The organism is Microbacterium sp. AG238 (assembly GCF_003610405.1).
GTDB lineage: Bacteria > Actinomycetota > Actinomycetes > Actinomycetales > Microbacteriaceae > Microbacterium.
On record NZ_RAQC01000002.1, the window covers coordinates 455,638 to 511,083 of the forward strand.

Consider the following 55,446-nt stretch of genomic DNA (forward strand, 5'->3'; position numbering starts at 1 on the left):
CTCGTCGGAGGCGCCGACCACGGCCGCCTCGGCGGTCGACTCGTGCGCGACGAGCGCGGACTCGATCTCGGTCGTCGACAGGCGATGGCCCGAGACGTTCATGACGTCGTCGACGCGTCCCATGAGCCAGATGTCGCCGTCGTCGTCGAGCCGCGCGCCGTCGCCGGCGAAGTAGTAGCCCTGCTTCTGGAACTTCTCCCAATACGTCTCGACGAAGCGGTCGGGGTCGCCCCAGATGCCGCGCAGCATGCTCGGCCAGGGCTCGGTGATGACGAGCAGCCCGCCGTTGCCCTCGCCCACGCGGTTGCCCTCCTCGTCGACCACATCGATCGAGATGCCGGGCAGCGCGACCTGCGCCGATCCGGGCTTGGTCTCGGTAACCCCCGGCAGCGCGGAGATCATGATCGCGCCGGTCTCGGTCTGCCACCACGTGTCGACGATCGGTGCCTTCTTGCCGCCGATGACCTTGCGGTACCACATCCACGCCTCGGGGTTGATGGGCTCGCCCACCGATCCGAGCAGGCGGATGCTCGACAGGTCGTACTGCGCCGGGACCTGACGGCCGACCTTCATGAACGAGCGGATCGCGGTGGGGGCGGTGTAGTAGATCGTCACCCCGTACTTCTGGATGATCTCCCACGAGCGTCCGGAGTGAGGGGTGTCGGGGGTTCCCTCGTACAGCACCTGGGTCGCGCCGTTCGCGAGCGGGCCGTACGTGACGTAGCTGTGCCCGGTGACCCACCCGATGTCGGCGGTGCACCAGTAGACGTCGGTCTCGGCGTGCAGGTCGTGGACGACGCGGTTGGTGAACGCGGCCTGCGTCAGGTAGCCGCCGGAGGTGTGCAGGATGCCCTTCGGCTTACCCGTCGTCCCCGACGTGTACAGGATGAACAGCGGGTTCTCGGCGGGGAACGCCTGCGCCTCGTGATCCGGGGATGCCGCGGGCACGACGTCGTGCCACCACAGGTCGCGCCCGTCGTTCCACTCGATGTCGTTGCCGCCGCGGCGCACCACGATGACGTGCTCGACGGTGAGCTGCGGACCGGCGCCCCGGTCGGACAGCGCCTGGTCGACGGCCGGCTTGAGCGGCGAGACCTTGCCTTTGCGGTAGCCGCCGTCGGCGGTGATGACGAGCTTGGCCCCGGCGTCGTCGATGCGGGTGCGGAGGCTGTCGGCGGAGAACCCGCCGAACACGACCGAGTGCACCGCGCCGACCCGGGCGACGGCGAGCATCGCGGCGACGGCCTCGGGGATCATCGGCATGTAGATGGCGACGCGGTCGCCCTGCTCGATCCCGAGCCCGGTGAGGACGTTGGCGAGACGCTTGACCTCGTCGGTGAGCTCGCCGTAGGTCACGGCGCGGTCATCGCCCGGCTCGCCCTCCCACAGCAGCGCGACACGGTCGCCGAGACCTGCCTCGACGTGACGGTCGAGGCAGTTGTAGGCGACGTTCAGCTCGCCGTCGGCGAACCACTCTGCGAACGGGGGATTGGACCAGTCGAGCACCTGGGTGAAGGGCTTGTGCCAGTGCAGCTCACGGGCCTGGTCGGCCCAGAAGCCCTCGCGGTCGGCTGCGGCGCGCTCGTAGAGCTCCGCGGTGCCGACGGCGGATGCGGCGAACTCGGGCGACGGCGCGAAACGCCGGGTCTCGGTCAGCAGGTGGTCGATCTGGCTGCTCATACGGCACGCTCCTTCGCGGTCGATGGCGCCGCGCACGGCGGCGTGCGGTCAATCTAGACCGCGACGAGATCAGGAGACTACCGCCGATAGTGGGTGGTCGTGTCACGCCATGCATGGCGTTGCCTGATTGGGTCGCATCGGGTTCGGGAGATAAGCTGATCGACGGCTGCGACATCGTTCGCGCCCGTGGCGGCCCGACCTACCCCCCAAGCGGCGGGACGTTGCGTGGACGGCACCCCTATCCCCCAATGTGGGGTGCCGTCCTTCTTCTTTTCCTCGGGGGAGCGACTCACTCGCACGGAAGGCGACGGGTTCCTCGTCGAGACTTCTCCCCAGCGCGGCACCGATCTGAGCTGTCCCCTGTTCGGGCACGTGGGTCGGCTGACGGTTCTGACCGTTCCTAATGTCGGGGCATGGCATCAGCATTCGTCGTCGCACCGCGCTCGGGCTCCGTTGTCGCCGCACGGCGCGAACCGACATCGCCAGCGAAACCACGGCGCCAGCTTCCCGCCGACGCGGCGCTCGATCCGTTGCGTGAGCATCTGCTCGACCCGGATGCGACGGATGTCTTCGTCAACGGCGAACGCGGTGTCTTCGTCGACCGTGGTGGCGGCGCCGAGGCCGTTGAAGGGTGGCGCCCGAACGAGGCGGAGGTGCGTGCGCTCGCCGTGGCGTTGATCGCCCTCGGCGGACGTCATCTCGACGATGCGACTCCCTGTGCCGACGTGCGGTGGGCCGGCGGTATCCGAGTGCACGCGGTGCTGGCGCCGGTGGCCTGCGAAGGCTCCGCGATCTCGATTCGGCTTCCGGCGGTCGAGCAACTGAGCCTGGCCGAACTCGAGCAACGCGGGATGTTCGACGCCACGGTCGCCGAGGACCTCCGCCGACTCGTCGCGGATCGGACCAATCTCCTCGTCACGGGGGCGACGGGCGCCGGGAAGACGACGCTTCTCGCGGCGTTGCTGTCAGCCGCGAGGCCGACCGAACGGATCGTGACGATCGAGGATGTCGCCGAGCTGCGGCTCGACCATCCGCACCATGTCCGGCTCGAGGCGCGCCAGCCCAATCTCGAGGGCGCCGGGGCCGTGCCGCTCGCTCGGCTGGTGCGGGAGGCGCTCCGCATGCGACCCGATCGGCTCGTGGTGGGCGAGTGCCGCGGTGAAGAGGTCCGCGAGTTGCTGACCGCCCTCAACACGGGCCATCACGGCGGAGCGGGGACGGTGCACGCGAGCGGTCTCGCTGACGTCCCGGCCCGGCTCGAGGCGCTCGGTGCGCTGGCGGGGCTCGACGATCACGGCGTCGCCCGACAGGTGGTGAGCGCGATTGGCGCGATCATCCATGTCGGTCATGTCGACGGCGCGCGACGCGTCACGGGGATCGCCCGGCCGGTCCTTCGAGGCGGAAGACTCGGGATCGAGGAGCGGGCGTGAAGCGGCGGTGGCGGCGGGCCCATTCCGCGGCTGAAGCGGATGCCGCGGCGGTGGCTGGTGTTGCCCCGGCCCTGCACCGTCTCGCTGTGCTGCTCGAAGCCGGTATCGCGCCCGACAGGGCTTGGGAACATCTGGCGGCGTCGGGCGACTCGGCACCTCGCCGCGTGGACGAGCGACGTCGGGCGGGTGAACCGCTCACCGGTGCCATTGCTGCCGAACCCGGAGCCTGGCGAGAGGTCGCCACTGCCTGGCATGTCGCGACGACCGTGGGAGCGCCGCTTGCGCGCACGCTGCGAGGGATGGCCGAGGCGCTGCGCGACGCCGAGCAGGCCCGTGATGACATTCGCGTCGCGCTCGCCGAGCCCACAGCCACGGCGCGCCTCGTGGGATGGTTGCCGCTCGTCGCTGTCGGGCTCGCCCTCCTGCTCGGCTTCGACGTCGTCGCCACGGTGCGCCATCCCGTCGGCGCGACGTGCCTCGTCGTCGGCGCGCTGCTGATGGCGACAGCGCACCTGTGGACCCGTCGCCTCGTCGCCCGAGCCCGACCCGTGGGCGGTGTCCCCGGGATGTCCGCCGAACTGCTAGCGATTGCGCTGTCGAGCGGTGTGTCGACCCGCCGGGCAGAGGAAGTCCTGGCGTCCGTCGACGTCGCGCTTGCGCCAGCGGACCGGGAGGTCCTCGGACTCTCGACCGCGGCCGGGGTGCCCGCGGTCGACCTGCTGCGCGCGACCGCAGACCTGGAGCGTCACCGTGCCCGCATCGAGGGCCGGATGAGGGCGGCGCAGCTGACATCACGGCTCTTGCTGCCGCTCGGAGTGTGCACGCTGCCCGCGTTCCTCCTCATCGGCGTGGCACCGATGCTCCTCAGCGCGATGAGCAGCACCTCGGTGCCGCTGTGATGTCGCGACATCCGCGCGGGTTCGACCGCGCCAGACCAGACCGTGCCCACCGTGCCCATGACGAACACCTGACAACCGAACGGAGCAGACATGACCCCATCCCTTCCCCGACTGACGCGCACGCGCGCCGCACAGCTGTTCGCCGACGAATCCGGCGCCGCGACCGCCGAGTACGCCATCGCGACGATGGCCGCCGTCGCCTTTGCCGGCTTGCTGGTGATCATCATGCGCAGCGACGAGGTGCGCGGCATCCTCACCGACCTCGTGCGGCGGGCGTTGACCGTCGAATGAGACTCCGCCGAGACGATCGCGGCTCGGTCGCCGCCGAGTTCGCGGTCGTCGTCCCGGCGGCGATGCTTCTGGTGCTGCTCGCCGTCGCCGCGTTGGCGGCGGCGGGCACGCAGATCCGCCTCGAGCACGCGGCGGCGCAGGCGGCGCGGCTCATCGCGCGGGGCGAGGATGCCGGGCGGGCGGCGGCCGCCGTTCAGACAGCGGTCGGGGGCGCGGCGCTCGACGTCCGATCCGACGGGGACCTCACGTGCGCGACAGCGACCGCGGGCCACGGCATCCCTCTGCCCCTGCCGCCGCTGCGCGCGGAAGCCTGCGCGCTGTCGGGCGGGCTCTGATGGCGGGGGTTGTCACCGCCGTCGGCGTTCTGGCGGTGACGGGGACGGTCGCCGCGGGCTGCGCCCTCGCCGGAGCCGCCGCGATCCAGTCGGCGCGGGTGTCTGCCGTCGCCGACACGGCGGCGCTCGCCGCAGCCGACGCCGCGCTCGGGTTCGCCGGGGGAGTGCCGTGCGACCGAGCCGCGCAGGTCGTCGCTCGGTCGGGGCACGCGCTCGCCGCATGCGAGATGGATGGCGTGGTCGCGACCGTCCTGGTCGAGTCGACGGCCGGAGTGTTCGCCATTCAGGCGCGCTCTCGAGCGGGCCCGCCGGAATGATCCCATCGATGTCGCGATCGCCATCGCGCACCTTCCATCCGGGAGAGCGGCCCGGTCGCTTCAGCCACCGGGCCTGGCCGAGTGGGACTGATCAGGAACCGCCGGCGTGCTGCGATCGTATGGGTGTCGCGCATTCGATGCTCAGCCGTCATCCGCAATGCGTGGTTCCGTATGCCGGCGCCCCCGTGCAGCCGGCGGTCGCATACGGCCCACCCGAGGGTGTATTCCGCGGGCACGCGCGCGCCCGCGCGGCCCTCGCTCGCCGACATGCCGGCATAAGGATATGGCGCGCCGTTCCCAGCGTCTTCCACCGTGTGGCGCGTGTATGGTGTGCGCTGGAGAAAGGAAGACTCGTGGCAGGCGGCAAGAAACTCGTCATCGTCGAGTCCCCGACCAAGATGAAGTCGATCCAGGGCTACCTGGGCGACGAGTACGAAGTGCTCAGCTCGGTCGGGCACATCCGGGACCTCGCTAAGAAAGAGGACATCCCGGCCGACAAGAAGCAGGCGTACGGCAAGTACTCCATCGACGTCGACAACGGCTTCGATGCGTATTACGTGGTCAGCGATCGCAAGACCAAGACCGTTGCCGAGCTCAAGCGCGCCCTGAAGGACGCCGACGAAGTCCTGCTCGCCACCGATGAAGACCGCGAGGGCGAGGCGATCGCCTGGCACCTGCTCGAGGTGCTCAAGCCCAAAGTTCCCGTCAAGCGCATGGTCTTCCACGAGATCACCAAGGACGCCATCCGCGCGGCCGCCGACAACACACGCGAGCTCGACCTCGCGCTCGTCAACGCCCAGGAGACCCGCCGCGTTCTCGACCGCCTCTACGGCTGGGACGTCTCACCCGTGCTGTGGCGCAAGATCGGCTCCGGCCGCGACGGTCAGGCACTGAGCGCCGGCCGCGTGCAGTCCGCCGCCACACGCATGGTCGTCGAGCGCGAGCGCGAGCGGATGTCGTTCGTCTCCGCCTCGTACTGGGACATCGAGGCCCATGCCGCGAAGGACGGCGGCTCGTTCTCGACCCGCCTCGCTCGGCTCGACGGTGCCCCGCTGGCCCGCGGCACCGACTTCGACGACACCGGTTCACTCAAGAAGGCGGTCGTCGTCCTCAACGAGAAGGACGCCCGCGAGCTCGCCGCCGCGATCGAGAAGGCTGCCACCGCAGCCGTCACCGCGGTCGAGGCCAAGCCCGGAACCCGCAGCCCCAAGCCGCCGTTCACGACCTCCACGATGCAGCAGGAGGCCGGCCGCAAGCTCTCGATGAGCGCCAAGCACGCGATGAGCGTCGCCCAGCGTCTCTACGAGAAGGGCTACATCACCTATATGCGTACCGACTCGACCGCGCTCTCGGCGCAGGCCGTGACGGCGGCGCGTACGCAGGCGGTCGCGCTCTACGGCGATCGCGCGGTTCCCGCGAGCCCGCGCTCGTACCGCAACAACGCCAAGAACGCCCAGGAGGCGCACGAGGCGATCCGTCCGTCGGGTGAAGAGTTCCGCACTCCCGCGTCCGTCGCCTCCGGCCTCGACCGCGACGAGCAGCGCCTCTACGACCTCATCTGGAAGCGCACCGTCGCCAGCCAGATGTCCGACGCGAAGTACGAGACCACGACCGTCACGCTCGAGGTCGACGCCGGCGGCAAGCGCGCCGCGTTCACGGCATCCGGAACCGTCTACACGTTCAAGGGCTTCCTCGAGGCGTACGAAGAGGGCAACGACGAGAAGCGCGGCGACAACGACCGCTCGGCCGACCAGTCGCTGCCGCCGGTTGCCGTCGGCGACAAGCTGGCGTTGTCGGATGTCGAGCCCAAGGGCCACGCGACGAGCCCCAAGCCCCGCTACACCGAGGCGAGTCTCGTCAAGGCGCTCGAAGAGAAGGGCATCGGGCGTCCGTCGACCTTCGCGAGCATCATCGACGTCATCCTCGAACGCGGCTACGTCACCAAGCGCGGCCAGGCGCTCGTGCCCAGCTGGCTCTCGTTCAGCGTCGTGCGGCTGCTCGAGCAGCACTTCTCCGACCTCGTCGACTACGACTTCACGGCCGCCCTCGAAGACGACCTCGACGCCATCGCCCGGGGCGAGCAGGCGCGTGAGGCCTGGCTGCAGGAGTTCTACTTCGGCTCGGACAACCACGTGGGTCTGCGCAACATCGTCGAGAACCTCGGCGACATCGATGCGCGCGAGCTCAACGCGACGCCCATCGGCGACGTGGCGACCCTGCGCTTCGGCAAGTACGGTCCGTACCTCGACGTCCCGGTCGGCGACGGCGAGACGCGCATCGTCAACGTGCCCGACGACCTCGCGCCCGACGAGTTGACGCCCGAGAAGGCGCAGGAGCTCATCGACGCTCCCGTCGCCGGTGACCGGGTGCTCGGTGAGAACCCCGAGAACGGCAAGCTCATCGTGGTCAAGGACGGGCGCTTCGGCCCGTACGTGCAGGAGCTCGAGCCCGAGCCCGACGAGACCGTCGACGAGTCGACCGGTGAGGTCGCGCCCGCCAAGAAGAAGACGACGAAGAAGAAGGAAGCGGCCCCCAAGCCGCGGACGGCGTCGCTCTTCAAGTCGATGAGCGTCGACACGGTCGACCTCGAACAGGCGCTCAAGCTGCTGTCGCTTCCTCGCGTCGTGGGCGTCGACCCCGAGTCGGGCAACGAGATCACCGCGCAGAACGGCCGCTACGGCCCGTACCTGAAGAAGGGCACCGACTCGCGCACGCTCGCCAGTGAGCAGCAGCTGTTCGACATCACGCTCGAAGAAGCTCTCGCCGTCTACGCGCAGCCCAAGTACGGCGCCCGCGCCGCATCCAGCGCGCTCAAGGAGTTCGAGGCCGACCCCACCAGCGGCAAGCCGATCAAGCTCAAGGACGGCCGGTTCGGTCCCTACGTCACCGACGGTGAGACCAACGCGACCATCCCGCGCGGTGAGAACGCCGAAGAGGTCACCTTCGAACGCGCCGTCCAGCTGCTCGCCGACAAGCGCGCCAAGGGCCCCGCGCCCAAGCGCAAGACGGCCGCGCGCAAGACCACCACGACGCGCAAGCCCGCGGCAAAGAAGAAGTGACCGGCTCCGCCGACCGCGGACTCTGGATCACCCTCGAGGGCGGCGACGGGTCGGGTAAGACGACTCAGGCGACCGCTCTCGAGGCCTGGCTCCGCGAGAGCGGTCGCGAGGTCGTGCGCACGCGAGAGCCGGGCGGCAGCGACGTGGGCGTGCTCATCCGCGACATCGTCCTGCATCACCGGGGCGACATCGCGCCGCGCGCCGAAGCCCTGCTGTACGCCGCCGACCGGGCACACCACGTCGCGACCGTCGTCCGTCCGGCCCTCGACCGCGGCGCCGTCGTCGTGCAGGACCGGTACCTCGACTCGTCGGTGGCCTACCAGGGGGCCGGACGCGTCCTGGATGCCGGCGAGGTGCGTGACCTGTCGCTGTGGGCCACCGACGGCGCGCTGCCCGACATCACGGTGCTGCTCGACCTCGATCCCGCGGCCGCGCGGGCCCGTCTCGACGCCGACGACAAGCCGTTCGACCGGCTCGAAGCCGAGAAGGCCGACTTCCACGAGCGTGTGCGCACCGCCTTCCTCGGGCTCGCCGCAGCGGAACCCGAGCGGTTCCTCGTGCTCGACGCGACTCGCCCGCCGGTCGACCTCGCCGTCGAGATCCGGGCTCGCGTCGAACGCTCGCTGCGCGGTTGAGTCGGCGCCGACGAGGGAGCCGTCGCCCGCCCGATGCGGGGTCACCGAGGTCGGAGGCTCCCCGTAGGCTGGACCCATGACCGTCTCCGCTCCGCTCGCACCGCCGTGGGGCGAGGTCTGGGGCCAAGACTCCGCCGTGGCGGCGCTGCAGGCCGCGGCATCCGATCCCGCGCAGCTCGCGCACGCCTGGCTCATCACGGGCCCGCCCGGCTCGGGGCGCTCGACGCTCGCGCACGCCTTCGCGGCCGCGCTGATCGCCGAGCCGGGCGACGAAGCCGCGATGCGGCAAGTGCTCGCCGGTACCCACCCCGATCTCACGGCACTGCGCACGGAGGGCGTCGTCATCTCGATCCGCGACGCCCGGGCCCTCGTCGAACGGTCGTACTTCTCGCCGTCGCTCGGCCGATACCGCGTCATCGTCGTCGAAGACGCCGACCGGATGGTCGAGCGCACGAGCAACGTGCTGCTCAAGGCTCTCGAAGAGCCGCCGGAGCAGACGGTCTGGGTGCTGTGCGCGCCGAGCGATGCCGACCTGCTGCCGACGATCCGCTCGCGCGTACGCACGCTGCGGCTTCGTGAGCCCGACGTGGCGGATGTCGCGCGGCTCATCTCTGCGCGCACGGGGGTCGACGACGCGGTGGCCGAGCAATCCGCTCGCCTTGCCCAGCGACACATCGGCATGGCCCAGCGTCTGGCCACGGATGCTGCCTCTCGGGAGCGCCGCGATGCGACGCTGCGCGCGGTGCTGGCGGTGCGCGGGGTGTCCGACGCCGTCGAGACGGCCGGCCGGATCGTGAGCGCGGCGACCGAGGACGCGAAAGCCCTGACGGCGGAACGCGACGAGTCCGAGCGTGAGGCGTTGCGGCGCACGCTCGGGGTCGCACCGGGCGCGCCCGTCCCGCCTGCGGTGCGTGGTCAGCTGAGCGCGCTCGAAGACGACCAGAAGCGCCGCGCCACCCGCAGCCTGCGCGACGGTATCGATCGCGTCCTCACCGATCTCGAATCGATGTATCGCGACACGCTGATGCTCCAGTTCGGCCGCGAGGGCGACTTGATCAATCGGGAGCTGACGAGCGAGCTCGCCGCTCTCGCGTCGGCATGGACCCCCGACCGCACACTCGTCGTCCTCGATCGCATCTCGGCCACCCGCAGCGCCCTCGAAGGCAACGCGGCGCCCCTGCTCGCTCTCGAGAGCATGCTCATCACCGTCGCCAGCGGAAGGACACCGTGAAAGCTCCCCGTCGTCTGGTCACCGTCGTCGCCATCGCCGCGGCCACGGTGACGGTCCTCACCGGATGCGTCTTCAAGGGAAGCCCCGATCAGGCTTCGCCCGCGCCGAGCCGCACCCCTGTCACCGAGGGTGTCTCAGCTGATCTCATGCCGTTCTACGGGCAGGAGCTCGATTGGGCTTCCTGCTCGGGCGCCGACTCGGGAACGTATGACTGCACGACGGTGCGCGCCCCGCGCGATTGGAACGACCCGGGTGCCGGCGAGATCGAGCTCGCCGTCGTTCGGCGTGCCGCGGGATCAGGCGACGCGCTCGGCTCGCTCCTGGTCAACCCCGGCGGCCCCGGCGCGAGCGGGTACGACCTGATCGCCGACAGCGCCCAGTTCGCCGTCGGCTCGGTGCTGGCCGACGCCTACGACGTCATCGGGTTCGACCCGCGCGGAGTGGGGCGCTCCAGCGCGGTCGCCTGCTTCGACGCCGCAGGCACTGATGCCTACTTCTTCGACATCCCGGCGGCGCCCCGCGGCACGCCCGAATGGGAAGCGGAGCTGACTGCCCGCAACGAGCAGTTCGCCGCCGCCTGCGATGAGAACAGCGACGGCATCCTTCCCTTCATCACGACCGAGTTCGCCGCGCGCGACATGGATCTGCTGCGTGCGGTGCTCGGCGACGAGAAGCTCAACTACCTCGGCTACTCGTACGGGACCTTCCTCGGTGCGACGTACGCCAAGCTGTACCCCGAGAACGTCGGGCGCCTTGTGCTCGATGGGGCGATCGACCCGAGCGTGTCGTCCCTCGATGTCAGCGCGACCCAGGCGGTCGGCTTCGAGTCGGCGCTGCGTGCGTTCATGGCGGCCTGCCTCGAGGAGGAGGACTGCCCCTTCCGCGGCTCTGTCGACGACGCGATGACCGACCTCGGCACGCTGCTCGCGAGCGTCGATGCCTCGCCGCTGCCGGCATCCGATGGTCGGCGGCTCGGCGCTGACTCGCTGATGACCGCGATCATCGCGGCTCTGTACTCGCAGGACAACTGGCCCATCCTGCGCCAGGCTCTTGCGCAGACGCTCACCGGTGACCCGGCGACGGCGTTCCTGCTCGCCGACTTCTACTACGCGCGCACGGCCGACGGGCGCTACGAGGACAACTCGTCCGAGGCGTTCCGCGCCTACAACTGCATGGACTACCCGGTCGAGAACGACCCCGAGGCGGAAGCCGCCTCGAAGGCACGCCTCGCGGTAGAAGCCCCGACAGTCGCGCCGTACTGGGAGGGTGTCGACGCCTGCGCTGTCTGGCCTTACCCGCCGACGGGCACGCGGGGCGAGATCACGGCCGACGGTGCCGCACCGATCGTCGTCGTGGGCACGACCAACGATCCCGCCACCCCGTACGAATGGTCGGAGTCGCTGGCCGATCAGCTCGCCTCAGGCGTGCTCATCACGCGTGAGGGCGAAGGACACACCGGGTTCCAGAAGGGAAACTCGTGCGTCGACGACGCGGTCGAGGCCTTCTTCATCGACGACACGGTTCCCGAAGACGGACTCGTCTGCCGCTAGGCCTCTGCCCCTCGCCCTCCCACCCGAGGTCCCAGTTCGGCCGGGAATGCTGCCCCGAAACCCGGCCCAAGTGGGACCTCGGGGAGGTTCGTCCGCCGAGGTGACGCCGTGCTTGCCGCGAGGTCCCAGTTGAGCCGGGAATGACGTCGCCGTTCCCGGCCGAAGTGGGACCTCGCCGGCTCAGCGAGGCCGGGGCAGGGCCCGGAACATCTCGATTGCTGCCTGGACGCCCTCGGGTGAGGCGCCAACCGCGCTGAGCGCCGCGGTGACCTGAACGCCGAAGTCGCCGGGTGCGGACGGGAGGCGCGAGACCCCCGGCACGATGCCCTTCTCGTTGATGGCCCAGACTCTGGCGTGCGCGTGCCATGCGTAGGCAAGTCGCACGGCCGCGTTGCTCAGGCAGAGGTCGACGTAGGCGGTGTCGCCGCGGTCGGCGACCTTCGCTGCGGCATCCACGAGGAAATCCACCTGCCACAGGTCCTCGATGAACGCCCGCCGCAGCGGTTCCGGGTAAGGGTCGAGGGAAGCGGCGTTGTCGCGCAGGAAACGGGCGCCATCGACGAGTGGCTTCGCGAGGGCGACCTCGCCGGCGTAGGCGACATCCAGGAACCCGGAAGGATGCCCCGGCTGTGCGTGGAAGGCGAACGTGCCGCGACGCGCCCTCGCGATCTGAGCTCGAACCCGGTCGACGTCACGAATGATGATGTCCACGGGCATGCCCGCGATCGTCGACCATGCTCCGCTGTCCACCCACGGGCCCCAGCTCCCCGCGTGTCCGACGGTGACCGGTGCCTCAGCCCAGCGAGACACCGTCGCTGAGACGGCGGCGCGGTCGATAGTCCGCCCATCGACGTAGACGCCGAGGTCGACGTCCGAGTCGGGGGCATGTGTTCCGCGCGCCCGACTGCCCCCGAGTGCCACCGCGACCACTCCGGGAGTTGCTGCAAGATCGTGCGCGATCCGAACCAGATCGGTATCCGAGAGCATCGTGCCAGGCTAGCGAGCACGCCGAGGTCCCAGTTGGGCCGGGAATGGTGTCGCCATATCCGGCCCAACTGGGACCTCGGGTGGGGTTGCCTCGGCCTGACCGAGGCGGTGCGCGGCCGACAGGCGGCAGGGCGTCAGCGGCGAAGGATGCGGCGGGCGAGGGCGTTGCCGAGGAACTGCACGCCCTGCACGAGCAGGATGATGATGATCACGGCCGCCCAGGTCACCCACGGGTTGAACTGGCGGAAGCCGTTCACCAGGGCGAACTGACCGAGCCCGCCCGCGGCGATGGCACCGGCGACCGCAGTCATGTCGACGAGCGCGACCACGATGAAGGTGTAGCCGAGCACGAGCGGGCCGAGCGACTCGCGGGGGACCAGCCGGAAGAGGATGCGCGAGCGACTCGCGCCGGCGGCGCGGGCGGCCTCGATCACCCCGGGCCGTACCGTCAGCAGGTTCTGCTCGACGATGCGTCCGATGGCGAACATCGATGCGATCGAGATCGCGAAGACCGCGAACTCGATGCCGATGCCGCGAATGCTGAACGCGCGCGCGAGAGGCTGCACCGCGGCCATGAAGATGATGAACGGGATCGGTCGGAAGGTGTTCACGATCACGTTGACGATGCCGAACACCACACGATTGGGGAACAGGCTGCCGGCCCGTGTCGCGTAGAGCGCGAGGCCGATGAGAAATCCCGCGGTACCGCCGAACACCAGGCTCAGCGTGATCATGTAGAGCGTCTCGGCCGTCGCCGGCCAGAGGTCGGGCAGCAGGTCGATGAGCCTATCCACGGGAGTCCTCCTCGATGAGCGGTGCGTGGGCGGATGCCGCGGCCACGGCACGGTCGACGGCATCCGTCTCTCCCGACAGGGCGAGCGTCAGGTGCCCGAAGACTCGCCCGCGGATGTCGTTGATGCCGCCGTGGATCAGCTCGAACCGCACACCGTGCGACGACAGTGCCGCGAACACGTCCGCCTGCGGCGACTCGCCCTCGCGGATCGTGAAGGTGACGATGCGACCGGGATGCCGCGCGCGCAGCGCGGCGAGCTTCTCGCCCGTGGGGGCCTCGTCGATGATGCTCGCCACGAAACGGCGCGTGGCGTCATGCGACGGTGCCGAGAGCACATCGAAGACGTCTCCGCTCTCGATGACGCGACCGTGCTCCATCACGACGACGCGGTCGGCGATCGCGCGAACGACCTCCATCTCGTGGGTGATGACCAGGATCGTCACCCCGAGCTCGGCGTTGATGCGCTTCAGGAGGGCGAGCACCTCCTGTGTCGTGTCGGGGTCGAGCGCGCTCGTCGCCTCGTCGGCGAGCAGGATGCGGGGACTCGTGGCGAGAGCCCGAGCGATGCCGACCCGTTGCCGCTGACCACCCGAGAGCTGCTCGGGGTAGTTCTTGGCCTTGCCCGACAGCCCGACGAACTCGAGCAGCTCCGCCACGCGTTGCTTCACCTCGGCGCGCGGGTGCCCGGCGACCTCCAGCGGGTACGCGACGTTGCCCGCGACGGTGCGAGAGTCGAACAGGTTGAACTGCTGGAAGATCATGCCGATGTCGCCGCGCAGGGCGCGCAGCTCGCGCTCACGAAGCCCCGTGATGTCGCGGCCGTCGATCTCGACGCTCCCGCTCGTCGGCGTTTCGAGGGCGTTGACCAAGCGCAGCACGGTGCTCTTCCCGGCGCCGGAGTAGCCGACGATGCCGCACACGGTTCCGGCTTCGATCTCGAGGTCGACGCCATCGACGGCGACGACCGGGTCGCCGCCCTTCGTGGACGGTGGGAAGCGCTTTGTCACGCCGGACAGGCGGATCAGGGTCATGCGGGGGCTCCTCGAACGGGACATGCGTGTGCGGCCCGTCCTGTGGAGCGGGCCGCACACGCATGATGTCACTGGTTGGCGCGGACGTCGTCCTCGACCTGCTTCAGGGCGGAGGCGAGCTCGTCCTTGGGGGTCTTCACGAGCACGGCGGATCCACCCGAAGCCTCCTGGAGGCCGTCGGTCACGGCCTTCGTGTTCTGGAAGATCTCGACGAGCTTCTCGTACGTCGGGTTGTCGGCGTCCTCGGCCTTGGCGGCGAAGATGTTGATGTAGGGCTGTGCGCTCGGGTCGCTGGGGTCGTCGGTCGCGAGCGCGTCGTCGAACGTCAGCCCGGCATCCTCGACGAAGTCGTTGTTGATGATCGCTGCGGCGACATCGGGAAGCGAGGTCGCGGTCAGAGCTGCGTCGAGAGCCTCGACCTTGACCTTCGATCCCGGCTCGACGTCTGCCGTGGTGGAGAAGACCGAGCCACCGTCCTTGAGCTCGATGAGGCCCTGCGCCTGCAGCACGAGCAGGCCCCGGGCCTGGTTGCTCTCGTCGTTCGGGACGGCGACCGTCGCGCCCTCGGGGATGTCGTCGATCGAGTCGTACTGCGTCGAGTACAGGCCCAGCGGGTAGGTCGCCGTCGAGCCGATGGCCACGAGGTCGTCGTCGGCGTTCACGTTGTAGGTCGCGAGGTAGATGATGTGCTGGAACTGGTTCAGGTCGAGCTCGTCCGCCGACAAAGCCGGGTTCGGCTGCGTGTACTCGGTGAAGTCGACGATGTCGACCTCGATGCCCTCGTCGGCGGCCGCTTCCTTGTACGTCTCCCAGTAGGGGTCGCCCGCGCCCACGACACCGATGCGGACGGGGCCGTCCTGTGCGGCATCGTCGGCGTCGCCGGAGCCCGCGTCCGACGCGCACGCGCCCAGCAGAAGGGTCAGGGGGAGGGCCAGGGCGGCCGCGGTCAGAAGTCGCTTGGACATGAGTGGTGCTCCTCGGATCGGGCACCGCGGGGCGGTGGCCCGCCCATGCGCGACCGGGGTCGCGCTCGCCTCATCGCGGTGCGCTACGACGGTAAGCGCCACCGCCGGACGGCGAGTAATCGTCGCGTAACACGGCGTCTCCCGGTATAAGGCCGCGGGCCTCGCCGCCGGTTCGCGGCGGGGTCGGAGAACATGTAACATTGCTGATCGTGCATCGCACAGCGACGCGCGCCGCCTTAGCTCAGACGGCAGAGCGATTCACTCGTAATGAATAGGTCAAGGGTTCGATTCCCTTAGGCGGCTCCACAACGAAAGGCCCGGACTCCGAAGAGTCCGGGCCTTTCGCATTACCCGCTCGGCGGGTCGCCGTGGGCGTTACAGCGTCGCGGCGAAGGGGTCGAAGTCGACGGGCACGGTGGGCACGGGCGTCACGGTGCTCGCGACCTTCACGAATTCGCCCGAGGCAGCCGATTCCTGCGCCGAGAGCATGACGTCGAGCACGTGGTACCCGAGCTCGCCGGTGGCGACGTGAGGCCGGTTCTCGGCGATCGCGCGAACCATGTCGAGCAGACCCAGGCCGCGGCCGGTGAGCTTGCCCTCCTGCTCGATCTCGATCCACTCCTGTTCGCCCCAGTTGCCGTCCGAGATCGACGTGCGCGCCTTGACGTACGCGATGCGTCCCTCGAACTGGTTGGGGTCGGGCAGGACGATGGAGCCCTCGGTGCCGTGAACCTCGAAGACGCCGTGGCGCTCGAGTGCGGAGTCGAAGCTCAGCAGGCTCGCCGCCTGCTGGCCCGCTTCGAAGGCCGTGACGACCTGCATCGTGGTGGGCACCTCGACGGGGAAGACGGTGCCCGCGTTGGGGCCGGCCTGGATCGTGCGCTCCTCGAGCTTCTTGCGCCCGACGGCAGCCACCCGGTCGACAGAACCGAAGAGGCTGACGAGACCGCTGAAGTAGTACGGTCCCATGTCGAGCAGCGGGCCGGCCCCCTGGGCGAAGAGGAACGCGGGGCTCGGGTGCCACAGGTCGGGGCCGACGGTCTGGAAAGCCGTCGAGGCGAACATGGGCTCGCCGATCACACCGCTCTGGATCGCGCGCTTCGCGGTCTGGAAGCCGGGGCCGAGAAGCGTGTCGGGCGCCGAACCGATGCGCAGGCCCGCGGCATCCGCCTGGCGCAGGAGCTCCGCGGTGCTCTCGCGATCGAGGCCGAGCGGCTTCTCGGTCCAGACGTGCTTGCCCGCGGCGATCGCTCGCGAGGAGATCTCGACGTGGACGGCGGGGATCGTCAGGTTGACGATGACGTCGACGTCGGGGTGGGCGAGGACATCATCGGTCGTGCCCCATTCCGCGACGCCGTGCTTCTCGGCCTGAGCCTTGGCGCGGTCGACGTCGAGGTCGCCGAGGATGACGACGCGGACATCGGGGAACGAGCCCAGGTTCTCGAGGTAGGTGTCGCTGATGACACCGACGCCGACGAAACCGACTCCGACGGGCCCGGTCATGCGCTGACGCCGTTCTCACGCAGGAACGCCAGGCTGGCGGCGACGTCGGCGAAGACGTCTCCGGGGGCCTTGTCGTACTCGACGACCGCGTACTTCAGTGCGGTCGCGGCACGCAGCGACTCGGCGAGCGGCACATCGCCCGTGCCGGCGTGGCGCTGGTCGAGGCTGTCCGAGCCGAACTGCTCGGCGCCGGGGGCCCAGGGGTTGGATGCCGGCACGACACCGTCCTTGACGTGCACGGCGATGAGGCGGTCGCCGAGGCTCTTCACCAGGGCAGGCACGTCCTGGCCGCCGGTCAGCGCCCAGAACAGGTCGAGCTCGAGGGTGACGCGCTCGTCGAGGAGCGAGACGAAGCGCTCGTAGGCGCTCTGACCGTCGAACGACGCGACGAACTCCTGCGCGTGGTTGTGGTAGCCGACGCTCAGGCCGAACCCTGCAGCGATCTCAGCCTGCGCGTTGAGGCGCTCGGCGATGTCGGCGACGCCTTCTTCGGTGAGCCAGCGGTCGGGGGCGACGAACGGGTCGATGACCGTCTTCATGCCGATGGTGGCGGCGGCCTCGTAGACGACCTCGGGCGCGGGTGTGGGGATGGAGCCGTCGGGCGTCCAGAGCTCGTCGGTCAGCAGGGGAGCGTGACCGGTCGGCGAGGTGAGACCGGCGGCATCCAGGGCCGCGCGGATCTCGGTCGGGCGCGAGACGAAGTCGAACGCCTCGACGTGTGCGAATCCGATCTCGGCGAGCTTCGCCAGCGAGCCGGACATGTCGGCGGAGAACTCCTTCGCAAGCGAATAGAGCTGGACGGATGCCTGGACCTGAGTCACAGTCGACCTTCTTTCGTACGTCATCGTGCGGGGTGCCTGTGGTGGCACGACGTCACGCTAACACGTAATACATCCAGGTGGAGGTTTTGTTGTTACAGTCGCCCTGTGAGCAACGACGATCGCGCGAGGATGGGGCGCCCGGGCGCCTACGCCAAGGGCGTCGCGCGGCGCCAGGAGATCCTCGACCGCGCGATCGAGGTCTTCCAGGAGCGCGGCCTGCAGGGCACGTCGCTGCGGCGCATCGCCGAGGCCATCGGGGTCTCGCACGCTGCGCTGCTGCACTACTTCGAATCGCGCGAGCAGCTGCTCGTCGCCGTCTACGAGCACGCCGAGACGCAGCGTGGTCGGCGTAACCCCGTTCCGCCCGAGACCGCGGTCGGCGTCATGACGCGCGCCGCCGTCGACAACCTCGAGGTGCCCGGCCTCGTCGAGCTCTACTCGATCCTCGTCGCCGGGGCGCTCGAGGCGGGGAGCGAGCACGGCAAGCGATTCTTCACCGAGCGATTCGAGCGCATCCGTGGTGAGTTGACCGTGAGGCTTCGCGCCGAGCAGCGAGCCGGAACCGTTCGCGACGATGTGCCCGCCGAGCAGCTCGCGGCGCTGCTCATCGCGGCGTCGGACGGCCTGCAGATCCAGTGGCTGCTCGAGCCCTCCATCGAGCTCGAGCGCACGCTCGCCTCTCTCTCGGTGCTGCTGCGTCCCGCGTGAACCTGCGCCGCGCGTGAACCATACTGAGTGCATGGCGCGAGCGACCTGTTTCCCGAGTCGGCGGTGCGCGTGACGAGCACCATCGACGCGGTCCTGGAGATCCTCAGCTGGGCGGGTTTCGGCGGTGCCGCCGTGTTCGGGATCGCGTTCCTCGCGCTGTGGGCGATGGACGGCACATGGCTGGCGGCCGAAGCTCTCGTCGATCATGAGGCCGATGGCACGTGGGTCCGGTGGTTCGACGATGAGGGTGAAGCCAACAGTGCGCGGGTCGACGAGCACGCGGCGACGCTTCTGGCCGGCCGCGATCGGGCCGACATCTGGTATCGGCGCGGGTGGCGGGGGAGGATGCGGCTGACCCGGCGCCCGCCCGCCCATCACCTGCTCGTCGGTCTGTCCTCCGGGTTCCTCGCGGTGGGCGTCGTCTCCCTCGTCGCATCCTGGGTCGTCCTCTTCGCGCGCGGCTGAGTCTGCGCGGCGATTGGCCGTGAGGTGGCGCGTCTCGAAATAGCTAGATAAGCTACCTACGTGAAGAGCGAACGAATTGTGCCGCGCTGGCTGCGCATCGGCATCCCCGCCCTGCTCGTGCTCGTCTGGATCGTGGGCGGTTCCGTGGGCGGGCCGTACTTCGGGCGGGTCAGCGAAGTGGCCACGAACGATCAGTCGTCGTTCCTGCCCGCCAGCGCCGATGCGACGCAGGTCAGCGAACGCCTGACCGACTTCACGGGCGGCGAAGAGATCCCGGCCGTCGTCGTCGCCGCCGCATCCGACCCGCTCGACGAGGCCCAGCTGACAGCACTCACCGAGCTCACCGCCGCCATCGGCGAGCTCGAGGGAGTCGGTGAGGTCTCGCCGCCCATCCCGTCCGAGGACGGTCTCGCGGTTCAGGTCTTCGTTCCCGTCGATGCCTCGGGTGAGGTGCGCGACGTCGTCGAAGAGATCCGCGTCCTCGTCCAGAAGGACCTTCCCGCAGGCGTGGAGGCGTGGGTCACCGGACCAGCCGGCTTCACGGCCGATCTCGCCGAGGGCTTCCTCGGCATCGACGGACTTCTTCTCCTCGTCGCGCTCGCCGCGGTGTTCGTCATCCTCGTCATCGTCTATCGGTCGCCGCTGCTGCCGATCCTCGTCCTCCTCACATCGGTGTTCGCGCTCTGCGTCGCGCTGCTGACGGTCTGGTGGCTCGCGAAGGCCGACATCGTCGTCCTCAACGGACAGGTGCAGGGCATCCTGTTCATCCTGGTCATCGGCGCCGCGACCGACTACGCCCTGCTGTACACGGCTCGCTACCGAGAGGCGATCGGGGCCGGTGCGTCACGGTGGGATGCGACGCTGCGCGCCTGGAAGGGCGCCGTCGAGCCGATCCTCGCCTCGGGGGGAACCGTGATCGCGGGCCTGCTCTGCCTGCTGCTGAGCGATCTCGCCAGCAACAAGGCGCTGGGCCCCATCGCCTCGATCGGCATCGCCTTCTCGATGCTCTCGGCGCTGACCTTCCTGCCGGCCCTCCTGGCGCTGTGCGGTCGAGCCGCGTTCTGGCCGTTCATCCCGCGCACCGGCGCGATCGATCTCCCCGACGACCCGAGTCAGCCGGTCCGCGGGCTGTGGCCGCGTCAGGCGCGCTTCGTCGCGCGCCGCGCCCGCCCGGTCTGGATCATCAGCACGGTCGTGCTTCTCGTCGGCGCCGCGGGCGTGCTGCAGCTCAACGCGAACGGTGTGCCCTCGAGCGACCTCGTGCTCGGAACCTCGGAAGCCCGCGACGGGCAGGCCGCTCTCGCCGAGCACTTTCCCGCGGGGTCGGGCAGCCCGGCATCCGTCATCGTTCCCGAGGGCCGTCTGGCTGACGCGCTCGTCATCCTCGACGAGAACCCCGGCATCTCTTCGGTCGCCGCCATCGCGGCCGACTCACCGACCGGTCAGGTCTCCGTGGCTCTCGAGGGCGGCGAGCCCGTCTTCGCCGCGGCGGGCCCGCCGGGCGCACCGGTGCCCGAGCCGACGGTGTCGGAGGGCGATGTCCTGCTCTCGGTGACGCTGACCGACCCCGCCGACTCGCTCGAGGCCGAGCAGACCGTGCGCGACCTGAGGGCGACCTTCGCCGACGAGGCGCCCGAGGTCCTCGTGGGCGGGACGACCGCGACCGACGTCGACACCAACGACACCTCGATCCGCGACCGCACCGTCATCATCCCGGTCATCCTGGTGGTGATCCTGCTCATCCTGATGCTGCTGCTGCGCTCGATCCTGGCGCCGGTGCTGCTCATCCTGAGCACGATCCTGTCGTTCGGCACGGCGCTGGGCGTGAGCGCTCTCGTGTTCAATCACGTGTTCGACTTCCCCGGAGGCGACCCCGCCGTTCCGCTGTACGGCTTCGTGTTCCTCGTGGCGCTCGGAGTCGACTACAACATCTTCCTCATGTCGAGGGTGCGCGAAGAGACGCTCGAGCACGGAACCCGTCGGGGCATCGCGCGAGGACTCGTGGCGACAGGCGGGGTCATCACCTCGGCGGGACTCGTGCTCGCAGCGACGTTCGCGGCCCTCGGCGTCATCCCGATTCTGTTCCTCGCGCAGATCGCGTTCATCGTGGCGTTCGGAGTGCTGCTCGACACGTTCGTCGTCCGCTCGCTCCTCGTTCCCGCGCTCGCCCACGACATCGGCGCCGCCATCTGGTGGCCGTCGAAGCTGTGGCGTCGTGAACGGGCCGTGCGCCGCGCGGACGCGGAGCGTAGCCTCGACGCATGACCCGTGCCCTGTTCATCGTCGATGTCCAGAACGACTTCACCGAAGGCGGAGCGCTCGGTGTGACCGGAGGTGACGCGGTCGCCGCCGCGATCACGCGTCACCTCCGGGATCACGCCGACGACTACGAGATCATCGTGGCCTCGCGCGATTGGCATCACGCTGATCATGACAACGGCGGACATTTCGCCGACGGTGAGCCCGACTACGTCGAGACCTGGCCGGTGCACTGCGTCGCCGATACGGCGGGAGCCGAGTACGACCCCGAGCTCGACGTCTCCGCCGTCACCCATCACGTGAAGAAGGGCCAGGGGGTGCCCGCCTACTCGCTCTTCGAGGGCACGACCGAAGCGGGGGATGCCGTCGCCGACCTGCTGACCCGGCACGGGGTCGTCGACGTCGACATCGTCGGCATCGCGACCGACTACTGCGTGCGCGCGTCAGCACTCGACGCGATCGCGCACGGTCGTCGCGCGCGCATCCTGACCGACCTCGTCGCGGGTGTCGCCGAGGAGTCGAGCGCCGCCGCGCTCGCCGAGCTGGCCCACGCGGGAGCACTGCTCACCTCCGCCGACGGACGCTGAGGGCTCAGCCGCCGGGCTTGTCCGGTTTACCGGGCCCCGTCGAGCCCGGTCCCTTGCCGCTGTTCGAGCCGGGGCCGTTTCCGTTCCCGTTGCCGCTGTTCGAGCCGGGGGCCAACCCGTTGTTCTGGGCCGGCGCGGCGGGGGTGTCGACGGTCGTCGCCCCGGCGGGGACCGCCCCGGCCGGCGTGTCATCTCCGGCGTCGCCCGTCCCCGGCGTGACGACCGTCTCGGTCGCCGCCGGGGTCTCGTCCGTCGGAGCCTCGACGTCGGCGACGCCGTTGCCCGTCGAGATGTCTGCCGGAGTCTCCACGACGGCGGGTACGGTCACATTCGTCGTCGGCGAGGCCGGGGGCGGCATCAGCAGCAGGTGAGCGGTGAGCGCTACTCCGATCGCGCCGACGGATGCGGCGCCGACGGTGATCGCCGTTCGCCTCCGGCGCCGCGTGGTCGTTCCGCGAGCCGCCGTCGAGGCACCGGTGGCGCGGAGGGGTGGCGACCCCAACAGCGGCTCGATGCCCGGTTCTGCTGTCGTGCCGCGTGCCCACAGGGCGGCGGTCGCGGCTACCGGGGCATCGGATGCCGTCGTGGTCTCGAGATCCCGAGCCTCGGTGACGGGCCACGCCGCGGTCGCGACATCCGCCTGAGCGGTGCGAGATGCGTTCTCATCGTCGCCTCTCCTCGCGGCAGGCGCAGCCGGTGCGGCTGGCGCGGCGCCACCCGAGGCGCCAGAGCCACGACGACTCAGCCGCGACATCACCTCGAGCGCCGTGGGACGGTCGTCGGGACGCCGCGAGGTCATCGCGCAGAGGAGGTCGCGCCACGGGTGGTCCAGCATCGGAGGCATGTCGGGGTCACGCGACAGGCGCGCCAGCAGCTGACCGCGATTGCCCTCCGACCCGGAGAATGCGCGCTCGCCGGTCGCTGCTTCGAGCAGCACCAGACCGAGCGCGTAGATGTCCGACGGCGGGGCGGGATCAGCGCCGTGCAGCAGTTCGGGCGCGATGTATGCGGCGGTGCCGATCAGCAGGCTGGGGGAGGTGACCCGGTCGCTGTCGAGAAGGTGGGCGATGCCGAAATCGGCGAGCTTGGCGCGCAGCGGCACGCCGGGCACCGTCGACCGGGCGAGGAGGATGTTCGACGGCTTCACGTCGCGGTGCACGATTCCCGCGTCGTGCACCACGTGGAGTGCGTCGGCGAGCTGAGAGCCGAGCGCGGTCAGCTCCCCGTCGTCGAGGACCCCCGTCGCGATGCGCTGCGACAGCGTCATCCCCACCACGTGCTCCATGACGAGGAAGCGCGGCTCGTCGCTCAGATGCGCGTCGAACAGGGTCACCAGGCCGGGGTGATTCAGTGACGCGAGTAGCCGCGTCTCGATCGCGGCGCGGTCCGACGCGGTGCTGTCGGTCAGCTCGGACCGCAGCACCTTGACAGCTACCGGACGCCCGAGCGCTTCGTCGCGCGCGAGGAACACGCGGGCCATGCCGCCCGAGCCGATCGCCTCGACAACGCGGTACCGACCCGCGAGGAGCACGCCAGGGAGGACGGAATCATCGCTCGCGACACTGTCGATCATCCCGCGTCCTCGTCCTCGGCCGTCCCCACCGCGAGCAACGGTAGACCTCGACGACTCGAGGCGAGGAGGACTGGCGCTCGGGCGCCGTCCGCGCTATGGGCGGGATCAGGCGTTGCCGCGCAGCGCCACGACCGGTTCGATGCGTGACGCGCGCCGGGCCGGGATGCCGCCGGCTGCGAGCCCGATGATCGCTCCGAGCACGGTTCCGCCGAGAGCCACCCAGGGATCGAGGACGGGCGACCACTGCTGCACGATCGATACGCCGATCACGGCGAACACGCCGAGGGCCGACCCGATCAGGCCGCCCAGCAGTCCGATGACGATCGACTCGACGACGAACTGTCCGGCGATCTGCCTTCCGGTCGACCCGAGCGCGCGTCGCAGCCCGATCTCGCCGGTGCGTTCGAGCACCGACAGGGTCGTGACGTTCGCGATCCCGAGGCCTCCCGCCAGCAGCACGATGACGCCGAGGATGAGGAAGACGACGTTGACGTCTCCCTGCACGTCGCGGGCGAGATCGGAACGGCCCTGCGGCGCGCTCACCTCGAGCGTGTCGACCGCGTCGGGCGCGAGGGCCAGAGGTGCCTGCTGACGCAGCTGCGGTCCGGTGCCGACCACGATGCGCGCGATGGCGTCACCGGGGGAGGCGAGCTGGAAGTCCTGTCGCGCGGCACCGGTGGGGATCACGACGGCGTCGACGACCTCGGCGCGGCGGTCGAGCTCGTCGAAGATCCCGACGACGGCGTAAGCCACGCCGCCGATGAACACCGAGGGCTGTGTGTCGATGCGATTGATCGCGAGGCGTTCGGCGGCGCGGGAGCCGAGCATCGCGACGCGATCGCCGCGGGCATCGTGTCCGGCGTCGAACGACCGACCCGTGACGATGCGCCCGCCGAGGGTGTCGAGGAACTCGCCCGAGGCCGCGAAGAGCGCCGGGGGAGCGGCAGCGGCGATCGAGGGATCGTTGATCGGCACGGCGGTGATCGTGTTCTCGCGCAGCGTGACCGGTGCCAGCACGGCGGCCGACTCGACGCCGGCGAGGTTCTCGAGGCGCGCCGGCGCATCCCACGGCAGCGAGGCGGTCGCGACCCGCTGGCCGCCGCGTGCCTGCGCCTCGCTCGGACCGATGCTCAGGTGGGTTGCGGCAGCGGCATCGAACTGCCGAGCGATCTGCCCGGCGGCGGTCTGTGCGAAGCCGATGGTCGCCACGAGCGCGCCGATGCCGAGCACCGTGCCCATGACGGTCATCACCAGACGCCCCGGGCGCGAGCCGATGTCGGTCGTCGCCTCGAGGACGAGGTCGCCGAACCCGAAGCGATCGGCGCGTGCCACCTGGCGGGCTTCGGCAACCGCGGTCGTCGTCGCCGAAGTGTCGGTCGAGCGGTCGGACCGCCGGCTGCGGAGCTTCTTCCAGAGCGCGGCCATCAGCTCAGCTCGCTCATCCGGCCGTCCGCGATGCGGATGCGCCGAGCCGCACGATCAGCCACGCCCTGATCGTGCGTGATGACGACGAAGGTCAGCCCGCCCGCGTTGAGCTCTTCGAACAACGCCATGATGTCGGCGGTGGTGGCCTGGTCGAGGTTGCCGGTCGGCTCGTCGGCGAGGATGACGCGGGGTTGTGTGACGACGGCACGCGCCACCGCCACCCGCTGTCGCTCACCGCCCGAGAGCAGCCCGGGACGGAAGTCGACGCGGTGACCGAGGCCGACCCGGTCGAGGGCGGCTCGTGCGCGCTCCGCGCGCTCGCCGCGTGGCGTGCCGCTGTAGAGCATCGGCAGCATGACGTTCTCGAGCACGGTTCGCCGCGGCATCAGGTGGAACGCCTGGAAGACGAAGCCGAGTCGTCGTGCACGCACCGCTGCCCGCTCGTCTTCGGTATAGCCGCCGGTCAGCTCGCCCGCGAGGCGGTACTCGCCCACGGTCGGCCGATCGAGGAGTCCGAGGATGTTGAGCATCGTCGACTTGCCCGATCCACTCGGCCCGACGATCGAGACGTACTCACCGTCGGAGACCGTCAGGTTGATGCCCTTGAGTGCTTGCACCTCCGGTGGGCCGGGGAACGAACGGGTGACATCGCGCAGCTCGATTACCGGTGGATTTTCATCCGATCGGATGACGTCGACGAACTCGTCCGGGGCGGCGGGGCGATCGGAGGTGACGATGGCGGCGTCGGTCATCGCCCGACCACGACGAGATCGTCTTCCGCGAGCTCACCGTCGGTAGCTCGCACCTCGACGGCGCCGCCGGCGGAGAGACCGGTCTCGACGACGACGAGGCGGGTGCGGGCGTCGGGGTCGCGCGGGTCGCCCTCGACGACCTCGACTCTCGTCTCGCCGCCTGGGCCTGCCGTCAGCGCCGCTGCGGGAACGCTGAGCACATCGCCCGCCGTCGCGCCGACGGCGATCGTGACGCGCACGTTCGTGCCCTGCAGCTGCGAGATCTGCTCGGGGGTCAGCGCGGCCGGCTCGAGGCTGACCTTCCACCGGCTCTCCCCGCCCGTTCCGGGGTCGACCGCGGTGACGGTCGCAGCGTGCTCGGTCCCGTCGGGCAGCGCGAAGCTGGCGGTCGAGCCGACCGTCAGGAGCTTGGCGTCGGCTTCCGCAGCTGATCCGGTCAGAGCCACGGTCGCGCCCGACACGGTCATCGCCGCACCGGAGAGGATGCTGCCGCGTTCGGCCGACACCGCGTCCACACGGCGCGGCAGCTCGGTGAGATAGAGCACCTCTCCCGCCGGAAGCGCGGGCAGGGCTTGCTGACGGGCGCGCACGAGGTCGTCCTGCGCCTGCGAGAGCTGGCTGGCCGCGGCGTCGACCGCCGCGCGCTCGCTGCTCGTGTCGGGCGCGGCGTTCAGCTGCTCGCGCGCGAGCTCGGCGGTGGCCACCTGGTTCTGGGCCGCGACGATCTCGTCCCACGAGGCGCCGTTCTCGCGCGCGCCCTGCAGCAGCGCGCGCGCATTCGCGACCTCGAGGTCGGCACGTGCGATGGCATTGCCGTCTCGCCCGGCCGCGTTCAGGGCTCCGCGCGCGGCGGCGAGGGCCTGCTCGGCGGACCGGACGTTGTCCTGGGCCGACCGGACGCTGCTCGTGCCGTCCTCCTCGGACTCGGGGCCGGTGTAGCCGACTGCCGCGTACAGCGCGGTGACCGCATTCGCGGCCTGCTCGTCGAAAACGTCGTTACCGGGGTCGCCCGCATCGATGCCGACGGCACGCATCGCCTCTTTGAACTGCACGACGTCGGGGCCGGCCACCCCGAATCGCAGGGTGCGGTAGGCGGGCAGTTCGCCCGGCAGCGTGATCACGGGACGCCCGGCCACCTCGAGCGCGACGGAGAGCTGCGTCAGCTCGGCTCCGAGTGCCGGAACCTGTCCGGTGACCACTGCCGGACCCGAGATCGCGGACGTGTCGATCTTCACCTCGACGGGGTCGGCGAACCCGACCTCGCCGCGGATCGTGACGTCATTGCTGAGCGGACCGAACTCCACCGGCACCGTCACGAGACCGGGAGCGGGGGCGTCGTCGGCCGCGGCCGAGGCGGGCGCCATGACGAACCGCCCGACGAGGAGCCCGCCGACGAGCGCGACCACGGCGACCGCCGCGGAGATCCACAGCACGCGGTTGCGGGCGGCCACCGACCGCCAGACGGCGAACCGGCCGCCGCTCGACAGTGTCGTGGAGGCCGCGGCATCCGGGCCGTCGTCGGCGGTTTCGGCCGGGCTCAGGGGATCTGCGACGAGGTCGTCGAACGAGTCATCGGGCTCTGGTGCGTCGTTCACGCGGCCGTCGCTCACGGACGAGCCTGCTCAGCCGCCGCCTTCATCGCCTCGAGCTCCGTCTTGTGATCGGCGATGAACTGCTCTTCGGCCTCGTACTGCGCCTTCTGGTACTTGGCGCGGTAGTCGGTCTCCTTGCGGCAGTCGAGGTCGGCGAGGGCCAGCTCGACCTCTCGCTCGTGGATCTCGTCCATCGTCGCCTCGTCCGGGCCGGTCTCCGTCATGTTCTCGTACACGGCGTTGAGCTCGTCGTAGATGGAGTTCTGGGCATCGGTCTGCGCGGCGAATCCGGGGTACCCCGCGGCGTCCATGCACGCGGCCCACTCACGGTCGATGTCGGCGATGGCGGGGAGCGAGGCGGTGCTCTCGTAGAACTTCGTGATGGCGTCCATGACGTCGGCGAACTCGTCGGACTGCAGCGGGTCGTCGCCGCTGATCTCGTGGCTGGCCCAGCCGTGACAGCCCGACGTCTCCCAGTTGTACTCGTAGGAGCCGTCCTCGGACATCTCCTCCTCGCTCGGGGTCGGGCCGTACAACGCTTCGTAGTACGCAGCCTGCTCCGACTCGGAGAGGGCCGTGACGTAGTCCGAGTTGGGATCGGTGGTCTGCTGCTCGGGCGCAGGCTCCGCGTCGGCGTCGGGATACTTCACGGCGCCGTAGCCCCACTGGGAGACGAACTCGCGGTCTTCGGGCTTCCATTCCGTGCCCGAACTGAACGAGGCGTTGGTGGGCGCGGGGATGTACTCGAAACCCTCGTCCTGCATGCACTGCGCGACGAGCTCCTCGCGCTGCTTGTTCTCCTTCTCGAACCGGGCCTGCTGCTCCTCCTCGCTCATATCGCCGCCGTAGAAGGCGGAGAAATACTCGTTCAGCGGCGAGTCCTCGGTGTCGTTCGCGGACCCGTCCGCGGCCGTACAACCGGCCAGCACGAAGACGAGACCGACCGCGGCCGGCGCGGCCCATCGGAGTGTTTTGCGGTGCACGTGCAACCCCCTTGTTTCAAGATCGCCTCAAGACTAGGGGTTCGCTGAGAGCCCCGAATCATCCGCGAGTATGACGTTTGCGTGACGATGGACGTGACGACGGAGGGAATGAGATGGCGCGACGCGACCCGAGTGACGACGACGTCGCCGACCTCGACGGCCTCTTCGCGGCGTCTGCTCCCGAGACGGTGATGACCGCGTCGGAAGTGGCGGCGTCCCGTCGCCGACGCCGACGCAGCGGGTGGATCGCCGCCGGTGTCACCGCGGCGATCGTGCTCGGTGCGCCCGGCGGGTATGCCGCGTGGGCGCTGACCGCCCCGCTGAAGCCGGCCACGGGCGAGGTGTCGATCCCGCGAGCCCCGGTTCCGGCGGCAGCGGTCGACATCGCCTTCACGGCCGACGGGGCCGCGGCGCTGTCCGTCGCCGGCGCGGAAGCGTACCTGGGGCCCGAGGCGGCCGGCGTGTGGATGACTCACGGCGGCGACGACCCTCGCCCCATCGCCAGCATCACCAAGCTCGTCACCGCGCTCGTGGTCCTGGACGCTTATCCGATCGCGGACGGCGACCGGGGGCCGACGCTCACCTTCGACCGCGACGATCACGCGCTCTACGACGCCTACTTCGTGCGCGACGCGACGATCGCCCCGATGCCGATCGGCAGTTCGCTGTCGCTGCGCGACGCGCTGGCGACGATGCTCATCCCCTCAGCGAGCAACTACGCCGAAGCCATCGCCGTCTGGGCATTCGGGTCGGTGTCGGGCTTCCGTGCTGCGGCCGACCGATGGCTGGTGGCCAACGGGCTGGAGAGGACGAACATCGTCGAGCCCTCGGGCCTCGATCCACGCAACACCAGCACTCCGAGCGACCTCATCGCGCTCGGGCGCATCGCGGCGGCGGACCCGACGGTGGCGGCTATCGCCGCGACGCCGTCTCTGAACCTGCCGGGGCTGGGGCGCCTGGCCAACACCAACGGGCTGCTCGGCCAGAGCGGGATAACGGGGCTCAAGACCGGAACGCTCGATGACAGCGGCGCGAACCTCCTCTACACGGCATCCGTCGACGTCGGCCTTCCCGAGCCGTTGAGCGTCGTGGGGGTGGCCCTCGGCGGGTCATCGAAGGGCGGCGTGGCGGACAGCGTTCTGGGTGTCCTGCGGCGCCTGGCCGATGGCTTCCATGACACCTCGGTCGCACAGCACGGGCAGGAGATCGGCGAGTACACGACGGCGTGGGGCAGCTCGGTACGAGTCGTGCTGGAAAAGGGGGCGTCGCTGCGGACGTGGTCCGACACGCCCATCACGGTCGACGGTGACGTGCGCGTGCCCCGGGATTGGATAGACGGAGAGGTGCTGGGACAGATCACGTGGACGGCGGGCCCCGAGTCGGTCACCGTGCCCGTCGTGCTCGACGGCGACATCGAACCGCCCACGGAGTGGTGGCGTCTCACTCATCCGGGTGAAATCGGCTGACGGATTTCTGCGCTCTGCGCGACCGGCGCGTGCGATCCCGCCGTCTGCAGGTCGACCCGTCGCGTCCCGCATCCGTCGCACCGCACGTAGCGCACGATCCCGTCCGACGTCCGGTGCGCCGACTCGGTCGTCCAGCCGTGCTCGTGGATGCGAGCAGGGAGCGGTGCGGTGGGCGATTCGGATGGCGATGCGGATGGCGACGGAGTCATGACTCGATCGTGATGTAATGCCGTTATGCAACTCAACCCTTACGGGGAGTATGCGGTTCTCCTCGCCGCCTCGCTCGCGAACGATTGGCCGAGCGATCGCGACGGCATCGTCGCGCGCACCTACGAGTTCGGGATGACCGCGATCTACGCTCCGGCGGCTCCATCCGACCTCGCGTCGACCCGGGCGGTCATCGACTCCTGGCTCGAGGTCGTCGACGCCGAGACGCCGGCGCTCCGTGCCACGCTGCTGAACCGGCTCATGGCGGCGGCGACCGCGTACCCCCGCCTGACCGACCACGACGGCGCGTGGCATCTCCACTACCGCGACGACGATCAGCGGCTGCCGCAGGTGCTGGGCGCGGTCGTCGCCGTCGGCACGGCGCTCCATGTGACGACGCGGGGGATGGAGCGCCTGTCGCGTTGCGCGGCCGGGCGCGCCCCCGGCGACCCGTGCCGCAACGTCGTGGTCGACGTCACCCGCAACGGCCGGCAGCGCTACTGCTCGGTGAGGTGCGCCAACCGCGACGGCGTGCGACGGCATCGGGCGAGGTCTGCCGTAGCGCATTCCCGGGCCTGACGGCAAACGGCGTCGTCTCGCGGCGCGAACGGACACAGTGGTGGGATGCCTCACACCCCTGTCCCGTTCCGAGGTGCAGACCTCCCCGAGGGCTTCGGGCTCGTCGTCGGCAATTGCCAGGCGGAGTCGATGCGGATCGTCCTCGACGCCGCCGACCGTCCAACGCTCCGGGTGCCTCCCGTCCATGAGATGGATGCCGCAGACGTCGAGCGGCTGCACGAGCTGCTTCCGCGGGCATCGTTCCTCGTCGCGCAGCCCGTGCGCGACGACTACCACGGCCTGCGTCTCGGCACCCGCCAGCTGGCCGCATCGCTCTCCTCATCCGCGCGCCTCGTCACCTTCCCGGTCGTGCGCTACGCGGGGCTGCATCCGTTCCAGGCGGCGTTGCACGTCGACGGGATCGACGAGGTGCCGCCGATCGTGGCTTACCACGACATCCGCACACTCGCCGCTGCCGCGGGGCTCCCGACGGTGTCGCGACCCGATCGCCGCACGGTGCGGCGGATCGAGAGCGACTCGCTGGCCGAGCTGCGTCGGCGCGAGGCGTCGATCGATGTGGCCGCATCGGATCTGCTGCGGCCGTCATCGGCCGAACTGATGCGCACCGTCAACCACCCCGGCAACGGCGTGTGGCTGCCCCTCGCCGAGCGCGTGCTCGCGGCCCTCGGTTTACCGGGCGACCCGACGGATCCGGGGCGGCCGCTGCTGAACGCGGTCCGGGCGCCCCTCGAGGACTGGGTGGTCGATGCCTGGGGGCTCCCCGAATCACCGCGGCGCTCGTGGATCGTGGACGGCGTCGAGGTCGATCCCTCGCTCGTCGCGGAGGCGCACGCCGAGTGGTATCGGGCACACCCGGGCTTCGTCGCCGCGGCGACCGTCCGACTCCGCGACATGATCGGCCACTGGCGAGAATGACCTCGTCCGGCCCTCGCCCATCGGGGGCATGCTAGCGTTGGGACGTCCCTTCGGGGCTCGTGTGTCGTTCGTCTGGCTCACTGTCGAGCAGATCGTCTGACGCGATCACTGGTTCATCCAGCCCTCATCTTTCCCTGCGCACCGTGCTGTGCGCGCTTCTTCTCAGGACATCGTGCTTTCTACACTCTCTACTTCCGCGCCTTCGCTCGTCTGGCGACAGGCTGATGCCGACTTCTTCGTCGCGACCCTCGACGGCCAGTACGCCGGCTTCGTGACCACCGGTCCGGTGCCGACGACATTCGACGCCGAGAGCGGCCACGGCGCCGACCTCGGCACCCACGAGTCGCTTGAGGCGGCGGCTGCGGCCGTCGCCGGTGCCGCGCGACCGGCGACCCCGCGCCGCGGTGCGCGCTCGCAACGGAGACGCGCCCGCGGCGCGGTCCCGCCTCAGCGCGTGCGCAGCTGAGGCGGGAGCCCGCTACGGTGAGGCCCCGCGAGGTCCCCGCGAGGTCCCAGTTGGGCCGGGTTCCCCGACGGCATAGCCGGCCGAAGTGGGACCTCGGCCAGAGGCCGGGGCAGCCGGGCGCCGGTCAGTCGTGGTGGGGCGGGTCGGTCTCAAGGTCGCGGGCCACCGTCGCGACGCCTCGCCGCATCTCGAGGTAGATCTGGCGCACACTCGCGCGCTCGCTGAGCTCGGCACGGCGAACCCACTCGTCGATCGTGAGCCGGAGGACGAGCGCCATGGTCGACACGGCGGCGCGAGCGGCGAGCACATCGGCATCCGCGCCCGCCGCGTCGACGGCTGCGTCGGTGAGCTGCTCGACTTCTTCCGCCTCGTTGCGCAGCGCCACCGCCAGAAGCGAGGGTTCCGCTCCGACGAGGCGGCGGATGCGCAGGGCGCGGACGTGCTCATCGGGATGGGCGTCGAAACGATCGAGGAGTTTCAGCCAGCTGCGTTCGATGCCCTCGACGACCGAGGCTCCCGCTCGCACGGCGTCGATGGCGTCGCCGACGACGCGCGCCGAATCGTCGGCGCTGGCGAAGACGGCGGCCTCCTTCGTGGCGAAGTAACGGAAGAACGTGCGCTGTGATGTCCCGGCGCGGCGGGCGATGTCGTCCACCGTCGTGCCGTGGACGCCGTGCTGCTCGAAAAGATCGAGTGCGGCATCCGACAGCTCGCGCTGGGTCTCCTGCCGTCGTCGCTCGCGCAGGCCCGCAGGATGGTCCTCGATGACCGGGGTGTCCTGATCGCTGTCGCGGTGCATGGCCCCAGTGTCGCACAACGCCAATGTGGCAGAGACTGCCATATGATCAGTGAGTGACACTTGAGCAGCAGCATCCCGAAACCTCCGCTATCCCGACCTCGGCCGCATCTCGAGCGACGTCCGTGCGCACCGGACCCGTCATCGCACTGCTCGTCGCGTCGGCGTTCGTGGTCATCCTCAACGAGACGATCATGGGCGTGGCCCTGCCGCGGCTCATGGTCGACCTCCAGATCTCCGCGGCGACCGCGCAGTGGCTCACCACCGGGTTCCTCCTGACGATGGCCGTCGTCATCCCGCTGACGGGTTACGTGCTGGCGCGATTCCCGATCCGAGGTGTCTTCTTCACCGCGATGTCGTTGTTCGCGGCGGGAACGCTGATCGCCGCTCTCGCGCCGGGCTTCGGCATGCTGCTCGCCGGGCGTGTCGTGCAGGCCTCGGGTACGGCCATCATGATGCCGCTGCTGATGACGACCGTGCTGAACGTGGTCGAGCCGGCGCGCCGCGGACGGATGATGGGCGTGATCAGCATCGTGATCGCCGTCGCTCCGGCGATCGGCCCCACCGTCTCGGGTCTGATCCTGTCGGTTCTCGACTGGCGCTGGATGTTCTGGCTCGTCCTCCCGATCGCCCTGCTCGCGATCGCTCTCGGTGCGATCTGGGTGCAGAACGTCACCGAGACGCGCGAGGCGCGTTTCGACGTCGGGTCCGTCGTGCTCTCGGCCCTCGGTTTCGGCGGCCTGATCTTCGGGCTGAGCTCGATCGGCGAGTCGGCGGCCGGGCACGCACCTGTGCCGGTGTGGATCCCGCTCGTCGTCGGCGCTCTCTCGCTCGCCGCCTTCGTCATGCGTCAGCTGAAGCTGCAGCGCAGCGACGCGGCCCTGCTCGACCTGCGGACCTTCCAGTCCCGGTCGTTCAGCCTTGCGGTCGTGCTGGTCGTGGTCGTGATGTCGGCGCTGTTCGGCTCGCTCATCCTGCTGCCGCTCTACCTGCAACAGGTGCTCGGTCTCGACACCCTGACCGTGGGTCTGATGCTGCTGCCGGGCGGTGTGCTCATGGGACTCATCGCGCCGGTCGTCGGAGCCCTGTTCGACCGTTTCGGCCCGACCCCGCTCGTGATCCCGGGCATGATCGTCGCGGCTTCGGCGCTCTGGGGGATGACGACGTTCGGGGTCGCAACCCCGATCGCCTGGATCATCGCCGTGCACATGGGTCTCAACCTGGGCCTCGGATGCGTGTTCACACCCCTGCTGACCTCGGCGCTGGGATCGCTGCCGGTGCGGCTGTACTCGCACGGCAGTGCGACGGTGAGCACGCTGCAGCAGGTCGCCGGTGCTGCCGGGACGGCGCTGTTCGTCACCCTCATGTCGGTCGGCGCCGCATCCGCGGCCGCCGACGGGATGGATGCCGTCGCCGCGACCGCGACCGGAGTCCACACGGCGTTCGTCACCGGCGCGTGCATCGCCTCCGCCGCTGTGGTGCTGACCTTCTTCGTCCGCCGCCCGGCGCCGGTCCCACGGCAGCACTGACGGCGTCGAGCCGACGCGAAAGGCGGTGACGCGCGAAGCGTCACCGCCTTTTCGGTCGGGTCGGGGGAGCGGGAGGGGTCAGGCCTGCGAGGTGCGCACCAGCATCTTGCCGGTGTTCGCACCGCGCATCATCGCCAGGAAGGCCTCGACGGTGTTCTCGATGCCGTCGACGATGGTCTCGTCGTAGGCGATCTTCCCCTCGGCGAACCAGCCGGTCATCTTCTCGGTGAACTCCGGCGCCAGGTGCAGGTAGGCGGCGAGCGTGAAGCCGGTCGCGGTGAGTCCCCGGGTGATCATGTTGGCCATGTTGTCGGGTCCGGGGGTCTTCTCGGTGGTGTTGTAGCCCGTGATGGCGCCGCAGAGCGCCAGGCGCCCGCCGGTGTTCATGACGTCGAGCGCTGCCTCGAGGTGGTCGCCGCCGACGTTGTCGAAGAACACGTCGACGCCGTCCGGCGCGTGGGCGGCGAGCTGCTCGCGGACCGGGGCGTCCTTGTAGTTGAACGCCGCGTCGTAGCCGTACTTCTCGGTGAGCAGCGCGACCTTCTCGGCTGAGCCCGCCGAGCCGATGACGCGACCCGCGCCCAGCAGCTTGGCGATCTGGCCGACCGCGGTGCCGACCGCACCGGCCGCGCCGGAGACGAACACGGTGTCACCCGGCTTCATGTGAGCGATCGCGGTGAGTCCGATGTAGGCGGTCAGACCCGTCATGCCGAGGATGTGCAGCCGCACCGAGAGGGGGAGGCCGGCGATCTCGGGGACGGCGCGGAACGTCGAGGCGTCAGCCTGCACGACATCCGACCATCCGTGCTGGTGCAGGACGACCGTGCCCACGGGGAGGTCGTCAGAGGCGCTCGCGACCACGCGGCCGATCGCGCCGCCGGCGATCACGTCGCCGAGGGCGTAGGGCGGCACGTAGCTTCGGACGTCGTTCATGCGTCCGCGCATGTAGGGATCGACCGAGACGAACTCGTTGGCCACCCGCACCTCGCCGGGGGCGGGGTCGCTCAGCTCGACGCGTTCGATCGAGAAGTCCTCGGGTGTCGGCCATCCCTGCGGGCGGCGTGCGAGACGGATCTGCGTGCTGGTTCCGTGGGTCATTTCTCTCCTTCGTGAGGGGTCGGTGACGGATGCCGCGGGACTCGGTCGGAGTCGCGGACGAGGGGTGGCGCGGTGCGCCGGGTCAGAGTGCGAGGCCGAGCGCGAGCGCCACGACGCCGAGGGCGGGGATCACGCCCTGCTTGAGCGCGGCGGACGCCTTCGAGGTATCGGAGAGGATCAGCACGAGGCTGGCCGCGACCATGGAGCCGGCGCCGGTGAACACGAGCGCCGCGCCGACCGGGAGTGCCCCGGCGATGACGAAGGCGATGCCGACGAACACCGTGATCGCGAGGAACAGGTTGTAGAAGCCCTGGTTGAAGGCGAGCGCCTTCTGGGTCTCGGCCTGGGCGACGGTCCCGGTTCCGAACGTCTCGCGCGCCCGCTTGCTCGTCCAGGCGATGGACTCGAGGTAGAAGATGAAGACGTGGATGAGCGCTGCGAGGCCCGCGAGCGCAAGACCGACGATGATCATGAGCTGTTCCCTTCCGGCGGTGGACACCGCAGTTGTGTATCGCTTGGTTCAATATATACTGAACTGACCGATACACAAAAGGGGGTGCGGCGCATGGGTCGAACGCAGAGCTACGATCGCGACGATGTCGTCCGCGCGGCGCGGAGCGTCTTCTGGCAGCAGGGATACGAAGGTGCGCCGCTGCCCGAGCTCGAGCGTGTGACGGGCCTGAACCGATCGAGCATCTATCATGCGTTCGGCTCGAAGCGCGGCCTGTTCGACGCCGCCGTCGACAGCTACCTCGACGAGATCATCCGACCGCGGCTGTCGCCCCTGACGGCAGACGAGGTGGGCCCGGGCGCACTGGAGGCGTATCTCGAGGGGTTGCGCGACGCGCTCCGGCAGCCGAGTTCGCTTCCTGCGTCGAGCGGATGTCTGCTCGTGAACACGGCGGCCGCGCCCATCGCCCGTGACGAAGCCGTCGCGCAGGTGATCGCGGGGTACCGCGCCGAACTGCGCACAGCCTTCGGCCGGGGGGTCGCCGCGCGTCGCCCCGATCTCGAGGGCGCTCAGCACGCCATCCTCGCCGACGCATGCACGGGACTCGTCGTCTCGGCGTTCGCCCTCGCGCGCGTCGACGCCGTCGGTGCTGCGGATGCCGTCGGCGCAGCCATCGCCCTGGTCACCGGGGCGCCGTAGTCCTGACGCGGCCGACGGGGGCCCAGCGCGCCCCGTGGTCATCCGCTTTACGCCCCTCGCTTGACTTTTGGCAAGCGTTCGCGCCGAGATGAGGCCGAGACCTACCGTGAGGCCGTGGAGCAGAGCGATCAATACACCTTCGACAACCCGGTGACCCGATACGACCGGGTCGAGCCGCCGGTCCAGCACCAGCCCGAGCCCGGCATCCAAGCCGACATGCAGCCCGTGCCCGACCTCGGCGAGCAGACCTACCGCGGCTCCGGGCGCCTGTTCGGACGCAAGGCTCTCATCACCGGAGGCGACTCGGGCATCGGCGGTGCGACCGCGATCGCGTTCGCGCGAGAAGGCGCCGACGTCGTGATCGTCCACCTGCCCGCTGAGCAGCGTGATGCCGAGCGCATCCTCGGCCTCATCGCCGATGCGGGAGTGCGCGGACACGCGATCGCCGCCGACATCTCCACCGCCGACGCGTGCCGTTCGCTCGTGGCCGAGGCCGTCGAGTTCCTTGGGGGCATCGACATCGTCGTGAACAACGCGGGGAAGCAGGTCGCCGTCGAGCGGCTGGAGGATCTGTCGGACGAGCAGTTCGCCGCCACCTTCCACACCAACGTCTTCGCCAACTTCTGGATCACGAAAGCCGCGCTGCCCCACCTACCGGCGGGTGCATCGATCATCAACACCGCCTCGCTCGAGGCATACAAGCCGGCGCCCGACCGTGTCGACTACGCCGCGACGAAGGCCGCGATCAACAACTTCTCGAAGGGGCTCGCTCAGCAGCTGGCGCCCCGCGGCATCCGGGTCAACGTCGTCGCCCCCGGCCCGACGTGGTCGGCGCTCCAGGTGAGCGACGGAGTCTCGGACGAGCAGATGCGCGCGTTCGACGACGAGAGCACCTACCAGCGCGCGGGTCAGCCCGCCGAGATCGCGCCCGCGTTCGTCTTCCTCGCCTCGGCCGAGTCGAGCTACGTCTCGGGTGAGACGCTCAACGTCAATGGCGGCATGGTCACCCCGTGACCGGATCGGATTTCGCGGTCGTCTCCCTGCGCGGCGACGTACCGCAGCTCGACGATGCGTCCGATGACGCCGTCGGCCCGTTCCGGCAGCTCGTCCTCGACCCGGCGCGGGGTTCCGAGGCGCTGATCGAGGCCGTCGCCGACGCAGAGATCGCCACGCCGTGGATCCTCGTCGGTGGGTTCGACCATCATGAGGTCGCGGCACACCTCGTCGCCCGGGTCCTCGAGGGTGCGATCGGCGTGTTCGGCCTCGCCGGAGTCGTGCTCGAGGGCACGCAGATTCCCGACGGCATCCGCGAGCACGAGGTCCCCGCCGCGGTCACGACGGACGACGTCGCAGCATCGGTGCGAAGCCTCGCAGCAGACATCGCCGCGTGGGGGCCACGCGTCCCCGAGCCGTGGGCACGGGTGATCGCCTCGTCACGGACGGATGTCGCGGTGCGCGCCACCCTCGCTCGCCGTGCGCTCGCCGACGACCCGGCGTACCGTCCGCGTGCGCTGACTCCCGAGCAGCTCGCCCTCCTGCGCGACGTCGCGCGGCGCATCGTGCCGCAGGGCGAGGGAGCGACGATCGACCTCGCTGCCCGCCTCGACCGCATGATCGAGGCGGGGGAGAGCGACGGCTGGCGCCCGACCGGCATGTCGACCGACGTCGAGGCCTACCGGGCCGGTCTCGACGCGCTGGCCGCGATCTGGATGCGCGGCGCGGCTGCTCAGGATGCCGTCATCCGACGGGTCATCGACGGCGACGCGCCCTCGGGAGCGGTCCTCACGGCCGACCAGCTGAGCCTCTGGTTCGAAGACGCCCGCAACGACCTCGCGCGCCTCTGGCTGTCGCACCCGGCCTCCCTCGCGCGCGTCGGCTACTCGGGATTCGCGACCGGGGGCACTGGACCGGAGCCCGCCGGCTATCTCGTCCTCGCCGCGGGCGAGCGCGAGGAATGGGAGCCCGGAGAGCTCGGACGCCTCGGCGCCGCGAAAGGAAGCACCGCATGAACCTCTCCGGAATGCGCCGGTACGACCTCGACGAGATCGTCGACGTCGTCGTCGTGGGCACGGGGGCCGGTGGCGGGCCGCTGCTCAGCAGACTCGCCGAGCGCGGCTTGCGCGTCGTCGCCCTCGAGGCCGGACCGAACCTCGAGATGGACGAGTTCACCCCCGACGAGCGCGAGGCGACACGCATCAACTGGATGTCCGACCGGTTCAGCGGCGGCGACACCCCCACTGCCTTCGGTCCGAACAACAGCGGCTGGGGAATCGGCGGCGGCACACTGCACTGGGGGGCGTTCACGCCGCGACCCGACCGTCGCGACCTCTCGTTGCGCAGCGAGACAGGCCTCGGTCGCGACTGGCCGATCGACTACGACGAGCTCATCCGCTACATCGTCGAGGTCGAGAGAGTCATCGGCGTCAGCGGTCCCACCCCCTACCCGTGGGATCCGCAGCGCGAGTATCTCGACGAGCCGACGCGCCGCAACGCCCCGGCAGACCTCGTGCTGCAAGGGTGCGAACGTCTGGGCATCACGGCGACCGATGCCCCGGCCGCGATCATCACGCGTGACCGGGAACAACCCCATTACGGACGGCGCAAGGCGAGCATCGACGTCGGCGGCATCCACCAGGGAGACCGCTTCGGCTACAAGGCGACGACGGCGATCACCTACCTCCCCGTCGCCGTCGCGCACGGGGCCGAGATCCGGGCCGACTCGATGGTGCACCGCATCGAGCAGGATGCCGCGGGCCGGGTGACCGGGGTCGTCTATCTGCACGAGGGAGCCGAGTACCGGCAGCGCTGCGCGGCCCTCGTCCTCGCCGGCGGAGGCATCGAGACCCCGCGGCTGCTGCTGAACACGGGGCTCGCCAATTCGAGCGGGCAGGTGGGACGCAACTTCCTCGCACACGGCGCGGTGCAGGTGTGGGGTCGGTTCGACGAGAGTATCCGCGGATACCGCGGCTACCCGTCCGCGGCCATCACCGAGGATTTCGTGCGTCCCGCGGGCGTCGACTTCGCCGGCGGATACCTCATCCAGAGCCTCGGGGTCATGCCCCTCACCTACGCCACCTCGCTCGTCCGCGGCGGTGCGCTGTGGGGTCAGGACCTCATGGATGCGCTCGACGCCTGGCAGTTCTCGGCGGGCATCGGGATCAACGGCGAGTGCCTCCCCTCCGACGGCAACCGGCTGGTCCTGTCGGCGGAGACCGACGAATGGGGCATCCCGCGCGCGGAGATCAGCTTCTCGCCGGGACCGAACGAGAAGGCGATCGACGAGCACTCCATCGGAGTCATGACACGCATCCTCGAGGCGGCCGGCGCGCGCGAGACACGTGTGCTCGCGCGGACGGCCCACACGATCGGCACGTGCCGCATGAGCTCCGATCCCGACGACGGGGTGGTCGATCCGGACGGGCGATCGCACGACATCCCGAACATGTGGATCTGCGACAACTCGACGTTCCCGAGCGCGCTGTCGGCGAACCCGGGCCTGACCCAGATGGCGCTGTCGCTGCGCACCGCGGATCGGCTGCTCGCCTCTGCCTGATCGGTCCTTCCTTCCCTACCGTGTTCAGGCGTTCGTGAGTTGCTTCTCGCGCTTGCGGGCGACGATGCGGCCCCGCACCGAGAAGATCAGGACGAGCGCGAGGAGCGCGTAGAGCACGATCGTGATCGGGCTCTGGACGAGCACGGAGAAGTCGCCGTTCGAGCTCATCGCGGCATCGCGCAGGCTCGTCTCGGCGAGCGGCCCGAGGACCATGCCGATGATGAGCGGTGCGAGCGGGAAGTCGAGGGCGCGCATGAGGAACCCGAGCAGCCCGATGCCGAGCAGCATCAGCAGATCGAACGTCGACCCCGAGGTCGCGTAGATGCCCAGGCCGCAGAACACGGTGATGCCGGCGTAGAGGTAGGGGCGAGGGATCAGCAGGAGCTTGGCCCACAGCATCGCGAAGGGCAGGTTCAGGATCAGCAGCACCACCATGGCGATGAAGAAGCTCGCCAGCAGCGACCAGACGAGGTCGGGCGCCCGATCGAACAGCAGCGGGCCGGGCTGCAGCCCGTACTGGCGGAATGCGGCGAGCATGATCGCCGCGGTGGCAGAGATCGGCAGCCCGAGTGCGAGCAGGGCGCCCATCGCCATGCCGGTGGTGGAGTTGCCCGCGGCCTCCGGGGCGGCGAGGCCGCGAATCGCGCCCTTGCCGAACTGCGGGTCCTTCCGCCGCGCGTCGAGCCGCTTCTCGACGCCGTAGGCCAGGAACGTCGGGATCTCCGATCCGCCGGCGGGAACGACGCCGAAGGGGAGGCCGATCGCGGTGCCGCGTGCCCAGGCCGGGGCCGCCTCCTTCAGCTCGCGACGGGAGAGCCACGGGCGACCCGTCGGCTTGATGAGCGCCTTGTTCGAGGTGTGCCGCTCGAGGCAAGCGACGTAGATCACCTCACCGAGGGCGAGGATCGCCACCGTCACCGTGACGAGGGAGACGCCGTCGAACAGGTTGGGGGAGTCCATCGTGAAGCGCGGCGCGCCCGAGACGCCGTCGATGCCGATGACGGCGATGCCGAGGCCGATGAAGAGGGCGGTGAGGCCCTTGACGACGTTGTCGGTGACGACCGACGAGGTGGCCGCGAAGGCGAAGACCGCGAGCGCGAAGAATTCGGCGGGGCCGAACCTGCTCGAGAAATCAGCCAGGGCCGGCGCGACGAACACGACGACGATCGATGCGACGAAGCCGCCGATGAACGCGCCGATGGCTGCGGTCGCGAGCGCCTGGGCTGCGCGTCCGTTGAGAGCCATCTTGTGGCCCTCGAACGTCGACGCGATCGCCGAGGCCTGGCCGGGCGTGTTCATGAGGATGCCCATGGTCGAGTCGCCGAACAGTCCGCCGAAGTACACGCCCGCGAACATGATGAAGGCGGCCGTCGGGTCGAGCGAGAACGTGATCGGCAGCAGGAGGGCGACGGCCATCGATGAACCGAGACCGGGGAGCACGCCGACGGCCGTGCCGAGCAGACAGCCCACGAGAACCCAGAGCAGGTTGGCGGGGGTCAGGGCGCCGGCGAAGCCCTCGCCGAGAAGCTGAAGCACATCCATGTCAGAACCCTCCGAGGATGCCGGAGGGAAGCGGCATCCCGAGCACCATGTCGAAACCGATGTAGGCGATCGAGCTCACGGTGAGCCCGACGATGAGACCACCCAGGTGCTTCGTCGAGCCGAACGCGCGGGCGACGCACCAGAAGAGGAGTCCCGCGGCGATGATCCAGCCCAGGATGTCGAGGAGGAACGCGAAGCCGAGGAACGAGAGGACGACCCACAGCAGCGAGCGCACGTCCACCCGTACCGGCCGCGCCGGAGCGGCATCATCCGACTCGGCATCCAGCTCGTCGCCTCCGATGGCGTCCGCAGTGACCGCAGCGATGTCGGGTCGTGCCGCACTCGTCTCGCGCATCTCTCTGAGGGCCGAGACGACGAGGGCCACCGCGAAGATGTAGAGCCCTCCCGCGATGATCGCGGGGAAGAACTGGGGGCCGGGGAACACGGCGTTCGCGGGCACCTTCATGGTGAAGATCCCCACCACCAGGTACGTGGCGAAGGCGGTGATGATCGCCGGCATCGTCAGGCCTTTGAGCAGCGCCGCGATCCCGGGGCCCGAGACGAGCCTCAGACGGTCGCCGACGACGGCCGAGGTCGCGGTCGGATTCGGGGGGAACGTCATAGCCCCATCTCCTCGTACAGGTTCTTGATGCGTTCTTCCTCGTCGTCGAGGAACGCCGTGAGCTCGTCGCCGGTGATGATGCGCTCGGTCCAGCGGTAGCGCTCGATCGCGTCCTGCCACTCCGGGGTCGCGACCGAGTCGAGCACGAGCTCGGTCAGCGCGGTCACATCGGCGTCGTCGAGCCCCGAGGGCGCCGCGAGCATGCGCCAGTTCGACAGCGAGATGTCGTACCCCTGCTCCGCGGCCGTCGGGATGTCGATACCGTCGATCGGCTCCTGCGAGACGAGCGCGAGTGCGCGCAACCGGCCCGCCTCGATCTGGTCGATGTTGTCGGGGTATCCGCCGGCGGCAGCTTTGGCGGTGCCGTTGAGGAGCGCCTGGATGGCCTCGCCGCCGCCGTCGGACGAGATGTACGTCGTTTCGACCGGGTCGATTCCCGCCGCGAGCGCCAGGTCGGTGACCACGAGCTGGTCGAACGATCCGCCGCCCGTCCAGGGGATCGACTTCGGGTTCTCACGCCACGCGTTCACCAGGTCGTCGAGGGTCTCGTAGGGCGAGTCGGCCGGCACGACGATGACGTCGTACTCCTCCACGACCACCGCGAGCGGGGTCACGTCGCTCAGCTTCGCGGCGGAGTCGAACTGGATGGTCGCCGCGAGAAGCCCGGTCCCACCGACGAGCATGTTGCCCGGCTGACCGTCGAGCACCGAGACGTTGCCGAGCGCGATCGTCCCGCCGGCACCCGGCATGTTCACCACCTGCACGTTGTTGACGAGGCCGTTGGCCTTCTGCGCCTGCTGCAGCTCGCGGGCCACACCGTCCCATCCGCCGCCGGCGGCCGCGGGGGCGATGATCGTCATCGAGGCGCTGATCTCCTGACCGGTGGCGGCCGAGGTGACCGAGCCGACGGCGGCCGTCGCGATCGCCGTCGCGGCGACAGCGCCCCCGATGATGCGGGCGGCGAGAGTGCGGCCGCGGTGGGCCGGGCGCGCGCCGGCATCTGTCGCGCTATGCGTCATGATCACTCCATTCGCGCGGACATCGTCGTCGCCGCGAGATCGAATTAGGATGGCACTTCGCCGAGCCGCCCCCGAGGGTGGCGGGATTTGTTCTCATAAATACTCACGGGCACCGCCCGACAACGTCCGATCGCACGAGGAAGTGGACAGGATGCCGTTCACGGTGAGAGCGTCTGCTGCCCGCCTCGTGCTGCTCGTGCTCCCCTCGGTGGTCACGCTCGCGGCGCTATCGGCCACCGTGGCCATCGCCCTCGCGGCGCAGGAGCGGACCATCCGAGAGGCGACCGGCGAACGTGTGCTCGACGTCGCGGAGAGCCTCGCCGACCTGCCAGAGGTGCGTGAGGCCGTGGCGGGGGCGATGAGCGCGGGATCGCCGACCTTGCTCGCCGATGCGGCCGACCTGGCTCCGGCGACCGCGATCCTCCAGCCGATCGCCGATCTCGTGGGCGAAGCGGCCGGCGTCTATTACGTCGTCATCACCGACGACGAGGGCGTCCGCATCACCCACCCGCTCGCGTCCGAACGCGGCGTGCAGGTCGAGACCGCCAACGCGTCGGTGCTCGCCGGCGACACGTTCGTCGGCACCGAGGTCGGGGCCTCGGGGCCGTCGCTGCGTGCGAAGGTGCCGGTGCGCGATCCCGGCGGCACCCCGATCGGGATGGTGGCGGTCGGGGTGCTCGAGTCGCAGATCGCGGGGGAGCTCGACGACGCCGTCGGCGCCCTGTTGCCCTGGGCGATCGGCGCGCTCGTCGTCGCGACGCTCGCGAGCTCGGTCCTCACCGCCGCGGTCGAGCGCCGGTTCCGTCGGTTGGACGTCATCGCGGCGGAGCACGCGCAGATGCGCCGCACGGCGACGGCACTCCGCGAGCAATCGCACGAGTTCAGCACGCGGCTGCACGTCATCCACGGCCTGCTCTCGCGGGGTGACGCCGACGAGGCCCGCGGGTACATCGAAGAGATCGCGAGCGTGCGTCGCCCCGTCGACATCGGTGACGACGAGGCGCGCGCGGACCAGCCCGTGCTCGCCGCGATGATCCCGACCGTGCGTGCCGAACTGCACGAGCACGGATCTCGGCTCCGCTTCGACCTCGCCCTCGACCACGACATCGACGAGGGCATCGTGTCGGTGGTGTCGAACCTGTGCCGCAACGCCGCGGAGGCGGGGGCGGCGAACGTGATCTGCGAGCTGCGGCACCGGGGTTCGCGCATCGCGGGCGCGGTCGACGACGACGGCCCCGGCGTCGACCAGCGCATCGCCCGCCGCATCTTCACCGCGGGCTATTCCTCGAAGGCCGACACGACGGGCCTCGGGCGCGGCCTGGGACTGGATGTCGTCCGCCGCATCGTCACCGCACGATCGGGCACCGTCGAGGTCGGGCGCTCACCCCTCGGGGGAGCGCGATTCGCCTTCGAGCTGGAGAGCGGCCGATGACCGGCCCGATCCGGGTGCTCGTCGTCGACGATGACCGTGGCGCGCGCGCCCTGCATGCCGGATTCGTCGCCGACATTCCCGGTTTCGTCGTCGTGGCGACGGCGGGCACGGGCGAGGCGGCTCTCGAGCACAGCCGCTCCGGGGTCGATCTGATCCTGCTCGACATGCGGTTGCCCGGCATCAGCGGCATCGAGGTGCTCCACCGCCTGCGTACGCTCGGCGACGACGGACCCGACGTGCTCGTCATCAGCTCGTCGCAGGATCAGACCACGGTGCGCCAGGCTCTCGCGGCGCGCGTCGTCGGCTACCTCGTCAAACCCTTCACGCAGGCCGCGCTGAGCGAGCGACTGGAACGCTACGCGGCCGATCGCGAGCGCATCGTCGCCGGTGGGCGTGAAGCGATACTCGCGCAGGGTGAGATCGACCGGCTGTTGTCCACCGGCAGCATCCGCACCGCCTCAGCGGCAGCATCCGGGTATCGCCGGGCAGCGGGCGGGATGGTGGGCGGCGGTGCCCCGTCCGGGCTGCCGAAGGGCCTCGCTGCGCCGACCCTCACGCAGGTCGTCGCCGCCCTCGACCCGGTCGTCGCCCTCACGACAGCCGAGGTCGCGACAGCCTGCGGCATCTCGCGCGCGACCGCGAACCGGTATCTGACGCACCTCGTCGATACCGGCGTCATCCATCTGTCGCACCGATACGGCAAGCGTGGCCGGCCCGAGGTGCTGTACCGGCTTGCTCCGTCGCCCGAGCGCTGATGCGTTTGTCACGCCGCCTGCCCCGGTGACGGGCGCGGCCGATGGGCGTAGCGTGCGGTGCATGGCCACCGTGACCGCATGGGCGGCGGAGCTCCGGCGACTCGGCACAGACGCCTGGGTCGATTACCTCGTCGAGCATTCGGGTCTGCCCGGGCCGCGTGCGAACACGACGCTGGCCGCCGCCGTCGCGGAGGTCGCCGATGCCCGCATCATCGACGAGCTCGTCCGCGACGGTGGTGAGTACCCCATGATGTGCGCCGCGGCGGCGGTCGCCCGGCGCGCGGCTCCGGGTCGCGACGCTGAGGCCCTGCGGTTCGCGGCCGATGATCGGTGGCGGGTTCGTGAGGGAATCGCGCTCGGCCTGCAGCTTCTGGGCGACGCCGATCCGCACACCCTGGCGGCGACCGTGCGGGCATGGGCAGACGAAGACGACCCCCTCGTGGTGCGAGCCGCCGTGGCAGCGATCTGCGAGCCGCGACTGCTGCGGTCGCCCGAGATGGCGGCGATCGCCGTCGAGGTGTGCGCTCGCGCGACCGCTCACCTCGTGGCACGGCCGCAACCGCAGCGGCACGACAGTGCAGCCCGCACGCTGCGTCAGACCCTCGGATACGCGTGGAGCGTCGCCGTCGCGGCCGATCCCGGTCCCGGCCTGCGCGCGTTCGAAGCGCTCGACACGACCGACCCGGACATCGCCTGGATCGTCCATGAGAACGCGAGCAAGAAGCGGCTCTCGCGCCTGCTGTGATCTCCCGACGCCCCGCTCAGGCGTCGCGGAGGACCCGATGGGGGATCCAGCCCTCGCGGCCGGATTCGGCACGGCACCACGACCAGCCGCTCTCGGCGTCGTCCACGACCACCTCAACGACGCTCCCTTCGGCCTGGGAGAGCTCGGTGGTGTCATACCCCGTCACGACCGTGCCGACCGATCCCTCGATGTGGATGTGTCTTCCGGGCACCCAGCCCGAGCCGTCGGACGCGGTGACGAAGACGAAGGCCGGCCATTCGGTATCCCAGGCGCCGACGGAGACGACGTCGCCGGGCTCGACCTGCAGCGGGGGCCGTTGAGGTGCTTCATGGTCAGAGATGAGAACACGTCGCATCGTTCCATCATGGCGCCGGCGTCGGACACCGCGGAGGCGGGCGTAGCCTGAACGGATGAGCACGCCCGAGGTCCTGCGATACACCGCGTTCAGCACCCGATCCGAAGGCGGCAATCCCGCCGGCGTCGTCCTCGATGCGGGCGCGCTCGACGCCCGGGCCATGCAGCGGATCGCGGCCGACGTCGACTATGCCGAGACGGCCTTCGTCACCGGGACGACCGCTGATGGGGTCCGCTCGGTCCGCTACTTCTCGCCCATCGCCGAAGTCCCCTTCTGCGGGCACGCCACCGTCGCCACCGCAGTGGCGCTCGCCGAGCGGGGCCAGGTCGCCCCCGACGGCGCGGTCCGGTTCGACACCCCCGTCGGCGACGTGTCGATCGCGGTCTCGCGCGACGATGACGGCATCCGGGCGTCTTTCACCAGCGTCGAGCCGTCCGTACGCGAACTCGATGACGTCGATCTCGACGCGATCCTCGCTCTGCTCGGTCTCTCGCGAGCTGACCTCGATCCCGAACTGCCGCCGCGACTCGCGAACACGGGCAACGCGCATCCGGTCGTCGTGCTCGCGGATCAGAAGACCTTCGACGGCTTCTCCTTCGAGCCCGACGCGGTTCGCGCGCTGCTCGATGATCGAGGATGGCCGGCCACCATCACTGTGGCGTTCCGGTCTGCATCCGATCGGTTCCAGGCGCGCAACCTGTTTCCGGTGGGGCGTATCACGGAGGACCCGGCGACGGGATCGGCTGCGGCGTCGTTCGGCGCCTATCTGCGCTCGCTCGGCGCGGTCGATGCTCCCGCGGTCATCGTGATCGAGCAGGGCCGACACGTCGGCCGGCCCGGGGAGCTGACCGTCGACATCCCCGCCGAGGGAGGCATCACCGTGACGGGCCACGCCGTCGCCATCTCGTGATGTCGTGATGCCGGCCGCGTCGGGTCACACGCGGTCGGTGCGGATGCGGGCGTTGCGGCCGCCGAGCCACCAGACGAGCGGACCGGCGATCGGGAAGACGAAGATCCCGATGATCCACAGCAGCTTGCCGCCGCCGGTGTAGCGCGACGAGGCGAGGATCGAGATCAGGCTCGAGACGAACAGGATCGCCGCTACCGCCGCGACCACCGCGAACACCACGAAGACGGATGCCGTCACCCCCGGCATCCAGTCGCGAGGCAGCCAATCGTCGGAGACGACGAGGATTCGTGCGGTTTCGATCATGCTTCCAGCCTCGTGGGGAATGAGCCTGGTGTCGTGAGCCTGCCGACGGATCTCGCGTAGCCCGGCAGGATGAATCTCAATCCGCGAGGAGCTGTATGAGCGAGATCGCGACGAATGCGATCACAGGCACCATCAGCACGCCGACCGCGATGATGTTGAGCAGGCGGTGGTCGCGGAGAAGAGCGAGGTACTCGCGCAGCAGCGCGCTCGGCCGGTAGTAGCGGGCGGTGCGGGCGCCGATGGCGTTGCCCGGCATACCGAGCGTCCGCAGCAGTGTGGCGGCGCGGAAAGCGTGGTAGTCGCTCGTCACGGCGAGGACCGGGCCCGTGATGCCTCGCTCGGCGAGGATCTCGCGGGTCAGCGTGAGGTTCTCCTCGGTGGTGCGGGAAGAGTCCTCGATCACCAGGCGCTCGGGCGGGGCGCCGAGCCCGGCGGCGTGCTCCGCCATGCCCGCCGCTTCGCTCCGAGGCTCGTCGGGGCCTTGGCCGCCCGAGAGGACGAGCACCGCGTCGGGAGAGCGCTGCAACGTTTCGACGCCGAGTGCGACGCGCTGCGCGAGCAATGGCGGCACGCTGCCGTCGCGGCGCAGACCCGACCCGAGTGTGACGATCGCCGCCGGGGCCGGGCCGCGTCGCGCGATGCGGGCGTAGACCGCCGACCAGCAGAGGTACGACACGAAGCCCATCCCGACATAGCCGATCGGTCCGGCGAGGAGCAGCACGATGACGGCGAACTCGAACCAACGCGCAAGCACGGCGACGACCCCCAGTGCGAGGATGGCCAGGACGCCGACCCCGGCGAGCAGCGAGAGGCGATTCGCCAGCGATCGTCCTTCGCGCCGCAGCATCACGATGCCGTTGCCGACCAAGGCGACGCCGAGTCCGACGCCCGCGAGCAGAGGGACGATGAAGATCAGGAGGACGGCGGCCACGTCTCCGCCGGGGCCGGTCAGCGACACCAGGATGACACCGCCGATGCCGAGGACGAAGACCACGACCGCGGAGACGAGGGATGTTGCGGCGAGCGTGAGGAGGACGCCCGGCAGCAGGCGGCGAGAGTCGCGGGCGGCGAGCGCGATGCCGAGGGCCGCGAAGAGGAGCGTGAAGAAACCGGGCACGCCCCCAGCCTAGGGACCGGGGTTAAGACCGCAGCGATCCGGCCATCGCGCGGAGAGCCCGGAACGTCGTCATCCGGTCGGCGTCATCGAGGCCGGACAGCATCCGCACTTCCACTCCGCGCACCGCGGCGGTGGCGGCGGCCAGGCGTTCGCGCCCGCGTTCGGTGAGCTCGGTCGGCAGCGCCTTGCCGGCCGCCGGGGTGGCCGCCCGGACCACCTCGCCGTCGCGTTCGAGGGTCTGCAGCAGCACGTTCATGCTCTGGCGCGTGACGAACGTGCCGCGGGCGAGCTCGGAGTTGGACAGTCCCGGGCGCTGGGCGAGCAGTTCCAAGCACGAGTAGTGCGTGATGTTCATGCCGAGCGGGCGCAGCACGTCTTCCATCGCCGATCGCAGGGCGCTCGAGACCTCCTTGACGAGGTAGCCCATCGAGGTCTCCAAATCGATGCCGGCACCATCTTGACTCATGTCAGTATTCTGACATACGGTGGGGTGTCAGAAAACTGACACGAAAGGACTCTCCTCATGCCTGCCACCGGACCCGACTTCATCTCTCTCCAAGTCCGCGACCTCGCGGCCGCCCAGGCCTTCTACGAGCGATTCCTCGGCCTCGAGCGATCGCCGCAGGGACCGCCTCACGCCGTGGTGTTCTCGACGTCACCGATCGCATTCGCCCTGCGGAATCCGATGCCCGGCGTTGATCTCGACGCGCTCGAGCAGCCGGGCCAGGGTGTCGCGCTGTGGCTCCACGCGACCGGTGTGCAGGCTATCCACGATGAACTGGTCGCCGCCGGCCACCGAATCGTGTCTGAGCCTGTCGACGGGCCGTTCGGGCTGACGTTCACCTTCGCCGACCCCGACGGATACCACGTGACGCTTCACGACCGGGCCTGATCGACTGTTAGGTTCGCTGGGTGCAAAGTCTGTGGCAACGAATCGGAACGGCCTCCGCCGCGACCCCGTTCGGTGTCATCGTCATGCAGACGATCGTCTGGGTGGGGATGTCGGCGATCTGGATTCCGTGGGCGATCAACGGCGGCGACGTCATCCGCATCGTGCTCGCCGTCATCTCACCGCTCCTGGCCCTCTACTGGGTGGTGGCGCTGGTCTACGGCATCCGTCGGCGGCGCGCTCTCCGGGCCTCTCGCGACGACTGATCTCTTCATCGCTGGCCGTCGACGCATCCGTGTGATTGCATCGAACTGATGGATCTCTCGTGGATGTGGTTGTTACTCGTCGCGGCCGGAGCAGCGATGCAGGTCGTCTCGGTCGTCTGGCTCGTGCGCTTGCGCCCGGATGAGCCGTATCCGATGTGGACGTATGTGCCGAAGGAACCCGGTCGGGTGCGTACGGTGCGCATCGGTGGGGCCAGTCTCATCCTCTTCGGCGCGATCATGTTCTCGTCGTCCCTGGGCCCGCTGTGGTTCCTGACCCCCGTCGCCGTCGCGCTCGCATTCGTACCCATGTTCATCGCGATCTACGCCGTGAACGGGAGCTTCGAGCGGCGCGCGGCGAGCGCTGCGGGGCCGACGGAGTGACGCCCCGGGGCGAGCGTGCCAGGCGGCGCGCTCAGTCGGCGCCTGCAGACTGATCGCGTCTACGGGCGTCGGCCGCGACGCCCAGCACGATCCCGAGGGAAAGGCCGATCGCGCCGCCGAGCGCGATGTTGTCGAATACCAGCATTCCGATGGCGCTGCCGAGCGGGAGGCCGAGAGTGATCCCGATCGCAACCCCGTTCGCGCCGCTGCTCGCGGGATCGCTCGTGCCGGGTGTTTCTCCGTTCATGGCGCACTCCGTCGATCTCGAGGAACGAGAAATGGCTCAGGCCTGGAGGCGCCTGAGCCATTTCTGCGATGGGGTGGTGTCAGTTCGCGGCGCGGTAAGCGTCGATCACGGCTGCCGGAACACGGCCGCGCTCGTTGACCGTGTGCCCGTTCGCGCGCGCCCATTCGCGCACCGCACCCAGGTCGAGGTCGCTCTTGTTCGCACGTGACGAGCGCGAGCGCGAGGTGTTGTTGACACGGATCGAGCGAGCGACGTCCACGAAGGGTGCGAGCGCCTTGTAGAACTTCTCGGCGTTGTCGTCGGAGAGGTCGATCTCGTACGCGCGTCCCTCGATCGAGAACGTGATCTGCTTTCCCTCACCGCTCTCCAGAACAGTGCCGTCGAGGTCGTCGATGAGTTGAGTGATTTGTTTGCGGGCCATGGCAGACATGTTAGCGGTTTGTCGGCGTTTCGCATCACCACTCGACGACACTATTTCGTGTCATGTAACCCGAACGCCTCACACCCTCTGTGCGCGAGCATTGGGAACGCAATGAGTCATCTGGAGATCTGCTACATCACGAGGGCCGTTGTTTCCCAGATTTCGCAGGCGTTCGAGCTCGTCGACGCTGAGCGTCTGGGACTGGAGAGGGGGGAGGTTGGCGATGTCGTTCAGCGTGATTCCCAGGCCTTCGCCGACACGACGGCCCAAGTCGTCCTCCACCATGTAGAAGTGCCAGAGCATCCGCTCCTGCACGGGACGGGCGGCTTGTCCGATCAGCTCGACGAAGTTCGCCACAAGGTCATCGCGCTCCCAGTCCTCCATCAGCAGATAGCGCTGACCGGCCTGGGTGTAGTCGTTGGTCCGAGGGATCCGTTTGCGGGTGAGTCGCCCGACGATCTCCGGCCCCTGCTCGTCGTGAGTGGGGTATTGCGCCTCGCGGAGGCCACCGGTGATGGACGGCTCGTAGTTGACGTGGGGATTCTCGCCGCCGTTGTCGACGTGGTACGCCATCTGGCCGTCGCGGAGGTTCGTGGCCACCGACGCGTTCTTCGGTGAATTGACCGGCAGCTGCAGGTAATTCGGGCCGACGCGGTAGCGCTGGGTGTCGGAGTACGAGAACGTGCGTCCTACGAGCATCTTGTCATCGGAGAAGTCGAGCCCGTCGACGAGGACGCCGGTGCCGAAAGAGATCTGCTCGTTCTCGGCGAAGAAGTTCGAGACGTTCCGATTGAGCACCATCGTGCCGACGGCGCGCGGCGGGAACTCGTTCTCCGGCCACACCTTCGTGTCGTCGAGCGGGTCGAAGTCGAGCTCGGGGTGGTCGTGGTCGTCCATCATCTGCACCCGCAACTCCCATTCGGGGTATTCGCCGCGTTCGATGGCCTCGTACATGTCGCGCGACGCGTGACCGAGATCGCCGGCCTGGACGGCGGCGGCGTCGGCTTCGGTCATCGAGCTGACGCCGACCGAGGGGATCCAGTGGTATTTCACGAGCTTCGTCTCGCCCTGTTCGTTGACCCACTTATAGGTGTTCACCCCGAAGCCCTGTTGGGTGCGATAGTTCGCCGGGATGCCGCGGGGGCTGAACAGATTGACGAGCATGTGCATCGACTCGGGTGTCTGAGACATGAAGTCGAAGATGCGCGCCGGTTCCTGCCGGAAGGTGACCGGGTCGGGTTTGAGCGAGTGGATGACGTCGGGGAACTTGATCGCGTCGCGGATGAAGAAGACGCCGAGGTTGTTTCCGACGAGGTCCCAGTTGCCGTCCTCGGTGTAGAACTTCACCGCGAACCCGCGCGGGTCGCGCGCCGCCTCGGACGAATCGCGTCCGCCGATCACCGTGGAGAAGCGGACCGCGACGTCGGTGCGCTTGCCCGGCTGCTGGAAGAGCTTCGCGCGCGTGAACTGCGCGATGGGCTCGTCGCCCCACAGGCCGGTGGCCTCGAAGTGGCCGAAGGCGACGAAGCCTCGCGCGTGCACGACGCGCTCCGGGATGCGTTCTCGATCGAAGTGGCTGATCTTCTCGAGGAAGTGGTAGTTCTCGAGCGTCGCCGGACCGCGGGGTCCGACCGTCCGCTGGTTCTGGTTGTCGTAGACCGGGTGTCCCTGCCGGTCGGTCAGCTCGGTGCGGTCGTCGCCCGCAGCGGGGCCCTGGCTCGATACATCGGTCATCGCGTCCTCCGTGTGGTTCGCCTGTCGTGGGGATGCGGGCGACGCTACGGGTGAGCGGGTGGCGCTCGGAAGGGGGTTGCGGGGGCGGCCCCGCCGCCGAGCATCCAAGAATGCCCCCTCCGCGGTCCGGGTCCCTGAGAAGTGCCCGAGCCGAGGACAGGGCGGTGGTCGTCAGCGCTCAGGCGTCAGCGGATGAGAGTTCCGGGTGCAGCACCACCTTCGTCCAGCGTTCCGACTACTGACGTCGTTTGACTCGCGAAGCAGGCCGAGTCCGATCGGTGTGAAGCGGGCGACGCCGTACCCGATTCCTCGGACGAAGCCGGACACGGCGGGGCGGTCTGCGCCGTTCTGGTTCGACGGTTGATCAGGGTCCATGTAAATCGGCGAGGTTCTAACGCCTGCGCCGAGCGTCCAGCCCCTGAGCAGGGTGCCGTTCAGCGGAGCGAGGCGCAGATCCAGGTATCCGATCGGTAGGAGGAACGCGCAGATGACGACAACGGCGAAGGGGGCGGCCATGTGGGTCGCGATCCGTGGGACGACGAACGCTGCGACCACTACCCACGCGGAGTAGAGGGCGACCATCGTGCCAACCAATGTCGGATCGGCACCGGCGACGGTCAGGATGGCAGGCATCCCCACCGAACGCCTCCTGGTGGCAGACTTCGGGGTCGGGCGGAACACGGTCCGCGAGGCCGCTCAGTCCCTTGTGGACGCGGGGCTTTTTCAAGGGCGGGGGACGTTCGTCATCTCGGACTCCGAGCTCGACAACACCCTCCAGCGACAGCTCGCCGGCCGAACTCGCCGCCAATACCTCGAACTTCGCCTCGCCCTCGACGGGGCTGCGGCCACGCTGGCGGCCGATAATCGAACGGACCGCGACGTCGAGACCCTGGTCGATCTGGGGGCTCGCCGCGAAGCGAGCTGGGAAACCGGCGACCTCGATGCCCGCGCGAGCGCGGACCTCGATCTGCACAAAGCTGTTGTCGCTGTGACACGCAACCCGCTCTACTCGAGCATGCTGCGGGTCTTCGCACGATCGCCAACCAAGACGCTGACGGTGCCTCAGCGACCGTCGCGGCGATCTTGGCCCTACGCATGGCACGAACCGCCCCAGAACGTAGCGGCTGAGCCTCCGACGAGTCATACGGGCACTGCGCGATCGAGGTTCCGGTTCAGGCGGATTTGTGCGCGGGGACGTGCCGGGCGGCGTCCTGGAGGCTTCCCAAGCGGCGGTGAGGCGACAGTTCGGCGGACTAGTTGTGGTCGGGCACCAAGTGAGCAAGTTTGACGCAAACGACAACTAGAACGAGCGTCCCCACCACGATGACGATCAGCGCTACCTCAGTAGGCAGCGCACCCGTGGCTCCGAGGCTGGCAATCACGCCGGCTGTCACCACGAGCAGCTCCCCGTTAGGCCGTACCGCCTCATCTTCTCTCCATCGTGCCCGTGGGCCGCAGCTACACGGTGTTCGTCGCGTGCCGGCGACGTCAGCCGGAGCTAGTTGTGATCACCTCGCGGCCTAGACGCCGACGACTGTCATCCAAGTTCGCGCTGACCACGGCTTGACTGGGTTCGACATCGCGGACCGCCGGACTGCGCCAGCGTCGAGTGTGCTACCCCGCCTGCAGAACCGCAGTGCTTGCATCGACGAGTCGTTGAAGGTGCTTCTGAGTACGTTCATTGCCTTGCGCGCCTATGGACAGCGCCTCCTGTAGCCAGCCTGGACCCTTCCTCGCGGCGACCTCAGGAGCGAGCCGCTCCAGCTCTCCTTCCCGAACGAGAACCACACCGAGAGACTCGAGCCGGGTGAGCAGCTCAAGAAGTGCGGCACGCGCCTCACCCCGGAACGCGTCGATTCCGTGTGCCTTTACCTCTGCCCATGGAGACTCTCGGCTGCGAGCCTGCGCGAAGAGTTCCTCCCGAGTTGCCGCGGTGAAAGGCTCGTCACGTCGGTCGTTGAATAGCGCATCTATTGCGTCGAGGACGTGGCCGACGTTGACGGACTCTCGCGGCGCTCGCTGAGCGGCCGTTGCACGATTCCATGTGGTTTTGAAGTCGTCGTCCCACTCACCGCCCATCGCGACGACCAATCTGCTCAGAGCCGCTTCGTTGTTGAGCATGTCCAAGTCAGGTGCAGCGATGACAGGAACAGCTACTGCGCGGAGAGTGCTCGCTACCTTCCACATCGCGTCCTTGCCGCCGGTCGGAACAAACAGTGCTTCGTTTCGAGGCAGCCCTTCTGTGCTGTCTTGGAGGAAGTCGAGGCCAGCGTTGAGGTAGGCGCAATCTCCCTCTGCCTCCGCGAGCATGACCACGCGATGGAACAGCCCATCAAGCACGTTGGTGTACTTCAACACAGGATCGTGCCAGAGCTCCTGGAGTCGACTCGAGTCCAACTGATGGACGCGAGTCGGACCCTCGCCGCGACTGGCCCGCACGACCGACACCTGCACGCCAGAATCAAGCAAGCCAGTCAGGAGGCTGCGGTCGTGGGTCGCGACGAGAATCTGGACCCCGCGCTCTACTGCGAGCGCACCGAGTTCCGCCCCAAGCGCATGAGCCTGCGGCGGGTGGAGGAAGGCCTCCGGCTCATCGAGGAGGATGACCGGGTACGTCGCCGCAATGACCGGCAGGACCTGCCCAAAGAAACCACGCATGCCGTCGCCCTGTTCATCCAACGGGCTCAACGCGGCCATCGCCGCGCGGTATGCAGGCGGAATGTCATCGATGGGTGGGGAAGGAGCGTCCACCTCACCCACGCGCAAGCGCACTGTTCTTCCGAGTGTGTCAAGGGTGAGGGGCTTGCCGAACACCTGTTGCGACGTCGCCGTGAGGCGATCGCGCAACTCCCGTGAGTCCTGCAGCGTGTGAATCGGGTGCACGGCAGGGTCATCGCCGGCTTCACGCATTTCCGCTGAGCCACCGATCGAGAACCTTCCGGCGGCGTTGCCGTAGAACATGAAGAACTGTGCGAGATCCGCGATGCCGTTGTGCGGTTGGCTCCACAAGTACGCAAGGTTCGTCGGGTCGTGGAGGCCGCCGCTACGAGCGAAGCCCATGCTCGTCCCGTTGATTGC

Annotated in this window: 57 protein-coding genes and 1 tRNA gene (2 of these 58 cut by a window edge); 31 read left to right on the forward strand and 27 right to left on the reverse strand. The window is 69.4% G+C overall.

The genetic code is table 11. The features are described 5' to 3' along the window. On the reverse strand, window positions 1-1,680 hold the 5' portion of the coding sequence (gene acs / locus DEU36_RS13730; protein WP_120264887.1) for an acetate--CoA ligase. Its footprint begins 285 nt before the window's first position; the window shows 1,680 of its 1,965 coding nt (coding positions 1-1,680); it begins with the start codon at window positions 1,678-1,680; its stop codon lies off the left edge, out of view. 413 nt (window positions 1,681-2,093) lie between these two features. On the opposite strand from acs, the gene DEU36_RS13735 reads away from it, so the two are divergent. The 9 genes from DEU36_RS13735 to DEU36_RS13775 all read left to right on the forward strand — a co-directional run bounded on the left by DEU36_RS13735 (window position 2,094) and on the right by DEU36_RS13775 (window position 11,427). Then, complete coding sequence (locus DEU36_RS13735) at window positions 2,094-3,110, forward strand: TadA family conjugal transfer-associated ATPase (RefSeq protein ID WP_120264888.1); 1,017 nt, start codon at window positions 2,094-2,096, stop codon at window positions 3,108-3,110. Beyond that, entirely contained in the window at window positions 3,107-4,009 is a 903-nt protein-coding gene (locus tag DEU36_RS13740; protein ID WP_120264889.1) for a type II secretion system F family protein, read from the forward strand. Before DEU36_RS13735 ends, DEU36_RS13740 begins: the two co-directional genes overlap by 4 nt. A 90-nt stretch (window positions 4,010-4,099) precedes the next feature. Then, window positions 4,100-4,300, forward strand: coding sequence for a DUF4244 domain-containing protein (locus DEU36_RS13745; protein ID WP_120264890.1), 201 nt, complete (start codon window positions 4,100-4,102; stop codon window positions 4,298-4,300). Then, complete coding sequence (locus tag DEU36_RS13750; RefSeq protein WP_120264891.1) at window positions 4,297-4,635, forward strand: TadE family type IV pilus minor pilin; 339 nt, start codon at window positions 4,297-4,299, stop codon at window positions 4,633-4,635. Before DEU36_RS13745 ends, DEU36_RS13750 begins: the two co-directional genes overlap by 4 nt. Continuing rightward, on the forward strand, window positions 4,635-4,952 hold the full coding sequence (locus tag DEU36_RS13755; RefSeq protein ID WP_120264892.1) for a helicase: 318 nt from the start codon (window positions 4,635-4,637) through the stop codon (window positions 4,950-4,952). The genes DEU36_RS13750 and DEU36_RS13755 overlap by 1 nt, the downstream gene beginning before the upstream one ends. A gap of 353 nt (window positions 4,953-5,305) precedes the next feature. Continuing rightward, the gene (gene topA, locus DEU36_RS13760; RefSeq protein ID WP_120264893.1) at window positions 5,306-8,011 is read left to right on the forward strand and encodes a type I DNA topoisomerase; all 2,706 of its coding nucleotides are present in this window, start codon (window positions 5,306-5,308) and stop codon (window positions 8,009-8,011) included. Beyond that, window positions 8,008-8,646, forward strand: coding sequence for a dTMP kinase (gene tmk, locus DEU36_RS13765; protein WP_120264894.1), 639 nt, complete (start codon window positions 8,008-8,010; stop codon window positions 8,644-8,646). Before topA ends, tmk begins: the two co-directional genes overlap by 4 nt. A 76-nt stretch (window positions 8,647-8,722) precedes the next feature. Further along, window positions 8,723-9,877: a DNA polymerase III subunit delta' gene (locus DEU36_RS13770; protein WP_120264895.1), complete on the forward strand. Its 1,155-nt coding sequence runs from the start codon at window positions 8,723-8,725 to the stop codon at window positions 9,875-9,877. Further along, a complete protein-coding gene (locus DEU36_RS13775) occupies window positions 9,874-11,427 on the forward strand; it encodes an alpha/beta hydrolase (RefSeq protein ID WP_120264896.1) in 1,554 nt (517 codons plus the stop codon). Before DEU36_RS13770 ends, DEU36_RS13775 begins: the two co-directional genes overlap by 4 nt. Window positions 11,428-11,607: 180 nt before the next feature. Here the strand turns inward: DEU36_RS13775 and DEU36_RS13780 are convergent, their stop codons facing one another. The 4 genes from DEU36_RS13780 to DEU36_RS13795 form a co-directional block, all read right to left on the reverse strand. Next, the gene (locus DEU36_RS13780; RefSeq protein ID WP_120264897.1) at window positions 11,608-12,414 is read right to left on the reverse strand and encodes a nucleotidyltransferase domain-containing protein; all 807 of its coding nucleotides are present in this window, start codon (window positions 12,412-12,414) and stop codon (window positions 11,608-11,610) included. 134 nt (window positions 12,415-12,548) lie between these two features. Further along, on the reverse strand, window positions 12,549-13,208 hold the full coding sequence (locus DEU36_RS13785) for a methionine ABC transporter permease (protein ID WP_183045406.1): 660 nt from the start codon (window positions 13,206-13,208) through the stop codon (window positions 12,549-12,551). After that, window positions 13,201-14,238, reverse strand: a complete 1,038-nt coding sequence (locus tag DEU36_RS13790; RefSeq protein WP_120264899.1) for a methionine ABC transporter ATP-binding protein — start codon at window positions 14,236-14,238, stop codon at window positions 13,201-13,203. The genes DEU36_RS13785 and DEU36_RS13790 overlap by 8 nt, the downstream gene beginning before the upstream one ends. 68 nt (window positions 14,239-14,306) lie before the next feature. Then, window positions 14,307-15,203, reverse strand: coding sequence for a MetQ/NlpA family ABC transporter substrate-binding protein (locus DEU36_RS13795; protein ID WP_120264900.1), 897 nt, complete (start codon window positions 15,201-15,203; stop codon window positions 14,307-14,309). A gap of 230 nt (window positions 15,204-15,433) precedes the next feature. Between DEU36_RS13795 and DEU36_RS13800 the strand changes: the two genes are divergently transcribed. After that, a tRNA-Thr gene (locus DEU36_RS13800) sits at window positions 15,434-15,509 on the forward strand. Between the two features lie 69 nt (window positions 15,510-15,578). On the opposite strand, the gene DEU36_RS13805 is transcribed toward DEU36_RS13800, so the two are convergent. Next, the gene (locus tag DEU36_RS13805; RefSeq protein WP_120264901.1) at window positions 15,579-16,706 is read right to left on the reverse strand and encodes a Gfo/Idh/MocA family protein; all 1,128 of its coding nucleotides are present in this window, start codon (window positions 16,704-16,706) and stop codon (window positions 15,579-15,581) included. Then, window positions 16,703-17,467 (reverse strand): sugar phosphate isomerase/epimerase, encoded by a 765-nt coding sequence (locus DEU36_RS13810; RefSeq protein ID WP_183045433.1) that lies wholly within the window; start codon window positions 17,465-17,467, stop codon window positions 16,703-16,705. The genes DEU36_RS13805 and DEU36_RS13810 overlap by 4 nt, the downstream gene beginning before the upstream one ends. Before the next feature lie 189 nt (window positions 17,468-17,656). Here DEU36_RS13810 and DEU36_RS13815 point away from each other — a divergent pair, with 189 nt between their 5' ends. From DEU36_RS13815 to DEU36_RS13830, 4 genes are all read left to right on the forward strand, one after another. Continuing rightward, window positions 17,657-18,235, forward strand: a complete 579-nt coding sequence (locus DEU36_RS13815) for a TetR/AcrR family transcriptional regulator (RefSeq protein ID WP_120264903.1) — start codon at window positions 17,657-17,659, stop codon at window positions 18,233-18,235. A 69-nt stretch (window positions 18,236-18,304) separates the two neighbouring features. After that, window positions 18,305-18,700: a hypothetical protein gene (locus DEU36_RS13820; RefSeq protein ID WP_120265175.1), complete on the forward strand. Its 396-nt coding sequence runs from the start codon at window positions 18,305-18,307 to the stop codon at window positions 18,698-18,700. Between the two features lie 60 nt (window positions 18,701-18,760). Further along, a complete protein-coding gene (locus tag DEU36_RS13825) occupies window positions 18,761-20,965 on the forward strand; it encodes an efflux RND transporter permease subunit (RefSeq protein ID WP_259455384.1) in 2,205 nt (734 codons plus the stop codon). Then, window positions 20,962-21,546 carry an isochorismatase family protein gene (locus DEU36_RS13830; RefSeq protein ID WP_120264904.1) on the forward strand — a complete coding sequence of 195 codons (585 nt, stop codon included), beginning with the start codon at window positions 20,962-20,964 and terminating at the stop codon, window positions 21,544-21,546. The genes DEU36_RS13825 and DEU36_RS13830 overlap by 4 nt, the downstream gene beginning before the upstream one ends. Before the next feature lie 4 nt (window positions 21,547-21,550). Here the strand turns inward: DEU36_RS13830 and DEU36_RS16230 are convergent, their stop codons facing one another. The 5 genes from DEU36_RS16230 to DEU36_RS13855 form a co-directional block, all read right to left on the reverse strand. After that, window positions 21,551-23,119 (reverse strand): serine/threonine-protein kinase, encoded by a 1,569-nt coding sequence (locus tag DEU36_RS16230; RefSeq protein WP_220700933.1) that lies wholly within the window; start codon window positions 23,117-23,119, stop codon window positions 21,551-21,553. Between the two features lie 105 nt (window positions 23,120-23,224). Beyond that, entirely contained in the window at window positions 23,225-24,544 is a 1,320-nt protein-coding gene (locus tag DEU36_RS13840) for an ABC transporter permease (protein ID WP_120264905.1), read from the reverse strand. Beyond that, on the reverse strand, window positions 24,544-25,296 hold the full coding sequence (locus DEU36_RS13845; RefSeq protein WP_120264906.1) for an ABC transporter ATP-binding protein: 753 nt from the start codon (window positions 25,294-25,296) through the stop codon (window positions 24,544-24,546). Before DEU36_RS13845 ends, DEU36_RS13840 begins: the two co-directional genes overlap by 1 nt. Next, complete coding sequence (locus tag DEU36_RS13850; RefSeq protein WP_259455385.1) at window positions 25,293-26,906, reverse strand: hypothetical protein; 1,614 nt, start codon at window positions 26,904-26,906, stop codon at window positions 25,293-25,295. The genes DEU36_RS13845 and DEU36_RS13850 overlap by 4 nt, the downstream gene beginning before the upstream one ends. Then, window positions 26,903-27,871, reverse strand: a complete 969-nt coding sequence (locus tag DEU36_RS13855) for a hypothetical protein (RefSeq protein ID WP_120264907.1) — start codon at window positions 27,869-27,871, stop codon at window positions 26,903-26,905. Before DEU36_RS13855 ends, DEU36_RS13850 begins: the two co-directional genes overlap by 4 nt. A gap of 113 nt (window positions 27,872-27,984) precedes the next feature. Here DEU36_RS13855 and DEU36_RS13860 point away from each other — a divergent pair, with 113 nt between their 5' ends. The 4 genes from DEU36_RS13860 (at window position 27,985) to DEU36_RS13880 (ending at window position 31,504) form a co-directional block, all read left to right on the forward strand. After that, window positions 27,985-29,337 (forward strand): D-alanyl-D-alanine carboxypeptidase family protein, encoded by a 1,353-nt coding sequence (locus DEU36_RS13860; protein ID WP_120264908.1) that lies wholly within the window; start codon window positions 27,985-27,987, stop codon window positions 29,335-29,337. A 234-nt stretch (window positions 29,338-29,571) separates the two neighbouring features. Beyond that, window positions 29,572-30,123 (forward strand): CGNR zinc finger domain-containing protein, encoded by a 552-nt coding sequence (locus DEU36_RS13870; RefSeq protein WP_120264910.1) that lies wholly within the window; start codon window positions 29,572-29,574, stop codon window positions 30,121-30,123. Window positions 30,124-30,168: 45 nt separating this feature from the next. Beyond that, complete coding sequence (locus DEU36_RS13875; RefSeq protein ID WP_120264911.1) at window positions 30,169-31,038, forward strand: WcbI family polysaccharide biosynthesis putative acetyltransferase; 870 nt, start codon at window positions 30,169-30,171, stop codon at window positions 31,036-31,038. A 148-nt stretch (window positions 31,039-31,186) separates the two neighbouring features. After that, window positions 31,187-31,504 (forward strand): hypothetical protein, encoded by a 318-nt coding sequence (locus tag DEU36_RS13880; RefSeq protein ID WP_147374419.1) that lies wholly within the window; start codon window positions 31,187-31,189, stop codon window positions 31,502-31,504. Between the two features lie 124 nt (window positions 31,505-31,628). Here DEU36_RS13880 and DEU36_RS13885 read toward each other — a convergent pair whose 3' ends face one another. Then, window positions 31,629-32,303: a TetR family transcriptional regulator gene (locus DEU36_RS13885; protein WP_120264913.1), complete on the reverse strand. Its 675-nt coding sequence runs from the start codon at window positions 32,301-32,303 to the stop codon at window positions 31,629-31,631. An 89-nt stretch (window positions 32,304-32,392) separates the two neighbouring features. On the opposite strand from DEU36_RS13885, the gene DEU36_RS13890 reads away from it, so the two are divergent. Continuing rightward, entirely contained in the window at window positions 32,393-33,829 is a 1,437-nt protein-coding gene (locus DEU36_RS13890; RefSeq protein WP_396652172.1) for a DHA2 family efflux MFS transporter permease subunit, read from the forward strand. Between the two features lie 78 nt (window positions 33,830-33,907). On the opposite strand, the gene DEU36_RS13895 is transcribed toward DEU36_RS13890, so the two are convergent. Beyond that, window positions 33,908-34,927, reverse strand: coding sequence for an NADP-dependent oxidoreductase (locus DEU36_RS13895; RefSeq protein WP_120264915.1), 1,020 nt, complete (start codon window positions 34,925-34,927; stop codon window positions 33,908-33,910). An 82-nt stretch (window positions 34,928-35,009) separates the two neighbouring features. Further along, window positions 35,010-35,399 (reverse strand): DUF1304 domain-containing protein, encoded by a 390-nt coding sequence (locus DEU36_RS13900; protein ID WP_120264916.1) that lies wholly within the window; start codon window positions 35,397-35,399, stop codon window positions 35,010-35,012. A 93-nt stretch (window positions 35,400-35,492) separates the two neighbouring features. On the opposite strand from DEU36_RS13900, the gene DEU36_RS13905 reads away from it, so the two are divergent. The 4 genes from DEU36_RS13905 (at window position 35,493) to DEU36_RS13920 (ending at window position 39,630) form a co-directional block, all read left to right on the forward strand. After that, complete coding sequence (locus DEU36_RS13905; protein ID WP_120264917.1) at window positions 35,493-36,077, forward strand: TetR/AcrR family transcriptional regulator; 585 nt, start codon at window positions 35,493-35,495, stop codon at window positions 36,075-36,077. Window positions 36,078-36,293: 216 nt separating this feature from the next. Continuing rightward, a complete protein-coding gene (locus DEU36_RS13910) occupies window positions 36,294-37,091 on the forward strand; it encodes an SDR family oxidoreductase (protein WP_396652173.1) in 798 nt (265 codons plus the stop codon). Continuing rightward, window positions 37,088-38,086: a hypothetical protein gene (locus tag DEU36_RS13915; protein ID WP_120264919.1), complete on the forward strand. Its 999-nt coding sequence runs from the start codon at window positions 37,088-37,090 to the stop codon at window positions 38,084-38,086. The genes DEU36_RS13910 and DEU36_RS13915 overlap by 4 nt, the downstream gene beginning before the upstream one ends. Beyond that, complete coding sequence (locus DEU36_RS13920) at window positions 38,083-39,630, forward strand: GMC oxidoreductase (protein WP_120264920.1); 1,548 nt, start codon at window positions 38,083-38,085, stop codon at window positions 39,628-39,630. The genes DEU36_RS13915 and DEU36_RS13920 overlap by 4 nt, the downstream gene beginning before the upstream one ends. A gap of 24 nt (window positions 39,631-39,654) precedes the next feature. Here DEU36_RS13920 and DEU36_RS13925 read toward each other — a convergent pair whose 3' ends face one another. Genes DEU36_RS13925 through DEU36_RS13935 form a run of 3 tightly spaced genes read right to left on the reverse strand, consistent with a single transcriptional unit; the run spans window position 39,655 to window position 42,813 of the window. Then, entirely contained in the window at window positions 39,655-41,172 is a 1,518-nt protein-coding gene (locus tag DEU36_RS13925; protein WP_120264921.1) for a tripartite tricarboxylate transporter permease, read from the reverse strand. Between the two features lies 1 nt (window position 41,173). After that, window positions 41,174-41,794, reverse strand: a complete 621-nt coding sequence (locus DEU36_RS13930; protein ID WP_120264922.1) for a tripartite tricarboxylate transporter TctB family protein — start codon at window positions 41,792-41,794, stop codon at window positions 41,174-41,176. Next, on the reverse strand, window positions 41,791-42,813 hold the full coding sequence (locus DEU36_RS13935) for a tripartite tricarboxylate transporter substrate binding protein (protein WP_120265178.1): 1,023 nt from the start codon (window positions 42,811-42,813) through the stop codon (window positions 41,791-41,793). Before DEU36_RS13935 ends, DEU36_RS13930 begins: the two co-directional genes overlap by 4 nt. A 163-nt stretch (window positions 42,814-42,976) precedes the next feature. On the opposite strand from DEU36_RS13935, the gene DEU36_RS13940 reads away from it, so the two are divergent. From DEU36_RS13940 to DEU36_RS13950, 3 genes are all read left to right on the forward strand, one after another. Next, a complete protein-coding gene (locus DEU36_RS13940; protein ID WP_259455386.1) occupies window positions 42,977-44,245 on the forward strand; it encodes an ATP-binding protein in 1,269 nt (422 codons plus the stop codon). After that, window positions 44,242-45,000, forward strand: a complete 759-nt coding sequence (locus DEU36_RS13945) for a response regulator (protein ID WP_120264923.1) — start codon at window positions 44,242-44,244, stop codon at window positions 44,998-45,000. The genes DEU36_RS13940 and DEU36_RS13945 overlap by 4 nt, the downstream gene beginning before the upstream one ends. A 61-nt stretch (window positions 45,001-45,061) precedes the next feature. Further along, window positions 45,062-45,745 (forward strand): HEAT repeat domain-containing protein, encoded by a 684-nt coding sequence (locus DEU36_RS13950; protein ID WP_120264924.1) that lies wholly within the window; start codon window positions 45,062-45,064, stop codon window positions 45,743-45,745. Between the two features lie 16 nt (window positions 45,746-45,761). Here DEU36_RS13950 and DEU36_RS13955 read toward each other — a convergent pair whose 3' ends face one another. After that, a complete protein-coding gene (locus DEU36_RS13955; protein WP_120264925.1) occupies window positions 45,762-46,100 on the reverse strand; it encodes an SH3 domain-containing protein in 339 nt (112 codons plus the stop codon). 55 nt (window positions 46,101-46,155) lie between these two features. On the opposite strand from DEU36_RS13955, the gene DEU36_RS13960 reads away from it, so the two are divergent. Beyond that, window positions 46,156-47,010: a PhzF family phenazine biosynthesis protein gene (locus DEU36_RS13960; protein ID WP_120264926.1), complete on the forward strand. Its 855-nt coding sequence runs from the start codon at window positions 46,156-46,158 to the stop codon at window positions 47,008-47,010. Window positions 47,011-47,034: 24 nt separating this feature from the next. Here DEU36_RS13960 and DEU36_RS13965 read toward each other — a convergent pair whose 3' ends face one another. The 3 genes from DEU36_RS13965 to DEU36_RS13975 form a co-directional block, all read right to left on the reverse strand. Beyond that, window positions 47,035-47,313 (reverse strand): PLDc N-terminal domain-containing protein, encoded by a 279-nt coding sequence (locus tag DEU36_RS13965; RefSeq protein WP_220700934.1) that lies wholly within the window; start codon window positions 47,311-47,313, stop codon window positions 47,035-47,037. A gap of 76 nt (window positions 47,314-47,389) precedes the next feature. Continuing rightward, entirely contained in the window at window positions 47,390-48,430 is a 1,041-nt protein-coding gene (locus tag DEU36_RS13970; protein ID WP_120264927.1) for a YdcF family protein, read from the reverse strand. Window positions 48,431-48,452: 22 nt separating this feature from the next. Further along, window positions 48,453-48,896 (reverse strand): MarR family winged helix-turn-helix transcriptional regulator, encoded by a 444-nt coding sequence (locus DEU36_RS13975; RefSeq protein ID WP_120264928.1) that lies wholly within the window; start codon window positions 48,894-48,896, stop codon window positions 48,453-48,455. A gap of 57 nt (window positions 48,897-48,953) precedes the next feature. Here DEU36_RS13975 and DEU36_RS13980 point away from each other — a divergent pair, with 57 nt between their 5' ends. The 3 genes from DEU36_RS13980 to DEU36_RS13990 are packed head-to-tail and all read left to right on the forward strand — an operon-like array spanning window position 48,954 to window position 49,966. Then, window positions 48,954-49,322 (forward strand): VOC family protein, encoded by a 369-nt coding sequence (locus tag DEU36_RS13980; RefSeq protein WP_120264929.1) that lies wholly within the window; start codon window positions 48,954-48,956, stop codon window positions 49,320-49,322. A gap of 20 nt (window positions 49,323-49,342) precedes the next feature. Beyond that, window positions 49,343-49,585: a hypothetical protein gene (locus DEU36_RS13985; protein WP_120264930.1), complete on the forward strand. Its 243-nt coding sequence runs from the start codon at window positions 49,343-49,345 to the stop codon at window positions 49,583-49,585. Between the two features lie 48 nt (window positions 49,586-49,633). Beyond that, the gene (locus tag DEU36_RS13990; protein WP_120264931.1) at window positions 49,634-49,966 is read left to right on the forward strand and encodes a hypothetical protein; all 333 of its coding nucleotides are present in this window, start codon (window positions 49,634-49,636) and stop codon (window positions 49,964-49,966) included. Between the two features lie 31 nt (window positions 49,967-49,997). On the opposite strand, the gene DEU36_RS13995 is transcribed toward DEU36_RS13990, so the two are convergent. The 4 genes from DEU36_RS13995 to DEU36_RS16040 all read right to left on the reverse strand — a co-directional run bounded on the left by DEU36_RS13995 (window position 49,998) and on the right by DEU36_RS16040 (window position 53,001). Beyond that, window positions 49,998-50,213, reverse strand: a complete 216-nt coding sequence (locus tag DEU36_RS13995) for a glycine zipper family protein (protein WP_120264932.1) — start codon at window positions 50,211-50,213, stop codon at window positions 49,998-50,000. A gap of 79 nt (window positions 50,214-50,292) precedes the next feature. Further along, complete coding sequence (locus tag DEU36_RS14000; protein ID WP_120264933.1) at window positions 50,293-50,634, reverse strand: Lsr2 family protein; 342 nt, start codon at window positions 50,632-50,634, stop codon at window positions 50,293-50,295. A 78-nt stretch (window positions 50,635-50,712) separates the two neighbouring features. Beyond that, a complete protein-coding gene (locus DEU36_RS14005) occupies window positions 50,713-52,368 on the reverse strand; it encodes a catalase (RefSeq protein ID WP_120264934.1) in 1,656 nt (551 codons plus the stop codon). Between the two features lie 171 nt (window positions 52,369-52,539). After that, the gene (locus tag DEU36_RS16040) at window positions 52,540-53,001 is read right to left on the reverse strand and encodes an MFS transporter (RefSeq protein WP_147374420.1); all 462 of its coding nucleotides are present in this window, start codon (window positions 52,999-53,001) and stop codon (window positions 52,540-52,542) included. On the opposite strand from DEU36_RS16040, the gene DEU36_RS16420 reads away from it, so the two are divergent. Further along, window positions 52,991-53,656, forward strand: a complete 666-nt coding sequence (locus DEU36_RS16420; RefSeq protein WP_120264935.1) for an FCD domain-containing protein — start codon at window positions 52,991-52,993, stop codon at window positions 53,654-53,656. The two genes, DEU36_RS16040 and DEU36_RS16420, sit on opposite strands and share 11 nt — an antisense overlap. Before the next feature lie 326 nt (window positions 53,657-53,982). On the opposite strand, the gene DEU36_RS14015 is transcribed toward DEU36_RS16420, so the two are convergent. Continuing rightward, window positions 53,983-55,446: the 3' portion of an ATP-dependent endonuclease gene (locus DEU36_RS14015; RefSeq protein WP_120264936.1), read on the reverse strand. Its footprint extends 330 nt past the window's final position; 1,464 of the gene's 1,794 nt are visible here — the last part of the coding sequence; its start codon lies off the right edge, out of view — the gene reads right to left on this strand; it ends in the stop codon at window positions 53,983-53,985.

Coding starts and splice junctions, on each gene's coding strand:
- DEU36_RS13980 (WP_120264929.1), top strand. CDS start 48,954: ATGCCTGCCACCGGACCCGACTTCATCTCTCTCCAAGTCCGCGACCTC.
- DEU36_RS13945 (WP_120264923.1), top strand. CDS start 44,242: ATGACCGGCCCGATCCGGGTGCTCGTCGTCGACGATGACCGTGGCGCG.
- DEU36_RS13750 (WP_120264891.1), top strand. CDS start 4,297: ATGAGACTCCGCCGAGACGATCGCGGCTCGGTCGCCGCCGAGTTCGCG.
- DEU36_RS13875 (WP_120264911.1), top strand. CDS start 30,169: ATGCCTCACACCCCTGTCCCGTTCCGAGGTGCAGACCTCCCCGAGGGC.
- DEU36_RS13780 (WP_120264897.1), bottom strand. CDS start 12,414: ATGCTCTCGGATACCGATCTGGTTCGGATCGCGCACGATCTTGCAGCA.
- DEU36_RS16040 (WP_147374420.1), bottom strand. CDS start 53,001: ATGCCTGCCATCCTGACCGTCGCCGGTGCCGATCCGACATTGGTTGGC.
- DEU36_RS13805 (WP_120264901.1), bottom strand. CDS start 16,706: ATGACCGGGCCCGTCGGAGTCGGTTTCGTCGGCGTCGGTGTCATCAGC.
- DEU36_RS13815 (WP_120264903.1), top strand. CDS start 17,657: ATGGGGCGCCCGGGCGCCTACGCCAAGGGCGTCGCGCGGCGCCAGGAG.
- DEU36_RS13935 (WP_120265178.1), bottom strand. CDS start 42,813: ATGACGCATAGCGCGACAGATGCCGGCGCGCGCCCGGCCCACCGCGGC.
- DEU36_RS13860 (WP_120264908.1), top strand. CDS start 27,985: ATGGCGCGACGCGACCCGAGTGACGACGACGTCGCCGACCTCGACGGC.
- DEU36_RS13735 (WP_120264888.1), top strand. CDS start 2,094: ATGGCATCAGCATTCGTCGTCGCACCGCGCTCGGGCTCCGTTGTCGCC.
- DEU36_RS13990 (WP_120264931.1), top strand. CDS start 49,634: ATGGATCTCTCGTGGATGTGGTTGTTACTCGTCGCGGCCGGAGCAGCG.
- DEU36_RS13955 (WP_120264925.1), bottom strand. CDS start 46,100: ATGCGACGTGTTCTCATCTCTGACCATGAAGCACCTCAACGGCCCCCG.
- DEU36_RS13870 (WP_120264910.1), top strand. CDS start 29,572: ATGCAACTCAACCCTTACGGGGAGTATGCGGTTCTCCTCGCCGCCTCG.
- DEU36_RS13895 (WP_120264915.1), bottom strand. CDS start 34,927: ATGACCCACGGAACCAGCACGCAGATCCGTCTCGCACGCCGCCCGCAG.
- DEU36_RS13755 (WP_120264892.1), top strand. CDS start 4,635: ATGGCGGGGGTTGTCACCGCCGTCGGCGTTCTGGCGGTGACGGGGACG.
- DEU36_RS14000 (WP_120264933.1), bottom strand. CDS start 50,634: ATGGCCCGCAAACAAATCACTCAACTCATCGACGACCTCGACGGCACT.
- DEU36_RS13920 (WP_120264920.1), top strand. CDS start 38,083: ATGAACCTCTCCGGAATGCGCCGGTACGACCTCGACGAGATCGTCGAC.
- DEU36_RS13975 (WP_120264928.1), bottom strand. CDS start 48,896: ATGAGTCAAGATGGTGCCGGCATCGATTTGGAGACCTCGATGGGCTAC.
- DEU36_RS13900 (WP_120264916.1), bottom strand. CDS start 35,399: ATGATCATCGTCGGTCTTGCGCTCGCGGGCCTCGCAGCGCTCATCCAC.
- DEU36_RS13885 (WP_120264913.1), bottom strand. CDS start 32,303: ATGCACCGCGACAGCGATCAGGACACCCCGGTCATCGAGGACCATCCT.
- DEU36_RS13950 (WP_120264924.1), top strand. CDS start 45,062: ATGGCCACCGTGACCGCATGGGCGGCGGAGCTCCGGCGACTCGGCACA.
- DEU36_RS13965 (WP_220700934.1), bottom strand. CDS start 47,313: ATGATCGAAACCGCACGAATCCTCGTCGTCTCCGACGATTGGCTGCCT.
- DEU36_RS13995 (WP_120264932.1), bottom strand. CDS start 50,213: ATGAACGGAGAAACACCCGGCACGAGCGATCCCGCGAGCAGCGGCGCG.
- DEU36_RS13770 (WP_120264895.1), top strand. CDS start 8,723: ATGACCGTCTCCGCTCCGCTCGCACCGCCGTGGGGCGAGGTCTGGGGC.
- DEU36_RS16420 (WP_120264935.1), top strand. CDS start 52,991: ATGGCAGGCATCCCCACCGAACGCCTCCTGGTGGCAGACTTCGGGGTC.
- DEU36_RS13795 (WP_120264900.1), bottom strand. CDS start 15,203: ATGTCCAAGCGACTTCTGACCGCGGCCGCCCTGGCCCTCCCCCTGACC.
- DEU36_RS13905 (WP_120264917.1), top strand. CDS start 35,493: ATGGGTCGAACGCAGAGCTACGATCGCGACGATGTCGTCCGCGCGGCG.
- DEU36_RS13910 (WP_396652173.1), top strand. CDS start 36,294: ATGCAGCCCGTGCCCGACCTCGGCGAGCAGACCTACCGCGGCTCCGGG.
- DEU36_RS13930 (WP_120264922.1), bottom strand. CDS start 41,794: ATGACGTTCCCCCCGAATCCGACCGCGACCTCGGCCGTCGTCGGCGAC.
- DEU36_RS13790 (WP_120264899.1), bottom strand. CDS start 14,238: ATGACCCTGATCCGCCTGTCCGGCGTGACAAAGCGCTTCCCACCGTCC.
- DEU36_RS14005 (WP_120264934.1), bottom strand. CDS start 52,368: ATGACCGATGTATCGAGCCAGGGCCCCGCTGCGGGCGACGACCGCACC.
- DEU36_RS13830 (WP_120264904.1), top strand. CDS start 20,962: ATGACCCGTGCCCTGTTCATCGTCGATGTCCAGAACGACTTCACCGAA.
- DEU36_RS13845 (WP_120264906.1), bottom strand. CDS start 25,296: ATGACCGACGCCGCCATCGTCACCTCCGATCGCCCCGCCGCCCCGGAC.
- DEU36_RS13925 (WP_120264921.1), bottom strand. CDS start 41,172: ATGGATGTGCTTCAGCTTCTCGGCGAGGGCTTCGCCGGCGCCCTGACC.
- DEU36_RS13960 (WP_120264926.1), top strand. CDS start 46,156: ATGAGCACGCCCGAGGTCCTGCGATACACCGCGTTCAGCACCCGATCC.
- DEU36_RS16230 (WP_220700933.1), bottom strand. CDS start 23,119: ATGATCGACAGTGTCGCGAGCGATGATTCCGTCCTCCCTGGCGTGCTC.
- DEU36_RS13840 (WP_120264905.1), bottom strand. CDS start 24,544: ATGGCCGCGCTCTGGAAGAAGCTCCGCAGCCGGCGGTCCGACCGCTCG.
- DEU36_RS13745 (WP_120264890.1), top strand. CDS start 4,100: ATGACCCCATCCCTTCCCCGACTGACGCGCACGCGCGCCGCACAGCTG.
- DEU36_RS13810 (WP_183045433.1), bottom strand. CDS start 17,467: ATGTCCGGCTCGCTGGCGAAGCTCGCCGAGATCGGATTCGCACACGTC.